The 57671-nt window shown below is 35.0% G+C and carries 61 protein-coding genes, 1 tRNA gene and 2 rRNA genes (1 of these 64 running past the window's edge); 54 read left to right on the top strand and 10 right to left on the bottom strand.

Going from position 1 to position 57671, the window contains the following annotated elements:
* The 19 genes from rapZ to NE544_RS02920 form a co-directional block, all read left to right on the top strand.
* On the top strand, nt 1-794 hold the 3' portion of the coding sequence (gene rapZ / locus NE544_RS03010) for an RNase adapter RapZ (RefSeq protein ID WP_186999313.1). 67 nt of this gene lie to the left of the window's left edge; 794 of the gene's 861 nt are visible here — the last part of the coding sequence; its start codon lies off the left edge, out of view; its stop codon occupies nt 792-794.
* Nucleotides 791-1738, top strand: a complete 948-nt coding sequence (yvcK, locus tag NE544_RS03005; protein WP_256268272.1) for a gluconeogenesis factor YvcK family protein — start codon at nt 791-793, stop codon at nt 1736-1738. Before rapZ ends, yvcK begins: the two co-directional genes overlap by 4 nt.
* 2 nt (nt 1739-1740) lie before the next feature.
* Entirely contained in the window at nt 1741-2688 is a 948-nt protein-coding gene (whiA, locus tag NE544_RS03000) for a DNA-binding protein WhiA (RefSeq protein WP_154556133.1), read from the top strand.
* Nucleotides 2681-3202, top strand: coding sequence for a hypothetical protein (locus NE544_RS02995; RefSeq protein WP_256268271.1), 522 nt, complete (start codon nt 2681-2683; stop codon nt 3200-3202). Before whiA ends, NE544_RS02995 begins: the two co-directional genes overlap by 8 nt.
* Nucleotides 3202-3558 carry a NusG domain II-containing protein gene (locus NE544_RS02990; protein WP_256268270.1) on the top strand — a complete coding sequence of 119 codons (357 nt, stop codon included), beginning with the start codon at nt 3202-3204 and terminating at the stop codon, nt 3556-3558. Before NE544_RS02995 ends, NE544_RS02990 begins: the two co-directional genes overlap by 1 nt.
* On the top strand, nt 3555-4064 hold the full coding sequence (locus tag NE544_RS02985) for a Gx transporter family protein (RefSeq protein ID WP_118116390.1): 510 nt from the start codon (nt 3555-3557) through the stop codon (nt 4062-4064). The genes NE544_RS02990 and NE544_RS02985 overlap by 4 nt, the downstream gene beginning before the upstream one ends.
* A complete protein-coding gene (locus tag NE544_RS02980) occupies nt 4051-4299 on the top strand; it encodes a TIGR03905 family TSCPD domain-containing protein (RefSeq protein ID WP_256268269.1) in 249 nt (82 codons plus the stop codon). The genes NE544_RS02985 and NE544_RS02980 overlap by 14 nt, the downstream gene beginning before the upstream one ends.
* Nucleotides 4292-4891, top strand: coding sequence for a hypothetical protein (locus tag NE544_RS02975; RefSeq protein WP_256268268.1), 600 nt, complete (start codon nt 4292-4294; stop codon nt 4889-4891). Before NE544_RS02980 ends, NE544_RS02975 begins: the two co-directional genes overlap by 8 nt.
* 97 nt (nt 4892-4988) lie before the next feature.
* Complete coding sequence (locus tag NE544_RS02970; protein WP_117572361.1) at nt 4989-5624, top strand: redox-sensing transcriptional repressor Rex; 636 nt, start codon at nt 4989-4991, stop codon at nt 5622-5624.
* A gap of 234 nt (nt 5625-5858) precedes the next feature.
* Nucleotides 5859-7214 carry an asparagine--tRNA ligase gene (gene asnS, locus NE544_RS02965; RefSeq protein WP_217255973.1) on the top strand — a complete coding sequence of 452 codons (1356 nt, stop codon included), beginning with the start codon at nt 5859-5861 and terminating at the stop codon, nt 7212-7214.
* A 57-nt stretch (nt 7215-7271) separates the two neighbouring features.
* Nucleotides 7272-8558, top strand: coding sequence for a hypothetical protein (locus NE544_RS02960; protein WP_256268267.1), 1287 nt, complete (start codon nt 7272-7274; stop codon nt 8556-8558).
* A 9-nt stretch (nt 8559-8567) separates the two neighbouring features.
* On the top strand, nt 8568-10430 hold the full coding sequence (locus tag NE544_RS02955; RefSeq protein ID WP_256268266.1) for an ABC-F family ATP-binding cassette domain-containing protein: 1863 nt from the start codon (nt 8568-8570) through the stop codon (nt 10428-10430).
* A gap of 82 nt (nt 10431-10512) precedes the next feature.
* A tRNA-Lys gene (locus NE544_RS02950) sits at nt 10513-10588 on the top strand.
* A 227-nt stretch (nt 10589-10815) separates the two neighbouring features.
* The gene (gene infC, locus NE544_RS02945; protein ID WP_117926784.1) at nt 10816-11367 is read left to right on the top strand and encodes a translation initiation factor IF-3; all 552 of its coding nucleotides are present in this window, start codon (nt 10816-10818) and stop codon (nt 11365-11367) included.
* 13 nt (nt 11368-11380) lie between these two features.
* On the top strand, nt 11381-11575 hold the full coding sequence (gene rpmI, locus NE544_RS02940; RefSeq protein ID WP_003865815.1) for a 50S ribosomal protein L35: 195 nt from the start codon (nt 11381-11383) through the stop codon (nt 11573-11575).
* Between the two features lie 18 nt (nt 11576-11593).
* On the top strand, nt 11594-11953 hold the full coding sequence (rplT, locus tag NE544_RS02935; RefSeq protein ID WP_003865814.1) for a 50S ribosomal protein L20: 360 nt from the start codon (nt 11594-11596) through the stop codon (nt 11951-11953).
* Between the two features lie 316 nt (nt 11954-12269).
* Nucleotides 12270-12494, top strand: a complete 225-nt coding sequence (locus NE544_RS02930) for a hypothetical protein (protein WP_040466441.1) — start codon at nt 12270-12272, stop codon at nt 12492-12494.
* Between the two features lie 6 nt (nt 12495-12500).
* The gene (locus tag NE544_RS02925; RefSeq protein ID WP_256268265.1) at nt 12501-14603 is read left to right on the top strand and encodes a heavy metal translocating P-type ATPase; all 2103 of its coding nucleotides are present in this window, start codon (nt 12501-12503) and stop codon (nt 14601-14603) included.
* 58 nt (nt 14604-14661) lie between these two features.
* A complete protein-coding gene (locus tag NE544_RS02920; RefSeq protein WP_227991241.1) occupies nt 14662-15174 on the top strand; it encodes a hypothetical protein in 513 nt (170 codons plus the stop codon).
* A 15-nt stretch (nt 15175-15189) separates the two neighbouring features.
* On the opposite strand, the gene NE544_RS02915 is transcribed toward NE544_RS02920, so the two are convergent.
* Nucleotides 15190-15549: a heavy-metal-associated domain-containing protein gene (locus tag NE544_RS02915; RefSeq protein WP_256268264.1), complete on the bottom strand. Its 360-nt coding sequence runs from the start codon at nt 15547-15549 to the stop codon at nt 15190-15192.
* Between the two features lie 144 nt (nt 15550-15693).
* On the opposite strand from NE544_RS02915, the gene NE544_RS02910 reads away from it, so the two are divergent.
* Genes NE544_RS02910 through NE544_RS02885 form a run of 6 tightly spaced genes read left to right on the top strand, consistent with a single transcriptional unit; the run spans nt 15694 to nt 21109 of the window.
* Nucleotides 15694-15903 (top strand): FeoA family protein, encoded by a 210-nt coding sequence (locus tag NE544_RS02910; protein ID WP_256268263.1) that lies wholly within the window; start codon nt 15694-15696, stop codon nt 15901-15903.
* Between the two features lie 12 nt (nt 15904-15915).
* A complete protein-coding gene (locus NE544_RS02905) occupies nt 15916-16134 on the top strand; it encodes a ferrous iron transport protein A (RefSeq protein WP_256268262.1) in 219 nt (72 codons plus the stop codon).
* A gap of 22 nt (nt 16135-16156) precedes the next feature.
* Nucleotides 16157-18283: a ferrous iron transport protein B gene (gene feoB / locus NE544_RS02900; protein ID WP_256268261.1), complete on the top strand. Its 2127-nt coding sequence runs from the start codon at nt 16157-16159 to the stop codon at nt 18281-18283.
* Between the two features lie 19 nt (nt 18284-18302).
* A complete protein-coding gene (locus NE544_RS02895; RefSeq protein ID WP_117571189.1) occupies nt 18303-18497 on the top strand; it encodes a FeoB-associated Cys-rich membrane protein in 195 nt (64 codons plus the stop codon).
* Between the two features lie 59 nt (nt 18498-18556).
* A complete protein-coding gene (locus NE544_RS02890) occupies nt 18557-19786 on the top strand; it encodes an aminopeptidase (protein ID WP_256268260.1) in 1230 nt (409 codons plus the stop codon).
* A gap of 27 nt (nt 19787-19813) precedes the next feature.
* The gene (locus NE544_RS02885; protein ID WP_118115789.1) at nt 19814-21109 is read left to right on the top strand and encodes a DUF2812 domain-containing protein; all 1296 of its coding nucleotides are present in this window, start codon (nt 19814-19816) and stop codon (nt 21107-21109) included.
* 24 nt (nt 21110-21133) lie between these two features.
* On the opposite strand, the gene NE544_RS02880 is transcribed toward NE544_RS02885, so the two are convergent.
* Nucleotides 21134-21889, bottom strand: a complete 756-nt coding sequence (locus NE544_RS02880) for a DeoR/GlpR family DNA-binding transcription regulator (protein WP_227991231.1) — start codon at nt 21887-21889, stop codon at nt 21134-21136.
* Between the two features lie 238 nt (nt 21890-22127).
* On the opposite strand from NE544_RS02880, the gene NE544_RS02875 reads away from it, so the two are divergent.
* From NE544_RS02875 to galE, 5 genes are all read left to right on the top strand, one after another.
* Entirely contained in the window at nt 22128-22778 is a 651-nt protein-coding gene (locus NE544_RS02875; RefSeq protein ID WP_256268259.1) for an HAD family phosphatase, read from the top strand.
* A 319-nt stretch (nt 22779-23097) separates the two neighbouring features.
* Complete coding sequence (locus NE544_RS02870) at nt 23098-24561, top strand: UDP-glucose--hexose-1-phosphate uridylyltransferase (RefSeq protein ID WP_256268258.1); 1464 nt, start codon at nt 23098-23100, stop codon at nt 24559-24561.
* Complete coding sequence (locus NE544_RS02865; RefSeq protein WP_256268257.1) at nt 24555-25568, top strand: aldose epimerase family protein; 1014 nt, start codon at nt 24555-24557, stop codon at nt 25566-25568. Before NE544_RS02870 ends, NE544_RS02865 begins: the two co-directional genes overlap by 7 nt.
* Nucleotides 25565-26845 (top strand): galactokinase family protein, encoded by a 1281-nt coding sequence (locus NE544_RS02860; protein ID WP_256268256.1) that lies wholly within the window; start codon nt 25565-25567, stop codon nt 26843-26845. The genes NE544_RS02865 and NE544_RS02860 overlap by 4 nt, the downstream gene beginning before the upstream one ends.
* On the top strand, nt 26845-27846 hold the full coding sequence (gene galE, locus NE544_RS02855; protein ID WP_256268255.1) for a UDP-glucose 4-epimerase GalE: 1002 nt from the start codon (nt 26845-26847) through the stop codon (nt 27844-27846). The genes NE544_RS02860 and galE overlap by 1 nt, the downstream gene beginning before the upstream one ends.
* A gap of 31 nt (nt 27847-27877) precedes the next feature.
* Here the strand turns inward: galE and NE544_RS02850 are convergent, their stop codons facing one another.
* Nucleotides 27878-28372 (bottom strand): metallophosphoesterase family protein, encoded by a 495-nt coding sequence (locus NE544_RS02850; RefSeq protein ID WP_227993948.1) that lies wholly within the window; start codon nt 28370-28372, stop codon nt 27878-27880.
* Entirely contained in the window at nt 28360-29235 is an 876-nt protein-coding gene (locus NE544_RS02845) for a beta-1,6-N-acetylglucosaminyltransferase (protein ID WP_118116139.1), read from the bottom strand. The genes NE544_RS02850 and NE544_RS02845 overlap by 13 nt, the downstream gene beginning before the upstream one ends.
* Nucleotides 29236-29291: 56 nt before the next feature.
* Here NE544_RS02845 and hflX point away from each other — a divergent pair, with 56 nt between their 5' ends.
* Complete coding sequence (hflX, locus tag NE544_RS02840) at nt 29292-30518, top strand: GTPase HflX (protein ID WP_256268254.1); 1227 nt, start codon at nt 29292-29294, stop codon at nt 30516-30518.
* A gap of 16 nt (nt 30519-30534) precedes the next feature.
* Here hflX and NE544_RS02835 read toward each other — a convergent pair whose 3' ends face one another.
* From NE544_RS02835 to deoC, 4 genes are read right to left on the bottom strand one after another with little or no spacing between them, the layout of a single operon-like run.
* Nucleotides 30535-30951 (bottom strand): C-GCAxxG-C-C family (seleno)protein, encoded by a 417-nt coding sequence (locus NE544_RS02835; RefSeq protein WP_256268253.1) that lies wholly within the window; start codon nt 30949-30951, stop codon nt 30535-30537.
* A gap of 22 nt (nt 30952-30973) precedes the next feature.
* Nucleotides 30974-31846 (bottom strand): sugar nucleotide-binding protein, encoded by an 873-nt coding sequence (locus NE544_RS02830; protein ID WP_256268252.1) that lies wholly within the window; start codon nt 31844-31846, stop codon nt 30974-30976.
* A 3-nt stretch (nt 31847-31849) separates the two neighbouring features.
* Nucleotides 31850-32767 (bottom strand): type I phosphomannose isomerase catalytic subunit, encoded by a 918-nt coding sequence (locus NE544_RS02825; protein WP_256268251.1) that lies wholly within the window; start codon nt 32765-32767, stop codon nt 31850-31852.
* Between the two features lies 1 nt (nt 32768).
* Entirely contained in the window at nt 32769-33443 is a 675-nt protein-coding gene (gene deoC / locus NE544_RS02820) for a deoxyribose-phosphate aldolase (protein WP_256268250.1), read from the bottom strand.
* 144 nt (nt 33444-33587) lie between these two features.
* Between deoC and NE544_RS02815 the strand changes: the two genes are divergently transcribed.
* The 11 genes from NE544_RS02815 to NE544_RS02765 all read left to right on the top strand — a co-directional run bounded on the left by NE544_RS02815 (nt 33588) and on the right by NE544_RS02765 (nt 41520).
* A complete protein-coding gene (locus NE544_RS02815) occupies nt 33588-34172 on the top strand; it encodes a GNAT family N-acetyltransferase (RefSeq protein WP_118116127.1) in 585 nt (194 codons plus the stop codon).
* Entirely contained in the window at nt 34169-35065 is an 897-nt protein-coding gene (locus NE544_RS02810) for a haloacid dehalogenase-like hydrolase (RefSeq protein WP_118116125.1), read from the top strand. Before NE544_RS02815 ends, NE544_RS02810 begins: the two co-directional genes overlap by 4 nt.
* Nucleotide 35066: 1 nt before the next feature.
* Entirely contained in the window at nt 35067-35378 is a 312-nt protein-coding gene (locus NE544_RS02805) for a PTS sugar transporter subunit IIB (protein ID WP_117571212.1), read from the top strand.
* Between the two features lie 76 nt (nt 35379-35454).
* Entirely contained in the window at nt 35455-35880 is a 426-nt protein-coding gene (locus NE544_RS02800; protein WP_256268249.1) for an N-acetyltransferase, read from the top strand.
* 27 nt (nt 35881-35907) lie between these two features.
* Nucleotides 35908-36348 (top strand): GNAT family N-acetyltransferase, encoded by a 441-nt coding sequence (locus NE544_RS02795; protein WP_256268248.1) that lies wholly within the window; start codon nt 35908-35910, stop codon nt 36346-36348.
* Nucleotides 36349-36393: 45 nt separating this feature from the next.
* Nucleotides 36394-36732 (top strand): hypothetical protein, encoded by a 339-nt coding sequence (locus NE544_RS02790; RefSeq protein ID WP_256268246.1) that lies wholly within the window; start codon nt 36394-36396, stop codon nt 36730-36732.
* Between the two features lie 144 nt (nt 36733-36876).
* Entirely contained in the window at nt 36877-37509 is a 633-nt protein-coding gene (locus NE544_RS02785) for a GyrI-like domain-containing protein (protein WP_256268245.1), read from the top strand.
* Nucleotides 37510-37538: 29 nt separating this feature from the next.
* Nucleotides 37539-38060 carry a GNAT family N-acetyltransferase gene (locus NE544_RS02780; RefSeq protein WP_227993976.1) on the top strand — a complete coding sequence of 174 codons (522 nt, stop codon included), beginning with the start codon at nt 37539-37541 and terminating at the stop codon, nt 38058-38060.
* Between the two features lie 235 nt (nt 38061-38295).
* Nucleotides 38296-39102 carry an ElyC/SanA/YdcF family protein gene (locus NE544_RS02775; protein ID WP_256268244.1) on the top strand — a complete coding sequence of 269 codons (807 nt, stop codon included), beginning with the start codon at nt 38296-38298 and terminating at the stop codon, nt 39100-39102.
* 150 nt (nt 39103-39252) lie between these two features.
* The gene (gene htpG, locus NE544_RS02770; RefSeq protein WP_256268243.1) at nt 39253-41160 is read left to right on the top strand and encodes a molecular chaperone HtpG; all 1908 of its coding nucleotides are present in this window, start codon (nt 39253-39255) and stop codon (nt 41158-41160) included.
* A 69-nt stretch (nt 41161-41229) separates the two neighbouring features.
* The gene (locus NE544_RS02765; protein WP_256268242.1) at nt 41230-41520 is read left to right on the top strand and encodes a response regulator; all 291 of its coding nucleotides are present in this window, start codon (nt 41230-41232) and stop codon (nt 41518-41520) included.
* Between the two features lie 24 nt (nt 41521-41544).
* Here the strand turns inward: NE544_RS02765 and NE544_RS02760 are convergent, their stop codons facing one another.
* Nucleotides 41545-41955 (bottom strand): peptide deformylase, encoded by a 411-nt coding sequence (locus tag NE544_RS02760; RefSeq protein WP_117571224.1) that lies wholly within the window; start codon nt 41953-41955, stop codon nt 41545-41547.
* A gap of 64 nt (nt 41956-42019) precedes the next feature.
* Between NE544_RS02760 and NE544_RS02755 the strand changes: the two genes are divergently transcribed.
* The 7 genes from NE544_RS02755 (at nt 42020) to yfcE (ending at nt 48290) form a co-directional block, all read left to right on the top strand.
* Entirely contained in the window at nt 42020-42613 is a 594-nt protein-coding gene (locus NE544_RS02755) for an HAD family phosphatase (protein WP_256268241.1), read from the top strand.
* Complete coding sequence (rlmD, locus tag NE544_RS02750; protein WP_256268240.1) at nt 42603-43823, top strand: 23S rRNA (uracil(1939)-C(5))-methyltransferase RlmD; 1221 nt, start codon at nt 42603-42605, stop codon at nt 43821-43823. Before NE544_RS02755 ends, rlmD begins: the two co-directional genes overlap by 11 nt.
* A gap of 86 nt (nt 43824-43909) precedes the next feature.
* Entirely contained in the window at nt 43910-44362 is a 453-nt protein-coding gene (locus tag NE544_RS02745) for a peroxiredoxin (protein ID WP_003865762.1), read from the top strand.
* 66 nt (nt 44363-44428) lie between these two features.
* On the top strand, nt 44429-45292 hold the full coding sequence (locus NE544_RS02740; RefSeq protein WP_256268239.1) for an EamA family transporter: 864 nt from the start codon (nt 44429-44431) through the stop codon (nt 45290-45292).
* 8 nt (nt 45293-45300) lie between these two features.
* Nucleotides 45301-45954 carry a chloramphenicol acetyltransferase gene (locus tag NE544_RS02735; RefSeq protein ID WP_256268238.1) on the top strand — a complete coding sequence of 218 codons (654 nt, stop codon included), beginning with the start codon at nt 45301-45303 and terminating at the stop codon, nt 45952-45954.
* 88 nt (nt 45955-46042) lie between these two features.
* Entirely contained in the window at nt 46043-47692 is a 1650-nt protein-coding gene (locus NE544_RS02730) for a diphosphate--fructose-6-phosphate 1-phosphotransferase (protein WP_118116365.1), read from the top strand.
* Nucleotides 47693-47744: 52 nt separating this feature from the next.
* Nucleotides 47745-48290, top strand: coding sequence for a phosphodiesterase (gene yfcE / locus NE544_RS02725; protein ID WP_117571230.1), 546 nt, complete (start codon nt 47745-47747; stop codon nt 48288-48290).
* Here the strand turns inward: yfcE and NE544_RS02720 are convergent.
* Nucleotides 48250-49551: a sodium-dependent transporter gene (locus tag NE544_RS02720; RefSeq protein ID WP_256268237.1), complete on the bottom strand. Its 1302-nt coding sequence runs from the start codon at nt 49549-49551 to the stop codon at nt 48250-48252. The two genes, yfcE and NE544_RS02720, sit on opposite strands and share 41 nt — an antisense overlap.
* Before the next feature lie 65 nt (nt 49552-49616).
* Here NE544_RS02720 and NE544_RS02715 point away from each other — a divergent pair, with 65 nt between their 5' ends.
* From NE544_RS02715 to NE544_RS02695, 5 genes are all read left to right on the top strand, one after another.
* Nucleotides 49617-50339 carry a DeoR/GlpR family DNA-binding transcription regulator gene (locus NE544_RS02715; protein WP_256268236.1) on the top strand — a complete coding sequence of 241 codons (723 nt, stop codon included), beginning with the start codon at nt 49617-49619 and terminating at the stop codon, nt 50337-50339.
* A 63-nt stretch (nt 50340-50402) separates the two neighbouring features.
* Nucleotides 50403-52709 carry a formate C-acetyltransferase/glycerol dehydratase family glycyl radical enzyme gene (locus NE544_RS02710; RefSeq protein ID WP_256268235.1) on the top strand — a complete coding sequence of 769 codons (2307 nt, stop codon included), beginning with the start codon at nt 50403-50405 and terminating at the stop codon, nt 52707-52709.
* Complete coding sequence (locus NE544_RS02705) at nt 52672-53613, top strand: glycyl-radical enzyme activating protein (RefSeq protein WP_118116357.1); 942 nt, start codon at nt 52672-52674, stop codon at nt 53611-53613. The genes NE544_RS02710 and NE544_RS02705 overlap by 38 nt, the downstream gene beginning before the upstream one ends.
* 422 nt (nt 53614-54035) lie before the next feature.
* A 16S ribosomal RNA gene (locus NE544_RS02700) occupies nt 54036-55576 on the top strand.
* A 224-nt stretch (nt 55577-55800) separates the two neighbouring features.
* Nucleotides 55801-57671: ribosomal RNA gene (locus NE544_RS02695) — 23S ribosomal RNA — on the top strand; the annotation flags it as partial.

Genomic DNA, 57671 nt, shown 5'->3' with positions numbered 1-57671 from the left:
TAGAAGATTTGGGCTATTATTGTATGGATAATTTTCCTAAGGAATTGTTGGATAATTTAGAAGACTTACTAAGAAAAGATGAGTCTCATTATAAAAATGTAGCACTAAGTGTGAGTGCTATTGATTACCAGGCTTTTGTGAGCTACTTTGAAAATATTAACCGCGATCTTCAAATCTTGTTTTTAGATTGCAGCGATGAAGAATTGTTGTTACGTTATCGCTTTACAAGAAGACAACATCCAATGATCGTGAATCATTTGGCTACAACATTAGAAGATGCGATTGAAGTAGAACGTGATTTTTTGGATCATCTACAAGAGAATTCACAGAATACGATTCATATTGATACGACAAAATTAAGTACTTCTGCTTTGGCAAGTCGTGTTTTACACCGTTTTAAAAGTGCTCAAAGAAGCGTGTTTACAGTCACATTCCAATCTTTTGGATTTAAACATGGAGTACCATTAGATGCAGATATGGTCATTGATGTTCGTTTCTTGCCAAACCCATTTTATGATCCATTGCTTCGAGATAAAACAGGAAATCAAAAAGAAGTATATGACTATGTAATGGATAAACCAGAAACACAAGAGTTTATTGTGAAACTAAAGGATTATTGTGATTTTGTGTTCTCACAATATGAGAAACAGAACAAGTCCCATATGATAGTTGCGATTGGATGTACAGGTGGTCAACATCGTTCGGTTTCGATTTGTAACTGGTTGTATGATGAATATAAAGATACATATCGTTGTTTTAAATCGCACCGTGATATTGGAGTTGACGAAGAATGAAAAAAATAGTCGTAATTGGTGGAGGTACAGGTCTTTCAAGCATGTTAAAGGGTATGAAACGTTTGGAAGATGTTGATTTAACGGCCATTGTTACAGTAGCCGACGATGGTGGCAGTACGGGACGAATTCGTGATATTTACAATATTCCTGCAGTTGGAGATATTCGACATGTTTTATGTGCTATGGCCGATGAAGAAGATGAAGGCTTTTTCTCTGATTTGCTGAATTATCGTTTTGAAGGAAGCGAAGATGTGGGGGGTCATAATTTAGGAAACTTGATTTTCTTGGCAATGATCAATACTACAGGCTCATTTATGGGAGCTATTGAATCAATTTCAAGAGTATTAAATGTGAAGGGGAATATTCTTCCTAGTACATTGGATGTTGTTACATTATATGCAATGATGAAAGATGGCACGCTGGTTCGTGGAGAAAAAAATATCCCAACGGTATACAACAGTATCGATCATGTTTTTTATCAGAAGTATGTGCATGCATATAAACCGGCTATTGAAGCTATTAAAAATGCCGATTTGATTATTTATGGAATTGGATCTTTATATACTTCAATTATGCCGAATCTAATTATTTCGGATATCTCGAAAGCTATTGAAAAGAACCCTTGTAAGAAAATCTATTTTTGTAATGCCATGTCTCAGCCTGGAGAAACAGATGGATATACGGTTCAGGATCATATTAATGCAATTGAAAAACATTCATTTAAACATCCAGTAGATTTAGTGGTGGTCAATCAATCAAAGTTGCCTAAGGATGTTTTAGATATGTATGCTTTACAGAATAGTTATCCAATTTGTATTGGAAATGAAGCAACAGACTATGCTATTATACAAAGAGATTTGTTGGCGTTGGATACAAAAGGTCGTATTCGTCATAATCCAATGGCTGTCAAAGAAGTTGTAGAAGAATTGATCAAGGGGGTATAGACTTGTCCTTTACATCTGAAATTAAAAAAGAAATTTGTAAAGAAGAAATCGATGCTCAAATGATGAAGGCACAATTATGTGCCCTTTTTCAAATGCGAGCAAGTTTACATATGAATTGGCAAGGCATGTATTTGTCGTTTCAAACTGAAAATGCAACAATTGCCAAACATGTTTTTCAAATCATGAAAACGTTATATGATGTCGATCCTCGTCTTTCTGTGTTGAAAAAAATGCAGTTAAAGAAAAATAACATATATCGTATTCAAGTGTTTGATAAGGCTCAAGAAATATTGGAAGATCTTCAGATTCTAACGGATTCAGGTTTACGTTATACACCAAGCGTAAAAATGGTTCGTTCTGAAAAGATGGCTAGAGCGTATCTACAAGGGTGTTTTTTGGCTAGTGGCAGTATCAACTCACCAAAATCGAGTAATTATCATCTAGAAATGTCGAGCCAGGAAAAAGATTTAGCGTTAAGTGTTCAAAAATTAATGCAGCGTTTTTATTTGCCGGCAAAAGTCATCGAAAGAAAAAGCGTTTATGTGGTATATATAAAAGCTGGAGATAAAATTGCAGACTTCTTGCGTTTATGTAATGCCTCGAATGCGTTGTTTGAATTTGAGGATTCTAGAATTCAAAGAGATTTCTATAATCAGATCACGCGCCTCGATAATTGTGAGGTTGCCAATGAGGTAAAGAGTTTAAAGGCTGCAAAATCGCAGTTAGAGGCTATTGAATTTTTGGAGCGTCATGCTAAAAATATTGTGATTCCAGAAAAAATTATGCATGCGATGCAAATTCGCAAGATGTATCCGGAGGCCAATCTTAATGAATTGTGTTTAGAGTGTAAAAATGAATTTGGTGAAGATATTTCAAAATCTGGAATGAAGCATCGCTTAGCGAAAGTGAAGCAGATGGCTTCAGAATTAAAGGAGGAATTGGATGCTTAAAAAAATAGGGATTATAGGCTTATCATTTTTATTGTGTGCATGTTCCTTGGGGGTTCAATTAAAAAAGTCAATGTTCACGATTGAACTTGGAAAAGATATTTATGCCAATCCAACTTTATATTTAAAGAATGCGACTTTTTCATCTCGTTTAAAGGTTGTTTCAAAAAGTGTTGGGGTAGATAAGAAAAATAATCGCTTTATGACATCTGGAATGGATTATTTGGTTGTTGGTGAATATGACTTTGCGATTGTGGATGGGAGTAAAGAGTATCCTTTTGTGATAAAAGTTAAAGATACAACGGCTCCAGTATGTGCAAGTGAAGTGGGTCAAATCACAATTGGGGTTGGACAGAATATTGATTGGAATTCCTACTTTCATGCGACAGATTTATCGGGAGTTACTTTTGAAGCTAATGTTGATACATCTACTGCATCCACACAGGATGTACAAGTAAAAATCAGTGATCGTTTTGGAAATTCAGTCACAAAAAATGTAAGTGTGGTCGTTCAATAATGAAAAAGGCAGATAAAATTCTGATAGTATGCATTATGATCGTAGCGGTAGTACTATGTGTTCCTTTATTTTTTAGTAAAAATGAAAATGCGTATGCGAGTGTATATGTTAAGGAAAAACAAGTTTTGCGTATTGATTTATCAAAAGATAAAACGTATGTCGTAAATGGAAAGCTTGGAAAAGTGCATATTGAGGTTAAACAGAAAAAAGTGCGTGTTACACAAGAAAAGAGTCCACATCATTATTGTTCGAAACAAGGTTATGTTTCGGATGCCAATGTTCCCATTGTATGTTTGCCCAATGAGACCGTTGTAAAAATTGAAAAAGAAGCCAGTCAGGATACGGTGATACAATGAGGGTCAAGAAAAGTGTAATTTTAGCTTTCTTGGTTGCGGTCGGTATATTATTGCAGCTTTTAGAAAGTTTTGTAGGTATATTTATGATTGTTCCTGGATATAAGATTGGTTTGGCAAATATTGCTGGCTTATTTGCGCTTTATATGTATGATGAAAAATCATTGGCTTATGTATCGTTACTACGAATTTTTTTATCGAGTTTGATGCAGGGAATGTTATTTTCTGTTTCGTTTTGGCTTTCGTTAAGCGGTGGTATCTTGGCTTGTATTGCGATGATCTTAGCGTATCGAAGTAAGGCGTTTTCGATTTATGGCGTAAGTATACTTGGAGCTAGCTTTCATAATATAGGACAAGTAATCGCAATTACTTGGATTTACCAACAGTATTTTATGCAGTTGTTTTTACCAATTCTTTTGGCATTGTCCATTGTGAGTGGTATATTAATAGCAGTAGTATGTAGAAAGGTCTTAGACCGATTAAGTGGAGGAAATTATGGAAAAATATAGTTATATACCAAAGGGTGTTTGTAGTCGTCAATTCAATTTTGAAATTGAAGATGGAATTATTAAGAGTTTTGAGGCCATTGGTGGATGCAATGGAAATTTAAAGGGAATTGGATGTTTATTGAAGGGAAGAAGTGTAGATGAAGTTATCGATACTTTGACTGGAGTAACATGTGGAAATAAGCCAACATCTTGTCCAGATCAAATCGCATGTGCGCTTAAGGCATATCGTGGCTGATCATTTTCTTGGGGCTTTAAAGGAAATTGAAAGACGTGCTCAAAATAACATTCTTGTATTTTCAGATGTATTAACAGAACGCTTAGAAGTCATTGCACAAAATATGGTTGGAAAATCAATTTCGGATAATGATTATTTAAAGTTATTGGAATTGTATTATAAAAAGTTTTCGAAAGACGAAAATAAGCAGGCCATGTTGTTTTGTCTTTTAAGAATGCAGGAAGTTGTATTTTATAAAGAGCATAAAGAGAATCAGAACGATTTAATTAAAATGGAATTTAATGAGGAATATGATTCTATCACGAAAGCTTTTCTATCTAGAAAAAGAGATTATTATCAGATTACACTGAAAAATATATTTCAACGATTTATCTTATTAGACACACTTGCATATATTGTGTTTTTACTTGTGTTTGTTCTTTTGATTCACATTTCTTTTAGGGTTTCATTTATTTTACTAGTAATTTTGTGGGCGCTTGTATTGTTTTTCGCGAAAAAGAAGGGTGTTCCTTATTTTTATAATTCAAGAATTCAAACACTTCTTCAAGATGTGGATTCAACATTGTTGCAGGTGGATCAATCAATTTTCTAAAGTCGAGTAATCGACTTTTTTGTTTTTTAAATTTTTTCACAAGTTAACTTGTTAAATATATCACAAATATGATATTATTATTGCGTGGGGTGATAAAATGCAGAATAGAAATGTGCCCAAAGCAACTTTACAGAGGTATCCAGTATATTTAAAAGCTTTACGTAAACTTCAAAAAAATGGCGTTGAACGAATTATGTCCAAAGAATTATCGAGTTTTGTAGATATTGAGCCTACAACAATTCGTCGTGATTTCTCCTTTTTAGGGAATCTTGGAAAACAAGGCTACGGATACGATGTGGATAAACTGATTGAAATATTTAATAGTCAGTTAGGCGTTGATTTTGACGAAAAAATAATTTTAGTTGGTGCTGGTAACTTAGGTCGTGCGTTAATGAATTATAATAAATGGGATTATGTTGTTGGTGAAATCGCATGTGCCTTTGATGTGGATCCAGCTAAGTGTGGAACACAATTTGGTGTCGAAGTATATCCAATGTCAGAATTAGACACAAAGATTCCTGAAGGATGTCGTATTGCGATTTTAACAATTTCACATGATGTACAAGAAACAGTAGATAAATTAGTGCAATGTGGAATTAATGGTATCGTTGATTTTACGCATCAACATTTTTTGGTTCCAAAAGGGGTTGTCATTAAAAGTATTGATGTGGTATCATCTATACAAGAATTGGTATTTATTACAAATTCATTAGAAACAAAGGCGCAGAAATAGAAGTCGTCCAAAACGAACATGTAAAGAGAGTCTTGTTAGGTGAAAATAGACAGTGCAAGTTTGGATTGATAACACCTGTGGAGTCGTACTGGAGAAATTAAGTAGACAGTAACGTGTGGAATGCGTTAAATTCCAATTGAGTGCATACATACGTGTGATGAAACAGGATGGTACCGCGGTAATAATCGTTCCTTTTAATTAAGGGACGTTTTTTTTATTTTGAAGGGAGAAACTATGTTAGTAAAAAAATTAAAAGAAACATTTGAACAGTACGATGGACAAAGTATTACTTTGCAGGGATGGGTTCGTACAAATCGTAATTCAAAGGCAGTTGGATTTATTGCGTTGAATGATGGAACAACTTTTTCAAATGTGCAGGTTGTATATGCGGATAGCTTAGAAAACTTTGATGAAGTATCAAAAATTACAACAGGTTCAGCTATGGAAGTAACAGGAAAACTTGTATGTACTCCAGATGCAAAACAGCCATTTGAAATTCAAGCCGAAAGTATTAGTGTTTTAGGATTATGTGATCACGATTATCCATTGCAGAAAAAACGTCACAGTTTTGAATTTATGCGTGAAATTCCTCATGTACGTCCTCGTGCAAATACATACTATGCTATGTTTAGATTAAGAAGTGTATTAAGTATGGCAATTCACACATTCTTCCAGGATCGCGGATTTGTATATGTACATACACCTGAAATTACTGGTAATGATGCAGAAGGTGCTGGTGAATGTTTTACAGTTACAACTCGTGAAGATGCAAAATATGACAAGGATTTCTTTGGTAAACATGCTCAACTTACAGTATCTGGACAATTGCATGTTGAACCATTCGCATTAACATATCGCAATGTATATACTTTTGGTCCAACTTTCCGTGCAGAAAACTCAAATACAACTCGTCACGCTTCTGAATTCTGGATGATTGAACCAGAACTTGCATTTGCGGATTTAGCCGATAACATGGATTGTATTGAAGAAATGATCAAATATTGTATCAACTATTGTTTAGAACATGCTAAAGAAGAAATGGAATTCTTTGCATCAATGATCGATAAAGAATGTATTAAACGTGTGACTCATGTTGCAAACTCTAACTTTGAAAGAATGACTTATACAAAGGCTATTGAATATTTGGAAAAAGCAAAAGATCAATTTGAAAACCAGGATATTTTCTGGGGTATGGATCTTCAGAGTGAACATGAGCGTTATATTTGCGAAAAAGTCGTAAATGGTCCTGTTTTCTTAACGGATTATCCAAAGGATATTAAAGCATTCTATATGCGTGTCAATGATGACAACAAGACAGTTGCAGCATGTGACTTATTAGTTCCTTATGTTGGAGAATTAGTTGGTGGTTCTCAACGTGAAGAGCGTTATGATGTGTTAGTGAATCGTATGAAAGAAATTGGAATGGAGCAGGAGACATTACAATGGTATTTAGATTTACGTCGCTTTGGAGGATGCAAACACTCAGGATTTGGTCTTGGATTTGACCGTATGTTGATGTATTTAAGTGGTGTTGCGAATATTCGTGATGTTCAGCCATATCCACGTACACCTAGAAATTTAATTTTCTAATGAATTAAACAGGTATCTCGTTGATACCTGTTTTCTTGTGTGATATAAATAAGGGGTATGAAAAAAGTAAGAGTAGTTAATAAGAAAAATTTAAGCACGATGATCGTTGGTGTTGTTACAATCGCTATTGCGGTTGTTTGTGTTTTTTTATATGTTTCAAGACCAACTGAAATAGATAAGTTGTCACAATCTTATTTGGATACAGTGGATGTTGAAAAGTTGCAAAAAAAGGTGGAGACAAGTTTTGATGGGTCTTATCGACTCAGTGATTATTTAGTTTATGGGGAGACGTTATCTTTGTATAAAGATGAGTATGGTACAAAGAAAATGGATAAAATGCAAGGCAATAACATTGTTTTAAGAAATGTAATGAATGATGCCATTACAAGTTTTACATTTAATGGAAAAGTGGATTCAGGTATTGATTTAGGCTCTTTAAAAGAAGGAATTTATGAACTATATACATATGATCATTATGAAAAGGAGCGTATTTATTTTGACGAGGCATTTAAGGCGAAGACAATCACAACAATGCGTCGCAATAAAAAGGTGAAAGATATTACGTTTGTGGCAGATAAAGAGGCATTAAAAGAGTATGATATTCATTTAAAGAAAAATTATTCGTTTATTATTGTCACTAAGCATATCCCAAAATCCAATGTATATGATGTAGTGATCGATCCATGTGGAAATGCGATGAATTATATTTCGAATACCGTGGATTATGGTGCAAGTACGTCGATTTTAGATGAACCAACCTCTTCTATGGAATTTGCGAAGAAATTAAAAAAGGAATTAGAAGAAAAGGGATTAAAAGTTAAGATTTTACGTAAAAAAAATGAAACGCCAGGTTATTATGGTGCAGATGGTCGTCCGGCTCGTGGTTATAAGGCAAAGGCTAAATTATATATTGCCTTGGGTGCAAGCTATGATGAAAATGTAGATGCGCCTTATATGATGGCAAGTCCATATACAAATAGTGGGTTGGCTAATACAATCTCATATTATATGGATCAAAGTGGATTGACATTGTATGCGGCTAGAACGAACAGCACGCAGGAAAATGGAGTTTTATATGATTCCTTTGCCGAAGATGAAAAGGGTGAAGTAAAAAAATATGAACTTTACCCACAATTAAGAGAAACTGGTGGAAGAGCAACATACACTGGTGTTTATGGTGATGAGATGAGAAATGCAAAATATAAAGATGCCTATGGGATGTATGGATTATACTTTTCATATGCGAGCGCAATGAATTCTCAAAGTGTTGCTTATTTTAATGACAATGCGGATGCAATAGCGAAAACTTTGGTGAAAGGTATTGTTAGATATTTTGAAATTTAGGGTGATAGTATGAAGTTACAATTAAGTAATATACAAAAGTCATTTGGAGCAAAAACAGTTTTGGCAGGTGCTAACTTTCAAGTGCGTGATAATGAAAAGATTGCGTTGGTTGGTCGTAATGGTTGTGGTAAAACAACATTGATGAAAATTATATGTGGACAGGAAAACTATGATTCGGGTTCTCGTATGGTTTTAAATGGTACAAATATTGGATATTTGGCACAGATTACTTTTGTGGACGAAGAAAAGACAGTGTATGAAGAACTTTTAACAGCTTTTGACAAGGTTCGAGAATTGGAAAAGCAGTTAAATGCCCAGGCAGAAGTGCTTAAAATGGATTCAAGTGAGAAACAACTTGAAAAGTACGATGCACTGCAAACGCGTTTTGAGGCATTGAATGGATATCAATATGAGGTGGAATTAAAGAATGTATTTTTCCATTTTCAGTTTGATGAAAGCGATTTAAATAAAAAATTGTGTGAATTTAGTTCTGGACAAAAAACGAGAATTGCGTTGGTTAAACTGTTATTGACAAAACCAGATATCTTATTATTGGATGAACCGACAAACCATTTGGATATTGCAGCTATTGAATGGCTTGAAAATTATGTGAAACATTATCCTTTCGCGGTTGTTTTAGTGAGTCACGACCGAATGTTCTTGGATCATGTTGTAGATGAAATCGTGGAAATTGAGTTTGGTAAAACCCAAAGATATGTGGGGGATTACTCGCATTATTTGAAGGCAAAAGATGAATATCTAAAAAAGAATCATGAAGCGTATATTCGTCAGCAACAAGAGATTCATCGTTTAGAAGATTTGATTGAAAAATTCCGCTATAAAAAGAATAAGGCTGCTTTTGCCAAGAGTAAGCAGAAATATTTAGATCGCATGGATAGAATTGAAGATAGTACTTCAGATACAAGTCAGATGAAGGCTGTGTTTACTTGTGCAAGAAAAGGTGGTAAGCAGGTTCTTGAAGTGGAAGATTTAAAGGTTGGTTATGATAAAGTGCTGTCTGATGTTTCTTTTCAGTTATTGCAAGGACAAAGAATGGCTATCGTTGGTCCTAATGGAATAGGTAAATCAACTTTGATTAAGACTTTGGTCAAAGAACTTCCAAGTTTATCTGGAAGTTTTAAGTTTGGTCATCAAATTGATGTAGGGTATTTTAATCAGGAAAGTGCTCAGATGAAGTCAAATAAGAATGTATTGGATGAATTGTGGGACATGGATCCGGATGCAACACAAACACAGATTCGTAATACGTTAGCAAGTTTCCTTTTTACACAGGATGAAGTGTTTAAAGAAGTGAATGATTTGTCGGGTGGAGAAAGAGTTCGATTGGCTTTGGCAAAATTAATGTTAGAGCATGATAATGTTTTATTATTGGATGAACCTACAAACCATTTGGATATTCCGGCGAAAGAAGCTTTGGAGTCCGCTTTGGAAAAATATGATGGAACAATTCTATTTGTATCGCATGACCGTATGTTTTTAAAGAAGATGGCTACACGTGTACTAGAAATGGCTTTAATCAGTAAAGTGTATGATTTGAATTACGAAGAGTACTTAGAAAAAAAAGCAAGTAATGAACTTGTGGAATCGGTTGCCAAGGTTGAAAAAGAAGTGAAGCCACAAACGGTATCTTTCACAGATTTAAAAGCAATTAAGAATCGTGTCGCAAAACTAGAAGTGCTTTTAGAGGAAGCAGAACAAGATTTAGAGGCAATGCGAGAATTGAGATATGAACCAGAATATTATCAAGATTATCGTAAGATGGAAGAGTTAGATGCGAAAATAGATGATAAACACAACGAAATTGCTGCATTGATGCAGGAGTGGGAAGAAAAAATGACTATGTTGGAATAGGGTGTCAATTTGGCACTCTTTTTTTAAAAAAATAGTTGCATTTAAAAATATGCTGTGGTAATATATATGGGCACTGATAAATGGACTCTTAGCTCAGTTGGCAGAGCAACTGACTCTTAATCAGTGGGTCTGGGGTTCGAATCCCCAAGAGTCCACCATTTATGTGTTTAAGTCGATTTGCTCGGCTTTATTTTTTTGAAAAAAGATATTGAATAAACCATATGTGTGTGGTATTATCAATGAGTAAAAGAAATGGAAAGATAGAAGCACCCCTTCTCACCTGATGTCTAAGGGACATAGGTTCACGGCCAATTCAGTTTGAATTCGTTTAAAAGAGTGATGGGTGTGGAATGCACCCATTTTCTTTTTGGAAAAATGAAGAAGGATGGTGTCGAATATCAATAATAGAAAAGTTGCCCCAAATAATGTAAACGATGATTTGTTTAACGAAAAGATTCCGTTTAGAGAAGTTCTTGTCATCAATGCGGATGGAGAACAATTGGGAGTTATGTCAAAAAAAGAAGCATTGGACATTGCATACAAACAAAATTTAGATTTGTTGTGTGTAGCACCCAAGGCGCGTCCGGCCGTGTGTAAAGTTTTAGACTATGGTCGTTATCATTTCGAACAACAGAAAAAAGCAAAAGAAGCTAAGCGTAAGCAACATGTTGTTGAAGTTAAATCTTTGCGTTTATCGCCGATTATCGATACACACGATTTTGAAACAAAAGTTCGTCAGACGTCAAAATGGATCGAAGCGGGTATGAAAGTAAAGATTGATATGCGATTCCGTGGTCGTTTGATCACTCGCTTGGAAGTTGGTCGTAAGATCATGAATGACTTCATCGAAGCTATGGATGAAGTAGCTATCGTTGAGAAAAAACCTTCAATGGAAGGTAATACGATGTCAACAGTGTTGGCACCTAAAAAGAAGTAAGGAGGACTAGACTATGCCTAAAATGAAGAGCCACAGAGGATTAGCAAAACGTGTAAAAAAGACAGGTTCTGGAAAATTAAAGAGATCTCACGCTTATACATCTCACCGTTTCCATGGAAAGACTAAGAAACAACGTCGTCACTTAGCTAAACCAGGTACTGTACATGCTACAGATTACAAACGTATTAAGGAAATGTTAGTTAAGTAATTAAGGAGGATATAAAGAATGGCAAGAGTTAAAGGTGGAACAGTTTCACGCGCTCGTAGAAAAAAAGTGTTGAAACTTGCCAAAGGATACTTTGGATCAAAACATACATTATACAAAACTGCAAATGAGCAGGTAATGCATTCATTCAGATATGCATACAACGACCGTCGTAAGTTAAAAGGAAACATGCGTAAAATCTGGATTACACGTATTAATGCAGCTGCACGTATGAATGACTTATCATACTCTCGTTTAATGCACGGATTAAAATTAGCTAATATTGCGATCAACCGTAAAATGTTAAGTGAAATGGCTATTCACGATGCTGAAGGCTTCACTAAACTTTGCGAAGAAGCAAAAGCAGCTTTAAATGCATAATTAAACTGTCGTAAGACAGTTTTTTTGTTGACAAATCAAAAAAAACAAGGTATAACTATGGTAGTTAGGAGAAACTAACTATCACTAAATGCAATTATGGAATCGCTCTTTTCACTTGTTTAATAATTTGATTTCATAAGAAGAGGACATTTTAAAAGTGTCCTTTTTTATTTACAAATTAAAAAAGTAAGACTATACTAACTGTGATTAGGGGAAACTAACAAAAAAGTGGATAGTTTTTCCTAACGAAAAAAACTTGATGTTTGATTTTTCAAGTGTTATCTTTTTTTTACCGTTGAAAAGGAGGATCTATATCATGAAAGATGGATGGAAAAACAAGACAATGTGGACTTTTATTGGAGGTGCAGCCACTGCTTTAGCTGGTTCAAAATTTTTGAAGAGTGATACAGCACACGATTTAGCTGTAAAAGGTTTAGCTGGTGGTATGAAATTTAAATCTGATACAACTTGTAAATATGAGACAATCAAAGAAGATGCTAAGGATCTTTTAGAAGAAGCAAAAGTTAAAAACGAAGGCTAATTCAAGATGATTTCATTTACAATCGCCCACGATATACCTGGAAGAATGCGTATACGTTATGGGAAAGATGTGTTTTCACCCGTTGAAGGTGAAGTTTTAAAAAGAGATCTTAGCAATTGGACCATGATTCATAGTGTAGAAGTGAATTCAATTACCGGAAGTGTTTTAATGCAGTATGATGCAACTTGTAAAGATACTTTATTGGAGAAACTTCATAATTTGAATCTTGGATATTTAAAAGAAGCGGATACTTCCGATATTGTATTTCGCTCACAAACGCCAGAAGTAAAGGCAATGAATGCAGAATATAAACGTCGTTTTTTCAAAATAATTGGGAAACGATATTTTATACGTTGGTTTTTACCAACAGGAATCGGAAATGCAATTACGATTTATAAATCACTTGGATTTATAAAAGAAGGTTTAAAATCCTTATCGCAAATGAAAGTAAATGTTCCGCTACTGGATGCGACAAGTATAGGTGTGAGTCTTTTACAAAAGAATTTTAATATTGCCGGTAATATTATGATGTTGCTCAATATTTCAGATTTATTAGAGGACTATACACGTAAGAAAACAAACTTGGAATTATCGCAAAGTTTATCTATACAGTTTGATAAAGTTTGGATCTATGCCGATGGAGTGGAACAAGAGATTCCTATGGCAAAACTTCAAAAAGGGGATATTGTTGTTTCTCAAATGGGAGCGATGATTCCTATCGATGGAGAAGTTGTGGATGGAGAAGCCATGGTCAATGAGGCTAGCTTTACGGGTGAACCTTTGTCTAGACGAGTGGTAAAGGAGGATACGGTTTTTGCTGGAACTTTAATTGAAGAAGGAAAATTATTTATTAAAGTTCGTAATTTACAAGATGAAAGTCGTATCAGCAATATTGTGAAAATGATTGATACCAACGAATCTTTAAAGGCGAGCATTCAGGCAAAAGCCGAACATTTGGCGGATTCCATTGTGCCATTTAGTTTTTTGGGATTCTTTGGAATCTTGGCACTTACACGTGATGTGACAAGAGCTACTTCTGTATTAATGGTTGATTATTCGTGCGCAATACGATTGTCCACTTCTATTTCTGTTATTAGTGCGATGTTGGAAGCGAGCAATCGGAATGTCCTTGTTAAAGGCGGAAAATATTTAGAAGCTGTAAAAGATGCGGATGTCATTGTATTTGATAAAACAGGTACATTGACAAATGCCAATCCTCAAGTTCAAAAAGTAACTCCACTTAATGGATATAGTCGAGATGAGGTTCTACGTATTGCGGCTTGTCTAGAAGAGCATTTTCCTCATAGTGTAGCCAATGCGATTGTCAATCAAGCAAAAAAAGAAGGCTTGGTTCATGAAGAAGAACATGCCAAAGTGGAATATATCGTTGCACATGGCATTGCGACAACCTTACATGGCTTACATACAGTGATTGGCAGCGATCACTTTATCTTTGAAGATGATGGTGTCGAAAAGACACAGGAATTAGAAGATATCATTACTTCATTAGAGAAAGATGGAGCCGGTTCTTTGATTTACTTAGCCATTGATAATCAAGTGGCTGGTATCATCAGTATCTACGATCCCTTAAAACAAGAAGCGAAACAAGTGATCCATGAATTAAAGAATTTAGGTATTCAAAAAGTTGTCATGTTGACCGGAGATTGCAACAATGCGGCCAAGGCTGTAGCTAATGAATTGGATCTTGATGATTATCGTTCTTCGATTTTACCAGAAGGAAAAGCAAGTTATATTCAATCTTTAAAAGATGAAGGCCATACAGTAATCATGGTTGGTGATGGTATTAATGATACGCCTGCTTTATCTACAGCGAATGTTTCGATATCTATGCAAGATAGTTCGGATTTAGCTCGAGAACTTGCGGATGTTACATTAGTTTCTAGTAACTTAAATGAATTGGTAACTCTAAGAAAACTATCGGTTTCTTTGTTTGATCGAATTCACGCCAATTATCGTTTTATTGTTTCGTTTAATTCTAGTTTGATTGCACTTGGAGCCTTGGGATTTATGAGTCCAAATACTTCAAGCTTATTACATAATGGAAGTACATTTGCGATTGCGGCAACAAGTACGCGAAAATATCTTTAGGCATTATCGGTTGATGATGCCTTTTCTTCTGTTTATAATATAGAGATGGAGGATTTCTATGGTACAAAAATTAAATCATTCTGAATTAAAGGATATTACAGATATTGTGTATTATACAAATTTAAAACAAAAAAATTTAGTTTTACGAAATACATTGGTGTTGGGTTATACCATAGCGGGTACGCTTTTATGTTGGGTTGTAGGAGCTAGCTTAATTCGCGTAGCATCCGGTGCATCGGTATTCTTATTTCTTTGTTCCTTGATTTGTCTTTGTGTAGTAATTTATATTCTTATCTGCCGTTTTTTGGAGAAGAGAAGATGTAGAAAGAGGGTACAGGAAAAAGAAACGGGTGAATTTAATGTTCACTTTCGTAAAGATTATATGTTGTATGATCAACAGACATTTTCTTTAAAACGATTTAAGAAAGTATATCTGTATCATGATTTATATTATTTTGTGGATTCAGAGAATGTTGTGATTGTAAAAAAATGTCAAGAAGTGGATCGTGCGATTCATAAAACACCTTATTTAAAAGTACAAAAAAAAGATGCGTTATTTTGTTTGTTGTAAACGCATCTTTTTATTTTATACTGCTTTTGATGTATATCCGGCTTTTGTTACAATATCAATCAATTCATCAGTTGTATGTTCTTGTTTAGATAATATGGTAACAGTATTATCTTCTGTGTTTACTTTGGCATAAAAGCCTTCTTGGCTATTAAATGCATTTTCAATGGTACGAACACAATTTTGACAATGAATGTCATATACTTTTAAAATGGCTTTGTAAGGGTAATGCTCTTTGTTTTTATCTTTTACCCTTACTTTTTTTATGGTTTCACTTGAACCACAACATCCTGAAGTAGCTCTTTTTTTAGTAGAACGAATACCAATATAGATAATAATAACTAAAATGAAACAAATAATAATTGTTGGTAAGTTCATAATTTGATGTCCTCCTTCTAAAAAAAATACACCAGAAAGTTAGATAAGTCAAACTTGGTTAATCTTGTGTAACTTTTTATTGACATCAGCTTGAGGTAAGAGTAAACTAACTGTGTTAGAAGGGTCTAACCAGGAGGGTTCGATATGCCATTATCTTTTGCAGATTTAAATTCTGTCAACACAATTAAAAAAATTGGTGGTTCTAAAGAACAACAGCGACACTTAGAAAACTTGGGCTTTGTGCCTGGGACTATGATTGTGGTTGTGAGTAAAACCAATGGAAATGTAATTGTGAATGTTAAAGGAGTTCGAATAGCCATTAGTGAAGAACTCGCAAGAAAGATTATGGTCTAGAAAGGAGTAATTATGACTTTAAATAAAGTTTCAATTGGGCAAACAGTGACAGTTAAGAAATTGTCTGGTCAAGGAGCAACAAAACGAAGAATTATGGATATGGGAATTACTAAAGGAGTTAGTGTTACGGTTCAAAAAGTAGCACCATTAGGAGATCCTATTGAATTAACGGTTCGTGGATATCAATTGTCTATTCGTAAGGCAGACGCAGAAATGATTGAAGTAGAGTAAAATTTAAAAATAGGAGGGAATTATGTCAATACAAGTCGCATTAGCAGGTAATCCAAACTGTGGTAAAACTACATTGTTTAATGGCTTAACAGGTGCTACACAATATGTAGGTAACTGGCCAGGGGTTACAGTAGAAAAAAAAGAAGGAAAGTATAAGGAAGATAAAGATATTAAAATTACGGATTTACCAGGTATTTATTCATTATCACCATACACTTTGGAAGAAGTTGTATCTCGTGAATTCTTATTAAATGGAAATGTCGATGTTATTTTAAATATCATTGATGGTTCTAACTTAGAAAGAAATTTATTTCTAACAACACAACTTTTAGAATTAGGGATTCCAACCGTTGTTGCGATCAACATGTTGGATGTCATAGAAAAAAGAAAAGATACAATTGACTATAAAAAGTTATCCGAAGAATTAGGTTGTCCTGTATTACCGATTTCCGCATTGAAAAATACAGGAATCAAAGAATTGATGGCTGAGGTAAAAAAGGCAGCAAATACGCAATGCAAAGCTAAAAATATTTATGCAGGTAAAGTATTAAATGCATTGAATACAATTGAAACAAGTTTGCCTTCAAGTATTGAAGCAAACCGTCGTTTCTTCTATGCCGTTAAATTGTTTGAAAGAGATGATAAAATTGAAGCAGCTATCAAGGCAAAGGCAGATGCTAGTGTGATTGAAGCTGTTGAAAAGTCAATGGATGATGATAGTGAATCAATTATTACAGATGCTCGTTATACATATATCACAAATGTAATTAAAGATTGTTACAAAAAAGGGTCAAAAGAAGTATTAACAACTTCGGATAAGATTGACCGTATTGTCACAAACCGTGTTTTGGCACTTCCAATCTTTGCGCTAGTAATGTGGTTTGTATATTATATTTCTGTAACTACAGTAGGAACTATTGTAACAGATTGGACAAATGATGTCTTGTTTGGTGAAATTATTCCTCCTGCAGTGGATAGTTTCTTAACTTCAATTCAATGTGCAGATTGGTTACATGGATTGATTGTGGATGGTATTATTGGTGGTGTAGGAGCTGTTATTGGCTTTGTACCACAGATGTTAGTATTATTCTTCTTCTTAGCTATCTTGGAAGATTGTGGATATATGGCACGTGTTGCCTTTATCATGGACCGTATTTTCCGTAAGTTTGGTTTATCTGGAAAATCATTTATCCCTATGTTGATTGGTACAGGTTGTGGTGTACCTGCCGTTATGGCAAGTCGTACCATTGAAAGTGATCGTGATCGTAAGATGACAATTATGACAACAACGTTCATTCCTTGTGGAGCGAAGATGCCAATCATTGGTTTGATTGCGGGTGCTATTTTCCATGGGGCTAGCTGGGTGGCTCCAAGTGCTTATTTTGTAGGTATGGCAGCTGTTATTGTTTCTGGTATTATGTTGAAGAAGACAAAATTATTTGCCGGAGATCCCGCACCATTTGTCATGGAAATGCCAGCATACCACACACCTCGTGCAGTTAATGTATTAAGAAGTATGTGGGAACGTGGTTCAAGCTTTATTAAAAAGGCTGGAACAATTATCTTATTATCTACAATCGTATTGTGGTTCTTACAAGGATTTGGATGGGAAAAAGGTGCGTTTGGCATGGTTGATGATATTGATCATTCAATTCTATCTTCAATTGGACAAACATTCGCATGGATCTTCTCACCGCTTGGTTGGGGTGATTGGAAAGCTGCAGTTGCTAGTGTAACAGGTTTAATTGCCAAAGAAAATGTTGTCGCAACATTTGGACAATTATATGGATTTGCTGAAGTTGCTGAAGAAGGAAATGAATTCTGGGGACAATTATCTGCAAGCTTTACACCACTAGCTGCCTATTCATTCATGATATTTAACTTGTTGTGTGCTCCATGTTTTGCAGCAATGGGAGCTATCAAACGTGAAATGAATAACACAAAATGGTTCTGGATTGCCATTGGATATCAATGTGGATTCGCTTATGTATGTTCATTGATCGTTTACCAATTAGGAAGCTTATTCAATGGTGGATCTTTTGGATTTGGAACAATTGTAGGATTTATCTTATTGATTGGTTTAATTTATTTATTGGTTCGTCCATCAAAAGAAAGTGATACTGCTGAAGTTGAATTTGCGGTAAAATAATGTAAAAGGAGGGGTTTCCATGAATCTATCAACATTTCTAGTTCTATTGGTTGTATGTGCATGTGCAGGCTTAGCTTGTCGAAGCATTTATAAAGATAAAAAGAGTGGAAAATCAAGCTGTGGTGGTAGCTGTGGACATTGCGGCTCTCATTCGATGTGTGAAAATCCCAAGGCATTTTTTGATCAAATAAAAAAAGAACAATTTAGTAAATAAGAGCATCGAAAGGTGCTCTTTCTTTTGGTATAATAGGTGCAAGAATCGAGGAAAATAAAATGAATTTAAAAGAAAAATATGCAGACTTAATTGTTCGTTCAGGCTTGAATGTTCAAAAAGATCAAATAGTAGTTGTTCGTGCTAACGTAGAAATGAATGAATTTGTTCGTTTGATTGTGAAATCATGTTTTGATGTTGGCGCAAAAGATGTAATTGTTCGCTATAGTGATGATGAAATCAATCGTATGAGATATCTTTCAGGTAATCGTATGCCTTATGATTATGAAGCTTTGTTCCATAATGAAACGGCTGAAAAGGGAGCTTGTTATTTGAGCTTAGTTGGTGAAGATCCTGATGGAATGAAGGGGGTAGAGCCAAAATTAATGGCAAATTATAGAAAGGCATTAAGAGAAATGACACAGCCATATCGTGATAAATTGGATTATATGCATGCAGCATGGTGTGTGGCCAGTGTTCCAACTATGGCTTGGGCTAAAAAGGTATATCCTGAATCAGAAGATGCATTATCTGATTTGTGGAATGCAGTATTAAAAATTAGTCGTGTAGACGAAAAGGATGCCAATGAAAACTGGAATGAGCATCGTGCATCTTTTGATAAGCGAGTTCATATTTTAAATCATTTAGATATCGAAAGTGTTCATTATACAAATTCTTTAGGAACTGATTTAGTAGTTGAACTTCCAGAAGGTTATGTATTTGCAGGTGGAGGATCCTTTTTAGATAATGGTAACTACTATTTTCCAAATATTCCTACAGAAGAAATTTTCTCTGCACCTAAAAAGACGGGTGTAAATGGTAAATTATATAGTGCTTTACCTTTGGCTTACAATGGTGCAATTGTAAAAGATTTCTGGTTTGAATTTAAGGATGGGCAAGTTGTGGATTATGATGCCAAAGAAGGAAAAGAAGTTTTGACTAGTATTTTAGAAACGGATGAAGGGTCAAAATATCTTGGTGAAATTGCCTTAGTTCCTTATGGATCGCCTATTAGTGCATTGGATACTTTGTTTTATGAAACACTAATTGATGAAAATGCTTCGTGTCATTTTGCCTTGGGTGCAAGCTATAATGAATGCATTGAAAAAGGTTTAGAAATGAGTGAAGAGGAATTGTTGGAACATGGTATGAATCAATCATTTACGCATGTAGATTTCATGGTAGGAACCAGTGATTTATCGATTGAAGCTACATTAAAAAATGGTAAAAAGATTCATATTTTCAAGGATGGTAAATACACAAGTGAATTTGACGAATATACATTAAATTAGTACAATATTATAATTGGAGGGATATTTATGGCAAATGAAAATGAAAAGAATCCCAGTGCTTTAGAAGAGCTTAGACGTCTAAAAAGAACGGATCGAATTAAATCTTTAGATATACATGAACCAGAATTACATGATTTTAATGCTGAAAACATTTTCCATATTGATGAAGAGCCAGAAAAGAAAACCATCTTTGGAAAACGAAGTGCAAAAACACATGTAAAAATCAATGAGAATATTTTTGACGATGAAGTAGCAGAGTCAGTAGATATTACGCCTAGTACTTCAATTGAAGAAGTAGAGGCACCTATTGAAAAGCATGTTGTGGAAGAGCCAAAGACAGTTGTTGAAGAACCAGTCATTGAAGAAAAGCCAAAATTCATTGAAGAAGAACCAAAATTCGTTGAAGAAGAACCTAAAAAGATTGTTGTTGAAAAATTGGATGTTGATGATGATTTTACAACAGAATCAATTGAAAACGAATTAAAGTCTTTTAATGCGAAACCAATTGAGGAAGAACAACCAGTTCAAGAAGTATTGGATGATGAAGAAGATTTTGAGGATGAATATGAGGATGACGATGACGATGAAGATCTTTATGAGGAAAGAAAGAAATTCTTGTATGCGGAATATCCAAAAATAGAACAATATCTTCAAGATAAATCCAGTGAAGGTTATCACTTTGTGCGTCATGAAGGAAAGAAATATTTCTTTAGAAAGGGTCAGCCCAAAACGTATTATTATTCAATGAACTATTTTGTGGATGAACCAGATGCAGATCAATGGCGCGAGTGGGAATCTGAAGGATGGAAATTGGTTTCTAAATCAGACGGTAAAAAGAAAAGTGATGCGGGTTGGTTTACTTTTAGAAACGAAGAAGAAGATGGAGAATATCGTAAAGAAATTGATAATGATTCAGAAAAATTCCGTTTCTTTAAGAAATATTCAAGTTCATGTCGTTCAACAATGTTTTTAGTATTCATCTGTATGGCATGTTGCGTTGTAACAGGGCTATTACAAGTATATTTTCAAGGCTATTTAGCAGGAATCGCATTATGTGCAGGTCTATTCTTAATTTCATTTATTGTATTCTGCATGTATGGCAGAATGCTTAGAAAATCTAAGAAGAGGGCTCGTGAATTAAAATCTAAATTAAGGATTCGTGAAAGTCGTGCAATCGAAGAAAGTAAAGATTTCTATGATACTTCTGAAAGTGAAGAAGAATTAGATACAGATTGGAACACTTTAGAACAGCATACGGGTAAAGAAAAGAAACATCTATTCAGACGTGTAGATCGTGAAGATGATGATGAGGATGAAGAGTAAAAAGGAGGCAAATTTTGTCTCCTTTTAAACTGTCATAATTTGTACATATTGTTTGTAGTGTGATAAAACTTCATCATCAATGGTGTTGTCGGTAATTAAAGTGTCAAAGTTAAATAGATCATAATAAATATAGAAGTCGGCACGGTTGAACTTCTTGTTGTCAGCCAATAAATATTTGTTTTTAGAATTATCTAATGCGATCTGTTGCGATTCACCTTCCTCTAATGAATAGGTTGTGATGGATGAATTGTAGATTCCGTTACAACTGATAAAGGCTTTATTATATTTTAATTTACCCAATACTAAATTTGTGATAGGACCCACAAAAGTATTTGTGTTATCTCTGTAATCACCGCCAGTTAGTATGACTTCAGTAGGAGCGTGATTCACTAATATATTAAATACGGCAAGGCTATTTGTGATAACACGAATGTTTCTGCCTGTGAGTTGTTCAGCTAAAAATTGAATGGTTGTACCAGGACCTAAAAAAATAGATTCTCCTTCTGAAATAAGAGTTGCTGCTTTATGGGCAATTCTCTTTTTTTCTTCAATTTGCACCGATGATTTTTCAATGTGACTTAATTCGTGGTCCATTGAAAAAGAAAGGCTTTGTGCACCTCCATGAACTCTAAGTAATTTTCCGGATTTTTCTAATTCATCCAAATCTCTTCTTGCGGTCATATCCGACACACCTAATTCATCCATGATTTCTTGAATGGTAATGATTCCATTTTGATTTACTTTATGTGCAATTTTTACTAAACGTTCTTTTTTTAACATATTGATATCCTCTTCTATGTTAGACGATATCATTTCAAATATATTTAGTCAACATAATACAAACAAAAACAAACAAAATAAAGTTATATATTACTTAAATCTAACATAAATGTTTGATAATAATAAATATATGTTTGAAAATGTTGACTTATTAGAAGAAAATGCTTACACTGAACTTATATGAGGTTGATTACTTTTTAATGCATGTAAATGATTTTAAGGTTAGGGTGGTTTCGTAATGTACAAAGGCGTCATATTTGATTTTAATGGAACATTGTTTTTTGACAATCCAAAACATATTTTGGCATGGTCAAAAATATCACAAGATATTCGTCATCATGGAATTGATGAAGAAGAACTTCATGAACATATTAATGGTGTACCAAACAATAAAGTTGTTGAATATATGTTTGGTGGAACGTGTGATCCATCCGAAATGGAAAAATATTCGCAGTTAAAAGAAGAATATTATCGCCAATTTTGTAAAGAGGATCAGGCAACGTTTCATTTAGTAAAGGGAGCTGAAGAATATTTTGATTATTTAAAAGAATCAAATATTCCATTCACAATTGCATCTGCATCTATCAAGCCTAACATTGATTTCTTTGTCGAATCGTTTCATTTAGACAAATGGATTGAGCCATCTAGGATTGTCTATGATGATGGAACGTATGAAAACAAGATCGCAATGTTTAAAAAGGCAGCTCATAAAATTGGAGTTAAGATTCAAGATTGTTTGATTATCGAAGATAGTGTTAGTGGGATTACAAATGCTTATAAAGCAGGATGTCAAAATATAGTCGTTGTGGATTCTGCCAATAAAAAAGAAGAATACGAAAAGCTTCCTGGAGTTATACAAGTGATTGATTCTTTTGAGAATTTTAAATAAGAGCCATTCATACCAGAATGGCTTTTTGTATAAATAAAACATCAAATAAACAAAAACAAACAAGTAATCATTGTTTGAAACCTAAATCCAACATCCATGTTTAAATTGTTGTTTGAATATGTTGACACAGATAAAGAAAACGCTTACACTAAAACTGAATGGGCAAATCTTAAATTTATAACCATATCTGCATAATATTGATGATGAGCCGTATATAAATAAATGAACAATTGATCATTATTTTTGTGGATAGTGTAGCAGAAAAAGGGATTTGGCTGTAATAAAAATGATTGATTTTGTTTATATGGAAGGAGAACAAATGAATACAAAAATTAACCAGTTATTAGGGTATGCTTTAAAGAATGGAATGATCGAGAAATACGATTATGATTATTCTGCAAATTTATTGATTGATCTATTTGGCATCCAAGAATTTAAAAGAGAAGAAGTAGAAGACTGTTCTATCTATGAGATTTTAGATTTCATGTTAGATTATGCGGTTGAAAAAGGTATGATTCATAATACTGTAACTGAAAAAGATTTATTAGATACTCGCATTATGAATTGTGTAATGCCTAGACCTAGTGAAGTCGTGCATACTTTTAAGAGTCTATATTCTTTGAATCCTAAAGATGCAACAGATTACTTCTATAAGTTGAGTATCGATTCAAACTATATCCGTAAATCAAGAATTGATAAGAATATCAGTTTTGCACATTTCTGTAAATATGGCGATATTCAAATTACGATCAACTTATCGAAACCTGAAAAGGATCCTAAGGAAATCGCTAAAGCTAAAAATGCCGTAAGCACTTCGTATCCTGCATGTTTATTATGTAAGGAAAATGTCGGCTTTGCCGGAAACTTAAATCATCCAGCTAGACAAACACATCGTATTATTCCATTAGATTTAAATGGACATACATACAATTTACAATATTCACCATATGTGTACTACAATGAGCACTGTATTGTATTCAATAGTGAACATACGCCAATGAAGATGGATCGTACGACATTTGAGCATTTATTCGCATTTATTGATAAATTCCCACACTATATGATTGGAAGCAATGCAGATCTTCCTATTGTTGGTGGATCTATTTTAAGTCATGATCACTATCAAGGTGGAAGACATCATTTCCCAATGGAAGACGCAAAGGTTGTGAAGAGCTATACATATAAGGATGTACAAGTGGATATGCTTTACTGGCCACTATCAACACTTCGATTAACATCTGAATCGAAAGAAAACGTATTGGATCTAGCTACTAAAATCTTTGAAACATGGTGTACATACAGTGATGAAAGTTTAGATATTATTGCCAATGAATCTGGCGTTCGTCATAATACGGTGACTCCAATTGTTAGAAAGAAAGATGGCAAATATCAAATGGATGTAGTTTTACGAAATAATCGTACTACAGAAGAATATCCATTAGGTATCTTCCATCCTCACGCAGAACATCACCATATTAAAAAAGAAAATATTGGTTTGATTGAAGTGATGGGATTGGCTATTTTGCCAGCACGATTAAAAACAGAGTTAGAACAAATTAAATTATGTTTATCTGGAAAAGCAGATTTTGATTCTTATCCAGAACTTGAAAAACACAAAGACTGGTATGAATACCTAAAAACATGCTCTTATACAAATGTGGATACATTCATGGAAATGGAAGTCACAAAGAAATTCGTATCTGTATTAGAGAATGCCGGCGTATATAAAATGGATGATGAAGGGATGGACGGCTTTAGCCGTTTTGTAAAGACATTATGGTAGAGGTAAAAGAAAGATTAGAGAATGGAATAGATGTATTATCGATTTCAAATTCACATTTAACTGTAGAAGTTACAAACTTTGGATGTACTCTTTTAAAGATTGTAACGAAAGATAAGAATGATCAAGACTGTGATTGTATTTTAGGATTTGAACATGTTGAAGATTATCAAAAACGAGATGGAACCTATTTAAATGCCTTAGTTGGACGAGTATGTAATCGTATTGAAAAAGGTACATTCACAATAAATGATACAGAATATCATGTGCCAATTAATAATGGTCCAAACTCACTACATGGAGGTATTGAGGGATTTTCTTATAAAGTATTTGATTATTCTTTAATTGAAGATGGCGTTAAATTCCACTATGTATCAAAAGATGGAGAAGAAGGCTATCCTGGAACATTAGATTTCTATGCGATCTATTGGCTAGATGAATCGAGTTTACACATTCAATATAGTGGTGTTAGCGACAAAGATACGTTAATCAATATCACAAACCATGGCTATTTCAATTTAAATGGACATGCATCGAATATTGATGATCATACGTTACGAATTTCAGCATCTAAATTTGGTTGTGTAGATCCAGATGGATTATATACAGGTGAATTAAAAGATGTTAAAGAGACTGCATTTGATTTTAATACAGAAAAAAGAATTGGAGATTTTATTCATTCAGAGGATGAACAATTAATCATCGCAAGAGGATATGATCATCCATATGTATTTGATACTAAAGAAAATCAAGTGTGTTTATACAGTCCATTAAGTGGTATTGAACTAAAAGTATCCACAACATATCCAACGGCACAAATCTATAGTGCCAACTACTTAGATGGACAGACAGATAAATATGGTAAGATTATGCATCCACAAGATGGATTGTGTATTGAAACAAGCTATATTGCCGATTCGATTCATAAAGAAGAGAATCCAAAAGTTTTATTAAAAGCAGGACAAGTATTTGAAGAAGAAACAACATATACATTCGAGGTAAGAAAATGAAAACAACAGAAATTAAAGAACAAGTAGTATCCGGTAAATATGATGCATTAATTGAAGATCTATATGCAGATCCAAGTTTATTGGACTATCAAAAACAACGTTATGCTGCTGCATTAGATAAATACCAAACTTTATTTGGAGATGATGAAGTGAGTATCTATAGTGCTGCTGGAAGAAGTGAAATTTCAGGAAATCATACAGACCACCAACATGGTTGTGTGCTTGCAGGATCTATCAATTTAGATGCGATTGGAATTGTATCTAAACAAGATCATGTAATTAAAGTGATTTCTGATGACTTTGACATCAAACCAATTGATTTAAATGATTTAGACAAAAAAGAAGATGAACTAGGAACAAGTGAAGCCTTGATTCGTGGTGTAGTTTCTAAATTAAAAGAATTAGGCTATAACGTAGGTGGATTCAAAGCTTTCATCACGAGTGATGTATTAATGGGGGCTGGACTATCAAGTTCTGCAGCATTCGAATCTATTATTGGTACAATTATTGATGGATTATATAATGATATGAAAATTGATATGGTTACGATTGCCAAAGTGGGTCAATATGCAGAAAATGTATATTTTGGAAAACCATGTGGATTGATGGACCAATGTGCATGCGCTGTAGGTGGATTGATTTCCATTGACTTTAAAGATACTTCAAATCCAATTGTAAATAGTGTGAATGTTGATTTCTCAAAATATGATCACAGTTTATGTATTGTAGATACAAAGGGAAGTCATGCCGATTTAACAGATGCCTATGGTGCAGTACCACAAGAAATGAAAGAAGTTGCTCACTATTTTGGTAAGGAAGTTCTTCGTGAAGTGGATGAAGATGAGTTCTATGCAAATATCGCAAACTTAAGAACGGCTTTAAATAATGATCGCGCAATCTTAAGAGCCATCCATTTCTTCAACGAAAATAGACGTGTAAATACAATCGTAGAACGATTAAACAATGATGATTTTGAAGGCTTCAAGACATTGATTCAAGAATCAGGAAACTCAAGCTACAAATTTCTTCAAAATGTATATGCAGACTTTGACTATAAGAACCAGGCTGTATCTTTAGGTTTAGCTATGTCTGAAATGATTTTAAAAGATCATGGCGTATGTCGTGTTCATGGTGGAGGTTTTGCCGGAACGATTCAAGCCTTTGTTGAAAATAGCTATGTAGAAACATATAAAGAAGAAATTGAAAAAGTATTTGGAAAGGGAAGCTGCCATATCTTAAAAGTAAGAAAATTAGGTGGCTGCAAGGTTATTGACTAATGAATATTTTAGTAACAGGTGGAACCGGATATATTGGTAGTCATATTTGTGTTGAATTATTAGAGAGTGGTTATGATGTTGTCGTAATTGATGATTTTTCAAATTCAAAACCAGATGTATTGGATTCAATTTATAAAATTACAGGAAAACATGTTAAGTTTTATGAATTTAATGTGTTAGATGAGGAAAAGACGGAAGCTGTATTTAAGGAAAATAAATTGGATGCGGTCATTCATTGTGCGGCTTTTAAAGCGGTTGGTGAAAGTGTTCAAAAGCCAATTGAATATTATACAAATAACTTGATGACTACTTTAGTGGTTGCCAAGATGATGAAAAAGTATCATGTTCCAAGTATTGTGTTTAGTTCAAGTGCGACTGTTTATGGAGATCCTGAAGTGGTTCCTTTAACAGAAGATTGTAAGCTAGGTGTTACTACCAATCCATATGGAGCTACAAAGGCGATGATGGAAAGAATCTTAACGGATGTACAATTCGCCAATCCAGAAATGAGTGTAACTTTACTTCGTTATTTCAATCCCATTGGAGCGCATGAGTCTGGATTGATTGGTGAAAATCCAAAGGGAATCCCCAATAACTTGATGCCATATATTATGAAGGTGGCTACTGGAGAACTTCCAGAACTTGGTGTATTTGGGGATGATTATGATACGCCGGATGGAACGGGTGTTCGTGACTATATTCATGTGGTTGACTTGGCTAAAGGACATGTATTAGCGATTGAAAAATACAATACACCAGGTGTGCATATTTGTAACTTGGGAACAGGAAAAGGATATAGTGTATTAGATATTGTACATGCCTTTGAAAGAGTAAATGGAATTAAGATTCCTTATGTCATCAAACCAAGACGTCCAGGAGATATTGCGACTTGCTACGCAGATCCGACTCGTGCTAAGGAACAGCTTGGCTGGGTAGCTGAAAAGAATTTGGATGATATGTGTAGAGATACATGGAATTTCGCAAAACAATTTATTAAATAAATGAAAATGGGCAGCCAATGATTTGGCTGCCTTATTCAATGAAACATTGATATTGGTTTAAGAAAGTTTCTACATTGATTCGAACTACTTTATATGTGACTTTCTTATCGATTGTTAGAATGATATAAGATCCATGCCAATCATCTCTAGGTAAAGTGATTGAGCCTGGATTTAGAATCAGACAATTGTTGTAGATTTGTTCTTTGACTAAATGCGTATGTCCATAAAGATAGATATCGGGATGATGTTGATCGATATCTTTTTTTATTTCGTCCAAACCTTCATCTCCATGTGAGAAATGGATGCGTTTGTCTAAAACAGTTAATCTTTGGAATTTAGGTAAATCTAATGTATCATTATTTCCTTTAACACATATAAAGTTATTTAAATCATTAATGCTTGTAGTTTGTGAATCTCCTAAATGAATAAATTTCACATTGTCTTTATAGAGTGAAGAATAGATGTGATAAAGAATTTTTAGGATATTTTGATTCCCGTGATTATCCGAAACGATTATGATTCGCATGTGTAGGCATCAAAATAGTCTTCATAAACTTGAAGATTATCTTCACTATGAGCTAGAGCTGCAAAATATGTAGAATCATTGATTACATCTAATTCTACATTTTCCATTGGTTGTTGCAGAGTATATTCACCATTTTTACCAACTGCCCAAATGTTTTCATTGTGATGATCTACATTGGAGAATTTATGTAACATCGTCGCAATAGCCATTTCTTCTGGATATAAACACATTTTAAATGTATTTGAACAGTAGGCTAGATTGTCTGCCAAAGCTTTAGCACTTTCGTGCGTTAGTATAAACCAAGGATAGCTGATATAGATTGTGTCCTCAATTTCACGCTTTTTAAAGGAATGAACAAGACTGGATGTCATTTTATTCATGGCACGAATGGTTTTTGATTTTTGGAAATCATAAGAGTTTGTAAAGAAGGCATAGTTTTCAAATCTTTTTTTTACTTCTTCATTTTCATCTGAGTTATCCACTTCATAATAGATATCTTCGTCTTCATGTGCTTCTAAATATTCTACAAGTTGTGCTTTTGATTTTGTAGGGATCATACCATCAGTCATTATGATGAAACGATCATATGTAAAAGATCCATCTTCTTTTTCAAATTCCAAAGCATCTTTCATCAATACAATAAAGCCTCTAGGTAGTGACATATCGGCTGGAAGGGCAGTTTGTTGGTGATGAGCCACATGTAAATTTGGTGTATCGCAATAGGAAAGAATCAAATCATCACGTAGATCATCATCGTTTACCATCAAGTAAACATCATCGCCTTGGTTGATCAATATATCTAGGTTTTCTGTTATTTCTTCAAAATTATTTTTCATATAGTGCATTAAATAAGCAATTTTCATGGAATTCACCTCATGAAATATTATAACATTTTAGCATCGTATGATAAAATACATTTATGGAAAAAGCAATATTGATTGGTGTACAAACATACACAAGCCATTCTTTTGAAGAAAGAATGGAGGAAATGAAAGAATTAGCTCTTGCCTGTGATATTGAAATTTGCATGAGTATATCACAGAATTTGGAGCATCCTCATAAAAAGTATTATATGAATCCTGGTAAGATTGAAGAGGTCAAACGCATTCTTGAAGATCAAGAATGTAGTATGGTTCTTGTATTAGAGGCTATTTCGCCTTCTGTACAAAGAAATTTATCAGATTTTTTTGATTGTGAAGTCATGGATAAAAGTGCTTTGATTTTAGAAATCTTTGCGTCTCGTGCTAAGACAAAAGAGAGTATGCTTCAAGTTGAGTGTGCACGATTGAAGTATTTATTGCCAAGACTTCAAGGCAGCTATAAACATATGGATAGACAGCGTGGTGGTTCTAGAAACAAGGGAACAGGAGAAAAGAAAATCGAACTGGATGCACGAAGAATTGAAGGTAAAATTCATTTTGTGGAAAAAGAATTAGATAAGATTCATACGCAAAGAAGCGTACAGCGCAATCAGCGTAAAAAAGGGTTGGTTAAAAGTGTAGCTCTAACGGGTTATACCAATGCAGGCAAATCGAGTATTATGAATGGGTTTGTGAATGAAGATAAGTCGGTATTTGAAAAGGATATGTTGTTTGCGACTTTGACAACTTCAACACGTCAAATTGAAACAGAGAACCATAATGTATTTACTTTAAGTGATACAGTTGGCTTTATTAGTGATTTACCACACAGTTTAGTACAAGCCTTTCATTCTACACTTGAAGAAGCTGTGGTTTCGGATTTGATCTTAAAAGTCGTGGATATTTCAGATGAACATAAGGATAGCAAACTTCAGGTTTGTGAAGAAACATTAAAAGAAATTGGATGTGAAAAAGTTCCATATTTGTATGTCTACAATAAGTGTGACAAGACAAATATTGAATATCCAAAACGTGTAGAGGATCGTATTTATATTTGTGCTAAGGAAAAGTCGAGTATTGCGTTTTTAAAGCAGGAAATTGAAAAGGAATTATTTCATATGGAAACTTTACATGTCGTGATTCCTTATGAGAAGGTCAGTGTACTTGATTATATTCATACCAATGGTAAGGTGCATAAACAGGAATATAAAGAGGATGGTATTGAGGTTGATTTTAGTATTCAACAAGATTTGATTCATCGTGTAGACAGGTTGTTACGAATATAAGAAAAGAGGAAGAATCCTATACTAGGTGTTCTTCCTCCATTGTTTTTTCTAGAGCTTTTGCCGCTAATAAACAAGTGTTCATACATTTGATGTTTGGATCCGTACTATGATGTACAGGCTTAATGTGTGCACAATCTAAGCTGCCCAATAGTTCCTTAAAATTGCGTGTATGTTTTTGAATTAATGGTCTTAATTCAGGTAACATTTCATGTGCTTTTGTCTTACATACTATTTTTGATAGGGCAGCAATCGATCCGACTAATGCGCCGCATGTACTTCCAATAAACATGCCACCACCAAATCCAGCCATCATTTTCATGTCTTCTTCTGAAATATCTAATTGATACGTTTCATTGCAGGCATGAAGTAGTGTTTCTGAACAGTTATATCCGCTTTGGTAATATTTTTTAACGTTTTCCTCAAGTAAAGTCATAAATAGCCTCCTACAGACTATTTTAACTTTTCTTCCATCCAAAATCCATTAGAATTTCATTTACGTCTTCTTCAAATGTCGCAAAATGTATTCCAAGACTTTCTAGTTTTTCACTATCTAAACGATAATCTCTGAATCGATCTTGGTAGCGTTCGTTGTTTGGTAAAATGATTTCTTCAATCAGTTCATCACTTGCACCTAAGGCTTTAGCCACATATTTTGCGGATTCATATGTGGTCATAGTGTTCTTGGATGCCACATGATAAATGCCTGGTTCAAGTTCTGTAATTTTATCAAATTGTGCTGCCAAATGCTTCGCATATGTCATACCACGTTTTTCATGCACAGTAAATAATGTTGGAGTATGGCTAATTAGTGCATTCATAACATTTTTAATGATGCTTGGACTTGCCTTGATGCCTGGATAGCTTAGTCCCATCATCCATGTAAAGCGTAAGATGATCGCATCATCCAATTGTTTTTGAATCAACTCTTCGCATTCGATTTTATTTTGTCCATATACAGTCACAGCACTTAATGGTTCGTCTTCTTTAAAAGGACCACAATTTTCTTTTCCATTGAAGGCTTGTTCAGTGGAACAGAAAATCAATTTGGCACCTTTTTCTTTACAACAATCAATGATTGCTTGTGTACTTTCTACATTGATTTTATGAACTAAATCTGGATGTTCATTGCAGAATGCAGTTGTCGCATTGGCAGCAGTGTGAAAACAAATGTCAAAATTTTGAGACGCTACAAATCTTTTTACGTCTTCAGGATTTGTAAGGTCTGCATCCTTTCTTGCCATGCAGATCCAGTTAAAGTTATCTTTTTGATACGCTCTTACTAAGCTTGCGATATAGCCATTGGCTCCGGTAACTAAAATGTTTTTCATAAATTAGTCCTTTCTAGGATTTGACACTAATAGGTGTGCTCCTTGTTTGATTGTGATTTTTTTGGATGCGAATGGTACAAATAGACTATCGTATTGTGGTAACACAATTTCTTCACTGTTCCATACGATCGTACAATCTGAATCAATATTGGATAGAATCATGTAATGTTCATCACATGTTAAGGTAATATCAGAATCAGCATAAACTTCATCTACAGTAAAATTAGGACAATCTCCAATTCGGTGTGTTTCCTGTTTTTGTGGAACAAAAGTAGGTTTTAAATTGAAGTTTGTGACATCAAAAGATTCTTTAACATGTAAAGGACGTGTTTTTCCATCTTTTCCTTTACGGTTGTAGTCATAGAAACGATAGGTTGTGTTCGAGTTTGTACCTACTTCTAAAGCTAAGATGTCTTTTCCTAAGGCATGAAGCATACCACTAGGAATGATGATGTAGTCTCCTTTATGAACTTTTACTTTGTTTAAATATTTATCAACATCATTGTTCATTAAGGCGTTTTTGATTTCATCTGCATCATTAATTGTTGTTCCGGCAACTAGAGTAGCGCCTGGTTTGGCATCTAGAATATACCAGCTTTCATATTTTCCGTAATCATTGGAGTGTTCTAGGGCATAGTCATCTTCGGGATGAACTTGAATGCTTAATGCATCTTTTGTATCTAGATAAGCTAATCGCAATGTTTCATGAAGTGTATAGCCTTTACCTAATACTTCATCTTGGTTTTCTTGAATCATTTCCATTAATGTTTTATCCGTTCCAACAATTTTGTTTGAACAATAGGGGTGGGCACTGACTTCCCACCAAGTCCCATAGTCTTCATCGATGCCTCTGGCTTTAGAGATATGGTTGGTTCCCCAAATTGTATAGTCATGAATGGGTTCTAAAAGAAATGGTTTCATGTTATTTTACCTCAGCTTCAAATTCTTCTAAGATTTTTAGTGATGAGCTTGTTCCAATTCTTTGTGCACCTGCATCAATCATGGCTTTACAAGTAGCCCAGTCACGAATACCTCCTGCAGCTTTGACTTTGACTTGTCCTTCAACGGTTTCAACCATTAATTTAACGTCTTCTAAAGTGGCTCCACCAGTTCCAAAGCCTGTGCTTGTTTTAATGAAGTCTGGTTTTACTTCTTTGGCAATTAAAGCAACTTGTTTGATTTCTTCTTTTTCTAAATAACAATTTTCAAAGATAACTTTTGAAATGACGTTATGTTCTCTACAAATAGAAACAATACTTTCCATTTCTTTTTTAATGTAGTCCCAGTGGTGCATTTTTGCTTGTCCAATATCAATGACATAATCGATTTCGTCAGCTCCATCTTCGATCGCAATCTTTGTTTCGGCAATCTTAGATGCTAGACCGGCTTGTCCTAAAGGAAAGCTAATGGCAGCTCCTACATGTACGTTTGTTCCTTTTAATTGTTCTTTACAGAATTTAGTCCAAGTTGTATTGATCGCAACCATAGCGGCTCCGATTTCTTTGGCTTCGTTACATAATTTAGTAAGATCTGCTTCAGTTGCATAAGGTTTTAAAAATGTGTGGTCAAAATAATTTGCGAGTTGTGTTTTGTTCATAATTGTTTACCTCTCTTTTACGGTTTCATTCTAGAACGTAAAAAAAGAGAAGTCAAGCAAATGTTATAACATTTAAAAAGAAATTGTTATATCATTTAAAATGTACTGCATTATGATATACTTATCTTAGAAATGGAGAATGACATGACAGTATTAGATACAAGTATTCCTTATGAAAAAGTGTTGATGGTAATGGCTAGAAAGACCATTCGTAAAGAGATTGAATTAAATCAAGAATTTCATTATGTTGAGTTTGATGAATCATTAAAAGAAGCTTGGTGCAAGCTACAAACTGAAGTTTGTTTATTTGAAAATCTAGAAGAGGCAAGGAAGAAATGGGATAGTATGCTTACTAGAGATAGGGATTTCTTTTCTAAACATTTCTTGTTTGTCGCAAATGAGAGTAATGAACTAGTTGGTAGTGCAGGTCTTTGGTATGGTAATGATTTTGAAGAAAGTAGACTTCGCGTACATTATGTGGCGGTAAGTTTATCGGCTCAACATAAAAAGATTGCGCAGGCCATGCTTACAAAACTTTGTATGATGTACGATACAATTCCAGGTAAGTATCCATTGTATTTGGCAACCCAATCGCAAAGTTATGGAGCTATCAAGTTATATTCAAGACTTGGTTTTACACCGTATTTAGGGGCTTATAAGGGTTGTACAGAACAAAAGAGTAAGAATGCGTGGCAAAATGTCACAGAAATTTTGAGGAGTAAATCATGAAAAGATTAATTAGTGCAAATGCATCCGAAATTTTAAGGATGAATGCGCAAGAATTGAAACAGAGTATTAAGGCAAGTGAGGGGCGTGTCATCTTGTCTGAAAATGTTGCGCCAAGAGAAAGTTTTATTGGAGATATCACTAATGCAGAGATTGCCAGAGCTTTTGGGGCGGATATGATTTTGTTGAATTGTTTAGATGTTTTAAATCCATACATCTTTGGCTTGAAACATGATAAAGATAACTTTGTAGATGAACTACATCGTCTAGTAGGACGCCCAATTGGGGTGAACTTAGAACCGGTTGATTTAGAAGCTGAAATGTTAGAGGATCGACTTGATATTGCGAAGGGTCGTCAATTAAATTTGGAAACCGTTAAAAGATTAGATGAAGTTGGTTTTGATTTTGTATGTCTTACTGGAAATCCAGGTACGGGCGTGACAAATGAACAAATTGAAAAGGCAATCTCATTCACAAAAGAAAATTTCTCCGGATTGATCATTGCAGGAAAAATGCATGGTGCTGGATCGGATGAGCCAGTGGCAGATCTTGAAATCGCAAAACGCTTTGTGAAGGCAGGGGCAGATGTTATCTTAGTACCTGCTGTTGGAACCGTTCCAGGATTTGATATGGATGATTTAAAGGCAGTATGTAAAGAAGTGCATTCTTGTGGTGGTTTAGTTCTTTCTGCGATTGGAACGAGTCAAGAAGGATCGGATACAGATACAATTAAGGATATCGCAATCATGAATAAGATTTGTGGTGTTGATATTCAGCATATTGGAGATGCAGGATATGGTGGAGTGGCACCTGTTGAAAATATTATGGCAATTAGTAAAGCTGTAAGAGGAGTACGTCATACCGTATCTATGATGGCTCGTTCAATTAATCGTTAATATGGAACAAAAAGTAATTCTGTTAGCTTGTGCTGCAGGCATGAGTACAAGTCTTTTAGTAACGAAAATGCAGGAAGTATCAAAAAAAGATAAGATTTTTGCGATTCCTGTATCGAAAGTAGATCAAAAAGTAAATGAAGAGTCTATTGATGTCATTTTAATTGGTCCTCAGATCCGCTACATGGAAAAAAGAATCAAAGAAAAAATGGCAGTAAAACACATTCCTGTTGGTGTCATACCAATGGAAGATTATGGTCGTATGGATGGTGCTAAAGTATTAGAGTATGCATATTCATTGATGAACAAGGGCTGAGGAATCAGTCCTTTTGTATAATTTAATGGTATACTATGCGTATTAGATAAATTAAGTTTGTAGGAGATCAATCATTATGATTAGAGAATTACAAAAAGCAGATATAAATAAAGTTTCAGATATATGGTTAGATACGAATGTGACAGCACATTCTTTTATTTCTTCGCAATATTGGCAAAATAATTTTGAATTAGTGAAGGAATTGCTGCTGCAGGCAACTGTCTATGTCTATGAGCAAAATCAAGAAATACAGGGGTTCATAGGGCTAAATGATGAATATATTGAGGGCATTTTTGTTTCTAATGAAATGCAATCGCATGGTATAGGAAAAGCTCTTCTAAATTATGCAAAAAATAAACGAAATAAATTATTTTTGAATGTATATCAAAAGAATGTACGGGCAATAGCCTTTTATCAAAGAGAAGGATTTGAGATTCAGCATAGCGGCTTCGAAGAAGCTACCAAAGAAAAAGAATATGTAATGAAATGGCAACAGAAATAGAATTAGGGATTTATGGAGAAAATTGTTATGTGCAAAAATATTCAGATTAAAGAGGAGAGAATTTCTAAAATTGAATATATTGAATTTTTAAAGCGTACGGATCTAGGATCACAGTATCCGAAGGAACGATTCGAAGAAAGAATAGCAAAGCTGGTTGATCATGTATCAATCAGTCTTGTTGCAAGAAACAAGGATAATCAAATTGTCGGCGTCTTATTTGGATTGACCGACTATGCCTATTGGCTTTATATAACCGATTTAGGTGTGGACAGAGACTATTTACATCAAGGAATTGGTACGGAACTGATAAAAACAGCACATTCTTTAGCAGGTGGTAAAAATGATATTGCGGTATATTTGGTTGCGAATGAAAATGCCATTGCATTTTATGAACAATTAGGAATGAAAAAAGCGAATGATGTGATGGAGTATGACCACATTGAATGGACACCTTTCACTGTAAAGTAATCAACGTAATGCAATAGATAAATCGGAATTTGTAGAGGATCAAACATGATAAAGAATACTATGATTTTTATTTTTTTAAACATGATATACCTACTTATTTGGTATGCAACAAACAAAATAAGAAGCACTAAAGTTGGTAAAGAACTAGACAATGGGTTTGAATTTTACAATGGTTTAAACACTAGTGATAAAGAAAAATATTGGAAAGAAGATACTAAAATTTTAAATCTTTTCTTTGTACTTTTCATAATATCTATGGATATTTCCGTTATTCTTCTTTTTAATGAAAATAATCTTTGGATATTTTTATTAGTTGCAGGATTAATTATTTCATCAGTTGTTGCAATAATATTGAGTATTAATCTTAAGAAGAAATACAAATAAGTGAATAAATTATAGTTTATGATCGTATAGATTAAGACAAAGCGTTTTTATAAATGAAAGGCTGAGAGATCAGTCTTTTTGTATAGTTTTCATATTTAATGGTATACTTTAAAAAATAGATAAAACCAAATTTAAGGAGTAATTATGGCTTTTGATTTTAAGAAAGAATATAAAGAATTTTATATGCCTAAAAATAAACCTGTGATTGTAAATGTTCCTGAAGCAAATTACATTGCGGTCAGAGGTGAGGGCAATCCAAATGAAGAAGGTGGATCATATCAGCAGGCAATTGGCGTATTGTATGCGATTGCTTATACTTTGAGAATGAGTTATAAGACGAATTATAAAATTGAAGGATTCTTTGAATATGTAGTTCCACCATTAGAAGGATTCTGGTGGCAGGATGATATAGATGGTGTGAATTATGCAGATAAAGATTCATTTCATTGGATTTCAGTCATTCGATTGCCTGATTTTGTGAATGAAAAAGATTTTGAATGGGCTATTGAAACAGCAACTAAAAAGAAAAAAATAGATTGTTCATCGGCAGAGTTTTTGACGATTGATGAAGGTTTATGTGTTCAAATCATGCACTTAGGATCTTTTGATGATGAACCAGCTACAGTTGCACTTATGGATGAATATTTAAAACAAAATGGATATGCGAATGATATGAATAGTCAAAGACTGCATCATGAAATATATTTGTCGGATGCAAGAAAGGTTGCACCGGAAAAATGGAAAACAGTCATTCGACATCCTATAAGAAAGATTTAGATAAATTGGAATTTGGAGGGAATAAATTCATGGCATTAAAATTAATGAAAGGCAGTTTGCAATACAAAAATCAAATTATAGAAATGATTAAAGAATGGAAATCGTATAACGATACCCATAACGCAAATACTTCGCCATGGGCTATATTTAAAAATGATTATGATGATTTTGAATATTATCTAAATAATTTAGAAATATCAACTGCGGATGATGGGTTTGTTCCTGATTCTACTTTCTTTTGCTTAGATGAAGACCGGGATACCATGGTTGGTGCTGTTAATATCAGACATTACTTAAACGAATATTTATTGAAATATGGTGGTCATATTGGAGATGGTATAAGACCAAGCGAAAGAAGAAAAGGTTACGCAACCAAAATGATCAGCTTGGCTTTAGAAGAATGCAAGAAACTTGGTATGGATAAAGTTTTATTGGTTTGTGATAAAGACAACATTGGTTCTGTCAAATCAATTATCAATAATGGCGGCGTATTAGAAAACGAAGTTTTAAAAGAGGGTAAGCTAATACAAAGATATTGGATCATGTTGTAAATGTAAATTCCTGTTTGCATACTTATGGCTGATATATTTTAAAGGCCGAATTCGCAAAGTTCGTTGTAAAAAGTGTGTATATACAACAAAAGTTCGTTGTAAAAAGTGTGGTTTGATAGCGAAAGTTCGCTGCATTTTTTGTGATTCAGCGGTATGCTATTTTCAAATATTGTGAGATTTATCTTTGATAACTTCCAGTTTGTAACTGCTGATTATTTTGAAAGGAAAAGGATGTATGGATTGTAATGTTGCAGAAAATATAAATACACTCGCAAAATTCTTGGGAACAAGAGATATTGATGCGTTGAATCAAGAAGAATTGTTTAATCGATATGGAATTCATCAGGTGGATGTGATGGTTTTATTTGGTGGTAGTATTCTTGAAGGTGGCGATGTTTTAGCTAGTGGAATTAAAAACTTCATTGCGAAAAAATATATTATTGTTGGTGGAGCAGGACATACAACAGATACACTACGTCAGGTTGTTCATTTAGAATATCCAGATATTGAGACAACGGATTTATCAGAGGCAGAAATATTTCAAAAGTATATTAAACATGTATATGGATGCAAGGCGGACTATCTAGAAACCAAGTCTACAAATTGTGGCAATAATATTACGTATCTTTTGGATTTATTGAAAGAAAACAATATTTCGTTTAATAGTATCATTCTAAGTCAGGATGCTTCTATGCAAAGGCGCATGGCTGCAGGATTAAAAAAATATGCCAAGGAGGATGTGACAATCATTAATTATGCTACTTATTGTGCTAAAGTATTGAATCAGAATGATGAATTAGTTTATGAAGAAAATATACATGGTATGTGGACGATTAATAGATATGTCAATCTATTAATGGGAGAAATTCCTAGACTTTCAGATGATGCGAATGGCTATGGTCCGAATGGAAAGAATTATATTGCACATGTGGATATTCCCGAACACGTGAAAATAGCTTTTGAAGAATTGAAGATGGTTTTTGGAAGTGAAATAAGAGCAGCCAATCCATTGTATGCTACAAATATGAATAAAAATAGTTAACAGTATTATTTGAAAAGTGGGTAAAGAAGCTAAGAATTCGTTTAGTTGAATTCTTTTTTTGCGTTTAGCACACAGGTGTTGACACTGCTAAAAAGGTGTTGTATAGTATTAGCAGGCAAAATATTAGAGTGCTAATGAAGGAGTGGTATTATGGCTAAGAAAAAACAGTTTAAAGCGGAGTCAAAACGTTTATTGGATTTGATGATCAATTCCATTTATACACACAAGGAAATCTTCTTACGTGAACTTGTATCGAATGCGAGTGATGCGATTGATAAATATTATTATGAAAGTCAAGGTCATGCGGATGCAAGTCAATTTGAGATTCGTATTGAACCAAATAAGGAAGCTCGTACTTTAACAATTTCGGACACTGGTATTGGTATGTCAAAGGAAGAATTAGAGGAAAACTTGGGTACAATTGCGAAGAGTGGTTCTTTGGCTTTTAAAGAGGAAATGAAGAAAAAAGAAGAAAACAACGATGAAGATGTAGATATCATTGGTCAATTTGGTGTTGGATTCTATTCTGCATTTATGGTTGCAAAAGATGTTCGTGTTATTACGAAAAAAGCAGGTAGTGATGAAGCTTATGAATGGGTAAGTGCTGGTGAAGATGGTTATGAAATCACACCTTGTACAAAGGAAACAAATGGTACAACAATCATTTTAACTTTAAAAGAAGATACAGATGAAGAAAAATATTCTAAATATTTAGAGACATACGAGCTAAAAGAATTGATTAAGAAATATTCAGACTATATTCGTTATCCAATCAAGATGAATGTAGAAACTCAGAAGATGAAAGAGGGTACTGAGGAAAGTGAAAAGCCTGAATATGAAACAGTGGTTGAAGATCAGACTTTAAACTCAATGGTTCCTTTATGGAAACGTCAAAAATCGAAGATTACAGATGAAGAATACAATCAATTCTACAAGGATCATTTCTATGATTATCAAGATCCTCAAAAAGTGATTCATTTTAGTGTTGAGGGAAATACTAGCTTTACAGCCTTACTTTATATTCCATCACACTTACCTCAAGGATTCTATTCACAAGACTATAAGAAAGGTCTTCAACTCTATTGTAGAGGCGTATTCATTATGGATCATGCCGAAGAATTGTTGCCAGATTCATTGCGTTTTGTGAAAGGTCTAGTGGATTCTCAAGATTTATCTTTAAATATTTCTCGTGAAATGCTTCAACATGATCATCAATTAAAATTGATTGCGGGTCGTATTGAAAAGAAAGTATTGAATGAACTTGGAAATATGCTTGCCAAAGATCGTGAAGCATATGAAAAATTCTTTGAAGAATTTGGTGTAAACTTGAAGTTTGGTGTCTACAACAACTATGGTATGGATAAAGAAAAATTCCAAGATTTATTGTTGTTCTACTCTTCAAGAGAAAAGAAATATGTTACTTTAAGTGAATATGTTTCTCGTATGAAAGAGGATCAAAAAGATATTTACTTTGTATCTGGTAAAGATGTTGAATTGATTGACAAGATGCCAGTTGTTCAAACATTGAAGAATAAAGAATTTGAAGTTCTTTATTTAACCGATGAAGTGGATGAATTTGTGATGCAGACATTGATGAACTACAAAGAAAAGACGTTCAGAAATGCGGCTCAAGGAGATTTAGATTTAGATACTGAGGAAGAAAAGGAAGCTTTAAATAAATCAAAAGAAGAAAATAAAGATTTATTGACATTCATGAAAGAAGCTTTAGGCGATGAGGTTGCTGAAGTTAAATTGTCAAATAAATTGACAGAGGATCCAGTATGCTTAACGGCTGGCGAAGGTATTTCTTTTGAGATGGAAAAGGTTTTCGCAAATATGCCTAACCAAAGTCCAATGCCAATGAAGGCTACGCGTATTTTGGAAATCAATCCAAATCATCCAATCTTTGAAACATTGAAGACTTTATACGCTTCTGATAAAGATAAAGTTAAAGAAGTTACTGAAGTGTTATATGATCAGGCTTGTTTAATTGAAGGCTTCGCAATCAAAGATCCAATCGCATATTCAAAGAAGATCTGTGAATTGTTAGTGAAATAATTCTAGGCACAAACTTTCGAGTTTGTGCTTTTTTTTTCATTCGTGATACATTTAGTTTAGGTGAAGATTATGAAGTATCAAAAATTAGTGAAAGAAGTAGAAGGTGTTGGAAAACTAAAGTTAAGTGAGCAGGAAAACTTTTATCGTGATGTATTAAATGAAAGTTCAAATGATTTAGAAGTTATGGTTGCGGCCACTTTACAAATTCGAAAAAAAGATAAAAAGATTCCAATCCTTGCGATGAGTGCCAATGCGTATATGCAAGATATTCAGAAATGTTACGAGGCTGGTATGAATGGGCATATTAGTAAACCTTTATATTTAGAGGATCTAAAAGATCGAATTATTCAAATTATATAAAAAGCCAGGTTTTTCCTGGCTTTATTAAATGATGATACCATTGCAGTGATCAATTTCATGTTGAATGATTTGAGCAACAAAACCAGAATAGGATTGTTTACACTTTTTAAAAGATTCATCTTGATATTCAACAGTAATATTTTCATAACGAGTTGTATTTCTTTCACCCTCTAGGGATAAGCAACCTTCTTTGACTTTGTAAGGTCTAGATTTCTTTGTGATTTTTGGATTATACATCACAATTTGTGCAGGTCCAATCGCAAAGATAATAATATTTTTAGAAACACCAATCATATTGGCAGCCATGCCTACGCATCGATCACTATAAGCTTGTAATGTATCTTTTAAATCTTGAGCCACTTGTGTATCCATTTTTGTAGCGGGAGATGATTTAATAGCTAAGAAAGCTTCATCTTTCATTATTGGTTTAATCATAACATACCTCTTTTCTTCAAAAATCATATTTGTTTTAGATGTTTTTTTCAAGTATAATTGGCATATGCTGAAAAATATAGTATTTGATTTAGGAAATGTATTGGTTAAATTTGATTCAAATGAATTGATTTATAGCTTCTTTAATGAAAGACAAGAGGAAGTGAAATCATTCTATTTTGATTCTTTATGGAATGAGTATGATCAAGGACTCTATTCAGTGGAAGAAATGATTGAAAAGGGAGTAAAACAATTTCCTGAATTAGAGTTAAATATTAAAGAATTGATGTATCATTGGACAGAATTTGTGATTCCACTAAAAGATAATGTTGCGTATATTAAAGAACTAAAAACTTTAGGATACAATGTATATATTCTTTCAAATATTCCAGAAGATGATACAAAGTATTTGAGAAGTTGTGGTGTGTTTGATAATATAGATGGCGGTGTTTTTTCTTATGAATATAAGAAGATTAAACCGGATCCAGAAATATTTCATATATTATTAAAAAAATATGATCTTAAGGCATCTGAATGTTTATTTTTAGATGATCGAAAAGAGAATGTAGTTGCAGCAAGTAATTTGGGATTTGAAACAATTGAAGTTAAAGATTCAAGTAAGGTTATTGACTTAATAAAGGAGAAAATTAGTGAAGTGTAAAGTAGAAAAAATATGCGGTGGATGTTCACTTTTAAAACTGAAGCCGAGTATGCAGGCAGATAAAAAGAAAAAAGATGTGGAAGAATTGGTTGAAAAAGCACATTTAAAGGTTCGCGTTGGCGATGTGCATATGGCAAAGAATGATACACATTATCGTAATAAAGTGATTATTGGTTTTGCGAAAGATAAAGGAAAAGTATATTCAGGTTTATATGCGCCTCATTCGCATCGTGTTGTGAAGACTGAAAATTGTATAATGCAGCCAAAACTTGTCAATGAAATTATCAACAAGATAACAGAACTTGTTGGCTCTATGAAATTAGAATTGTACAACGAAAGAACAGGGACTGGTTTATTGCGCCATGTATTGATTCGTTGGGGACATAAAACAGATGAAGTGATGGTTGTATTTGTCACAAGTCAGAAAATTTTTCCTTCAAGAAAAAATATGGTGCGTGTATTAACGAGTGAATTTCCACAAATTAAAACAATTGTACAAAATATCAATCCTAGAAAGACAAGTATTGTTTTGCAGGATGAAGCTATTGTTTTATATGGGGATGGTATGATTCATGATGAGTTATGTGGTTTAGACATCGCGTTTTCACACAATTCGTTCTATCAGATTCATTCTGAACAATGTGAAGTATTGTATGGCTTAGCTAAGAAAATGTTAGATTTAAAGGAAACGGATACAGTACTAGATACATATTGTGGTGTTGGTACAATTGGTTTAACAATGACAGATTCTTGTAAGAAAGTCATGGGTGTAGAAGTCAATCCGGATGCGATTGAAAACGCAAAATACAATGCGAAACAAAATAAAATCAAAAATATTGAATTTGTTGCGATGGATTCAACCGAGTTTATGCGCCAGGCAAGAAAATATCACAATCATTATGATGCGATCATTTTAGATCCACCTCGTGCAGGTACGACAAAAGATTTTATTGAGTGCGCAACCGCTTTAAATCCAAGAAAGATTCTGTACATTTCTTGCGATCCAAGAACACAGGTTCGTGATTTAAATCAATTTAGAAAACAAGGTTATGTCACAAATAAACTAGAATTAGTGGATTTATTCCCTTATACAGATCATATTGAAAGTGTTTGCGTATTAGAAAAGAAACAATTCAACGCAAAGCCTACAAAAAAGGCCCAAAGACAAGCACAATTCAGATCAAGTAAAATGAGTAAGAAAAAACGTTAGGAAGCAAGTATACTTCCTTTTGTGCATATGGGTATGTTTAAATTGTTTGGAATGCTATAATTTGTGTAACAGAACGGAGAATATATATGTTAGAAATTGGAATTCAAGCACCTGATTTTGAACTGCCTGATCAAGATGGTGTGATGCATAAATTAAGTGATTATAAAGGTAAAAAGGTTATCTTATATTTTTATCCAAAGGATAATACGGCTGGGTGTACAAAACAGGCTTGTGGTTTTTCTGAAAGATATCCACAATTCTTAGAAAAAGGAGCTGTCATTTTAGGGGTCAGTAAAGATACAGTGGCTTCTCATAAGAAGTTTCAAGAAAAGTATGGCCTTGCCTTTACTTTGTTGGCAGATCCAGAAAGAAAAGTGATTGAAGCTTATGATGTATGGAAAGAAAAGAAGAATTATGGAAAGGTATCAATGGGTGTGGTTCGTACAACGTATCTAATAGATGAATCTGGAATTATTGTTCGTGCAAATGATAAAGTAAAAGCGGCCAATGATGCTGAAAATATGTTGGAAGTAGTTTAGGCACTGCTTCCTTTTTGTATTTGTATTAAAGGATTATGAGGTATAAAATTTCATTTGGGTGATACTATGTGGATTTTATATGCGACAGGTTCTGCCTTTTTTGCAGGAATCACTTCAATACTCGCAAAATGTGGGATTTCAAAAACAGATTCCGATGTGGCAACCGCCATACGTACCATTGTGGTTTTAGTTTTTTCGTGGATTCTTGTTCTTTTAACTGGAACTATATCCGGTATTACGGATATCAGTGGAAAAACTTTGTTGTTTCTAGTTTTGTCTGGAATCGCAACAGGAGCTAGCTGGCTATGTTATTTTAAGGCTTTACAAAATGGGAATGTGAATAAGGTGGTTCCAATTGATAAGTCCAGTACGATTTTAACAATATTACTGGCTTTAATTTTCTTTCATGAAGGCTTGTCTTTAGCTAAAATTGGCTGTGTATGCATGATCGGTGTAGGTACGATGTTGATGATTACTCGAAAAGATGAGTCTGAATCTAATTCTTCAGATAAAAGCTGGTTGATGTATGCAATTTTGTCAGCTGTATTTGCGAGCCTTACATCAATTTTAGGTAAGATTGGTATTTCTGGAATTGATTCTAATTTAGGTACGGCCATTCGTACAAGTGTTGTATTAGTCATGGCCTGGCTTATGGTATTTGTGAAAAATAAGCAGTCTGAAATAAAATCTATTGATATTAAAGAATTATTATTTATTATCTTATCTGGCTTTGCGACAGGAGCATCTTGGATATGTTTTTATCGTGCTTTACAGGATGGACCTGCAAGTGTGGTGGTTCCCATTGATAAATTGAGTATACTTGTAACAATTGGTTTTTCTCGTGTTGTATTTCATGAAAAGCTATCTAAGAAGGCATTACTAGGTTTAATTTTGATTACAGTGGGTACTGTAATTATGACAATGATATAGGAGAGTTTATGTGTAGATATAGAAAAATTGATTTAGAGCAATGGGCTCGTAAAGAGCATTATTTGTATTATACAAACAGTTTAAATGTTGAAGTCAATATGACGGCCAATATGGATGTGAGTGAGTTATTAACTTTTTGTCATACAAATGGATATAAATTTTATCCCACGTTGATTTATTGTGTGACTAAAGTATTAAATCGAATTGAGAACTTTAAAATGTTTAAAGATAAAAATGGAGATTTATGTGTGTGGGATTCTTTGGTTCCTAACTATACGATTTTCCATGAAGAAGATCATACATTTTCGGATTGTTGGACCGATTTTACGGATGATTTTGATTCTTTCTACAAAAATATTACTTCTGATATGGAATTAGGTAAAACAAAAAGGGGAATCAAAGTAAAGGAAGGCCAACCTGCAAACTTTTATTGTGTTTCATGTACACCATGGACTGCATTTACTGCGGTTTCAAGTCGCGTGGTCAATGGGGGTGCTGCCTTCTTTCCAATCATCACAGCCGGAAAATATGATGAAAAGAATCAAATGCCGCTAAATATCACAATTGCGCATGCCGTAGCTGATGGGTATCATATTGGATTGTTTTTTGAGTATCTACAAAAAGAAATTAGTAAGGAATATTTAAATTCAAACCTTGAATAAAGGCCTTGGATGGGGTGCTCTATTTACTTTTTGGGCAAAGTGTTATAAAATTTTTAATGTAGGTATAAATTGAAAAGGAGATATAAAAATGAATCAATCACCACTTCAAAAAGCTAGATACCAATACAGTCCAAAATTGCCTGGAATGTTAAGAAATGGTATTTCAGAAATCTGTGTTAAGGAAGGAAACGCAACTCAAAGTGTTGCAGACCAAGAAAAAATCGCGGCTTTATTCCCTAACACTTACGGAGAAAAAGAAATCACATTCGAAAAAGGAGAAAATACTTCTGCAGCTAAAAAACAAGTTGTAGGTGTAATCTTATCTGGTGGACAAGCACCTGGTGGACACAACGTTATTTGTGGTCTATATGATGCATTAAAAGCTACTAGTAAAGAAAATGTTCTTTACGGATTTAAAAATGGTCCTATTGGATTATTAGAAGACAACTATGTAGAATTCGATGATGCTTATATCGATGCATACAGAAATACTGGTGGATTTGATATTATCGGATCTGGACGTACAAAATTAGAAACTGAAGAACAATTCGCAGTTGCTGCAAAAGTTTGTGAAAAACACGGAATCACTGCTATCGTAATTATCGGTGGTGATGACTCAAATACAAACGCTGCTGTATTAGCTGAATACTTTGCTGCTCACAATACAGGTGTTCAAGTTATCGGTTGTCCAAAAACTATCGATGGTGACTTGAAAAACGAAGACATCGAATGTTCATTTGGATTCGATACTGCAACTAAAACATATAGCGAATTAATCGGAAACATCGAACGTGATGCAAACTCTGCTAAAAAATACTGGCACTTTGTAAAAGTTATGGGACGTAGTGCAAGTCACGTAGCTTTGGAATGTGCTTTAGAAACTCAACCAAACATTTGCTTAATTTCAGAAGAAGTTGCTGCTAAAAAACAATCTTTATCTGAAATCGCTGACTACATTGCAGATGCTGTTGAAAAACGTTCTGCAAATGGAAACAACTTCGGTGTTGCAATCATCCCTGAAGGTGTAGTTGAATTTGTTCCAGAATTTAAAGCATTGATTGCTGAAATCAACGAATTATTAGCTGGAAACAAAACAGAAGAATTTAACGCATTAGGTAGCTGGGAAGAAAAATATGCATTCATTGAAAAAGGTTTAACTGCTGAATCAATGGCTGTATTCGCAATCTTACCTCAAACTATCCAACAACAATTATTCTTAGAAAGAGATCCACACGGAAACGTACAGGTATCTTTAATTGAATCAGAAAAATTGTTCTCAGCTTTAGTTAAAGATAAATTAACTGAAAGAGGATTTACAGGTAAATTCAATGCATTACACCACTTCTTTGGATACGAAGGACGTTGTGCATTCCCATCAAACTTTGATGCTGACTATTGTTACTCATTAGGATACAACGCATTCATGTTGATCCAATATGGATATAATGGATATTTATCAAAAGTATCTAACTTATCTAAACCAGCTGAAGAATGGGTTGCTGGTGGTATGCCAATCACTAAGATGATGAATATCGAACGTCGTAATGGTGAAGATAAACCAGTTATCAAAAAAGCATTGGTTGAATTAGATGGAAAACCATTCAAATATTTCGAAGCAAACCGTGATACATGGGCTGTTGAAACTGCATATACTTATCCAGGAGCTATCCAATACTATGGACCAACTGAAGTATGTGATTTAACAACTCGTACATTAGCTTTAGAAAAAGGTGAATAATAAATAAAAGAATGCTTCGGCATTCTTTTTTCTTAAAGGGGAGTGAAATTTAATGAAGTATATGATCGCAAGTGACATCCATGGTTCAAGTTATTATTGTCAAAAACTAATGGATGCTTACAAATACGAAAAACCAGATCGATTGATTTTATTGGGGGATATTTTATATCATGGCCCTAGAAATGATTTACCAAAAGATTATGCACCTAAAAAAGTGATTGAGATGTTGAATTCCATATCAGACTCGATTTTATGTGTTCGTGGAAATTGTGATTGTGAAGTCGATCAAATGGTATTGGATTTTCCATGTTTAGCAGATTATTCTGTGTTAGATATAAACGGACTTTTTATCTATTGTACACATGGACATTTAGAACCTGTTAAATTAAAAATGGGGGATATATTACTATGTGGACATACCCATGTTCCTACCCTTGAAGATCGAGATGGTATTATTTATATGAATCCAGGATCTGTTTCGATTCCAAAAGAAAACAGCCCTCATAGTTATATGATACTAGAGGACTGTGTATTTACTTGGAAAGATTTAGAAACGCTTAGCCAATACCGTTATAAAGAATTCCCAAAATCAAAATAATGATGGCAAGAAATACATATACATATTTGCCTAAGAATTTAAAAGTCGGTCCTACCGGCTTTTTTCTTCCTTTATCTAATTCTTGTTTTAAAGCGTTCCAGCCTAAAATATAGTAAATGGTAATGGCTCCAAGTAGTGCTGCAAAAGGAATAATGTAGATTGTGACAACATCCATCCATTTACCTACAATATCACCATTTTCAATACATACAGATATGGCGAATGTGATAATGCCACAAAGTAAAACAGCATTCTTTCTCGAAATGTGAAAGCGGTGTTGCCAAGACTCACACACAGCTTCAAGCATGTTGATTAAACTTGTGATTCCGGCGAAAGCTACTGAAATAAAGAAGAATAGGGCAAAGAGATTGCCGAGTGGCATTTGTTTAAATACTTCAGGAAGGGTTAAAAACATTAAACTAGGACCGCTAACGGGATCAATGCCAAAAGAAAATACGGCAGGCATAATGGCAAGTGCTGCTAGCATCGCAGCAATTGTATCAAATACAGCCGTCTGCACACTTGCCTTTGGAATATCCACATCATCCTTTAAATATGCTCCATATACAATCATTCCAGAACCAGTAATGGATAAGGAGAAAAAAGCTTGTCCCATGGCCATGATCCATGTTTCTTTGTTGAGTAAACATTCCCATTTAGGAACAAACAAAAATTTATAACCTTCGATAGCACCGTCAAATAAGCTGACACGAATGGCAAGGAATATAAATAAAATAAAGAAGGCTGGCATCAATACTTTGTTGACTTTTTCAATGGCATTTGTGGCACTTGTGAATAACAATAAACAAGTCACAAACAAGACTAAAAAGTGACATGGTACATTTGAAAAGGATTGTGTCATATTCGTAAAGAAAGCTGGAATACTATTCGTGAGTAGTTCGTTTGTGACTACACCTTGAATGCTGCGAAATACCCATCCTAAAATGACACTGTATCCAATCGCAATTCCAAGAGATCCAAGTAGTGGAAGCCATCCAATATATTTACCAAATTTATTCTTCCAACAATATGTATAAGCACCTAACGTTCCGGTTTTTGCCATTCTTCCTAGCGCAAATTCAGCCGATAAACCAACAAGACCAAATAAGGCGATAAAAATTAAATATGGAATCAGAAAGGCAGCTCCTCCATATTGTCCTAAACGATATGGAAACATCCATATGTTTCCCATTCCTACGGCAGAACCTACACAGGCAAGCACAAATCCTACCGTACTTTTAAAATTTCCGTTTTTATTCATTTGTAGTACCTCGATGTTTCTTAGTATATCACAAAAATGATATAATATTTAAACAGGTGATGAGTATGTTTGTAGAAGAAAGACAAAATTTAATTTTAGAAGATTTACAAGAGAATGGTAAAGTGTTGGTAAAAGATTTAAGTACACGTTTTGGTGTAACACCCGATTTAATTCGTAAAGATTTAGCTTTTTTAGAATCGAAAGGGAAATGTAAAAAGATTTATGGTGGAGCGATTTTGAATCGTTTAAATGTTCATTTAGAGGATGCCAATTCTAGAAAGAATGTGAATAGTAAGGAGAAACAAAAAATAGCGCAAATGGCTTATGATTTGATTGAACCAAATATGACAGTCTTTTTGGATATTTCGACTACGAATATTGAATTAGCTAAATTATTAGTGTTAAGACCTATTTCAGGTATTACAGTCGTTACGAATATGTTGGATGTAATTCAGATTCTTTCTACAAGTCAAATTCATTCTATTTTCATTGGTGGAGAATTTGATTATGCAAGAAATGGTTTTGTGGGTAATATGTGCGATGAATTTCTTCAACGATTTCATTTTGATTTATCTTTTTTAGGTGTGGTTGGTATAGATTTAGAATCTGGAAGTGTTATGACCTATATGCCGAATGATGGTCAAACAAAGCGTATTGTTTTAAAACAATCGAAAAAGGCCTATATGTTGGCGGATTCGGATAAGTTTTATCAAATGGGAAATTATGAGTATGCCAAGGTAGATGCGTTTTATGGAATTCTACAAACAATAAAAAGTAATAAAAAGTAATAAGGAACTATTGATTTTGATCATAGTTCTTTTTATAATCTAATTGTAGATGGAGGACTTACTATGTTAAATCGTATTTCTATTCTGAAAGATAAAATGTTATCTCAACCACGCTTTGTAAGTATTGAACAAGCTTTGATTATTACACGAACATATCAAGAAAATGAAGATAAATCGATTCCTTATAAGCGTGCACTTTCTTTGTATAACGCATTAAATGAAATTGAAATTGGTATGGAACCTGAAGAGTTGATTGTGGGAAATCGAACAAAAGGTGTTCGTTATGGTGTTGTATTTCCAGAAAGTGGAATTTCTTGGGTGGATCGTGAATTTGAAACGATTCCAACACGTCCTCAAGATAAGTTTAATGTTCGTCCTGAAGACATTGAGACTTTTCGTAAAGTGATTGTTCCATATTGGAAAGGTAAAAGTTTAGAGGATGTTATTAAGAATCGTTTTGGTAATGAAATTAGTGCAATTTCTAAAGTAGTAAAAGTTAATCAAACCGATCATGCTCAGGGGCATATTTGTCCAAATGTTAAAGAATGGCTTCAACTTGGTCCACAAGGCTATATTGATTTAGCTAGAAATCATTTAAAAATATGTTCTGAATCAAAAAAAGAATTCTATGAATGTGTTATTTTAGTCATGCAAGGTGTTCAGAAGTTTATGCTTCGCTATCATGATTTGGCTTTGGAGATGAACAAAAAGGAAGTGGCAGAAATTTGTGAAAATTTGGCTTATAAACCAGCTGCCACATTTCATGAAGCATTACAGTCATTATGGTTTTTATTTGTAGTGCTACACATGGAAAGTAATGCATCTAGTTTTTCTCCGGGTCGTTTAGATGAAACTTTATATTCTTACTATAAACAAGATATAGATTCAGGCATGTTAAAAGAAAGTGAAGCTTTAGAATTAATTGAATGTTTATGGTTGAAATTCAATGAGATCGTATATTTAAGAAATGCGCATAGTGCTAAATATTTTGCGGGTTTTCCAATTGGATTCAATATTTGTGTGGGTGGACAAGACCAAAATGGAAACGATTTTAGTAATGAATTGAGTCATTTGTTTTTAAAAGCACAAGAAGATATTGGTCTTCCACAACCCAACTTATCCGTTCGACTTCATGAACATACGAATGATGAACTGTTAAAGCATGCGATTCGAGTTGTTTCAAAAGGAAGTGGAATGCCACAATTTTTCAATGATAAGGCAATTATTAAGGCGATGGAAGATTTAGGTATATCCCATTTTGATGCCATGGATTATGCGATTGTTGGTTGTGTGGAACTTACAACACAAGGCAATAATTTAGGTTGGTCGGATTCGGGCATGTTTAATATGAATAAGGTGTTAGAACTTACTTTGAATCATGGTCGTTGTTTGTTGACGGGAAAACAAATGGGGCCTGATTATGGGGCTTTAAGTACATATACTTCGTTTTCTGATTTAGAATCTGCCTTTGAAAAAATGATGGATTATTTTATTGATAAAATGATTCCATGTTTAGAAGAAGTGGAAAAAGCACATATTGATATTTTACCAACAGCCTTCTTATCAAGTGTCATTGATGATTGTATGGAAAAAGGAATGGATGTCACGCGTGGTGGTGCGCATTATAATTTGTCGGGTATTCAAATGATTCAGGTGGCAAACCTTGCAGATAGTTTGGCGGCTTTAAAAAAGCTTGTATATGATGAAAAGAAAATTGATGCAGCTGATTTAGAAAAAGCTTTGAAAGAAAATTTTTCAAACAATGAAGTCATGCGTCAGATGTTACTAAATCGTGCACCTAAGTATGGAAATGATGTGGATTGGGTGGATGAGCTTGGTGCAAAATGGGCATTAAAGTTTAGAAATAAATTAAAAAAATATACAAACTATCGTAATGGAGAATATCATACAGGAATGTATACGGTGAGTGCCCATGTTCCTATGGGAGAAAATGTAGGGGCTAGCTGTGATGGAAGATTTGCCAAAACGCCTTTGGCAGATGGTGGATTATCGGCTGTGTATGGTCGTGATTTAAAGGGCCCTACGGCAGTATTAAAATCGGTGTCGCATTTAGATAATTCTTGTACAACAAATGGTGGCTTGTTAAATATGAAGTTCTTACCTGAATTCTTTAAAACAGAATCGGGTATTGATAAGTTTGCGAATTTTATGCGCACATTTGTTGATTTAGAGATTCCACATATTCAGTTTAATGTGGTTCGTAAAGAAGATTTATTAAATGCCAAAGCACATCCGGATCAATATCGCTCTTTGACGGTTCGTGTTGCTGGTTATACAGCATATTTTACAGAACTTGCTGGAGAGTTGCAGGATGAAATTATCGCAAGGACAAGTTATGACAACATCTAAAGGGTATATATTTGATATAAAGCGTTTTGCGACACACGATGGAAAAGGAATTCGTACAACGGTGTTTTTTAAGGGGTGTCCACTTCGCTGTAAGTGGTGTCAAAATCCAGAAGGATTGTCATATTTACCACAAGTCTTGTATATGGAATCCAAGTGTATGCATTGTCTTAGTTGTGTACATGCATCAAAACAGGGTGGAGTTAGATGTGTAAATCATAAAATTAGTGTTTCAAGAAACGCAAGAGAAGATTGGGATGCGATTTGTGATATATGTCCTACTTTAGCTTTGAGTATGGATGCCAAAGAGTATACGGTAGAGGAATGTGTTCATGAAATTTTAAAGGATGAAATATTCTTTAAAAGAGAAGGTGGAGTTACTTTCTCAGGGGGAGAGCCCTTTTTACAAAGTGATTTCTTGATTAATTTATTAAAGGTTTGTAAGGAAAAAGGAATTCATACGGCTGTTGAAACAAGTCTATATACGGATTTAGAGAATGTACAAAAGGCTTTACCTTACTTGGATCAAATTTATTGTGATTGTAAATTGTATGATGAAAACTTGCATAAACAGTATACGGGTGTTTCAAATGAAAAAATATTAAAAAACATTGCGTATTTACTTAAGAGCAATAAAAAAGCGCACGTGATTGTTCGTACGCCTTTAATTCCGACTATGACGGCATCCTTTGATAATATTTCTTTGATTTCGAAGTTTTTGGTTTCATGTTATGAGGATGTTCATTATGAAATCTTGAATTATAATCCTTTAGCTCAATCTAAATATGCATATTTGGATATGGAGTATTGTTTTAAAGAAAATCCAAAAATGTATTCTAGTGAAAAGATGCAAGAGTTCTATGATTGTGCAAAACAAAATGGTATAAAGAATCTAGTTATCGATTAAGGAGCGTAGGCTCCTTTTTAAAATTAAATTATATTTTTTGATATATGAAGGTAGCCCGATATTTTCTTTCATTGAGAAAAGTAAATGGAATGAGTTGCTGTATAATTGTAAACGTTGAGACGATTCGTGTTGGATTGAATATCGATTATTCCTTTATTTATAGCTTTTTATGTATTTCAAGTCAGTATTATATGCTTTGTGTGTAAACACTGTGTTAATGATTTATTTAAATAAATTCACATATTTTTAAAAAAAATAAAAAAAACATTTGACGAAGTGGGAAGTATTTGGTAATATAGATGAGCACTGCTGAGGTGCACATGATCTTTGAAAACTGAACAGGAAATAAAATACAAACTAAAACGTCAATTTCGAAACAAACAATTGTAAAGAAAGATGTCAGAGACATCTAAGAGCTAAATCAAATGGAGAGTTTGATCCTGGCTCAGGATGAACGCTGGCGGCATGCCTAATACATGCAAGTCGAACGAGAGGAGAAGAAGCTTGCTTCTTTGAATCTAGTGGCGAACGGGTGAGTAACACGTAGGTAACCTGCCCATGTGCCCGGGATAACTTCTGGAAACGGATGCTAAAACCGGATAGGTAGCAGACAAGCATTTGACTGCTATTAAAGTGGCCTTGGCCATGAACATGGATGGACCTGCGGTGCATTAGCTGGTTGGTGAGGTAACGGCCCACCAAGGCGACGATGCATAGCCGGCCTGAGAGGGCGGACGGCCACATTGGGACTGAGACACGGCCCAAACTCCTACGGGAGGCAGCAGTAGGGAATTTTCGTCAATGGGGGGAACCCTGAACGAGCAATGCCGCGTGAGTGAGGAAGGTCTTCGGATCGTAAAGCTCTGTTGTAAGAGAAAAACGGCACTCATAGGGAATGATGAGTGAGTGATGGTATCTTACCAGAAAGTCACGGCTAACTACGTGCCAGCAGCCGCGGTAATACGTAGGTGGCGAGCGTTATCCGGAATGATTGGGCGTAAAGGGTGCGTAGGTGGCAGATCAAGTCTGGAGTAAAAGGTATGGGCTCAACCCGTACTGGCTCTGGAAACTGATCAGCTAGAGAACAGAAGAGGACGGCGGAACTCCATGTGTAGCGGTAAAATGCGTAGATATATGGAAGAACACCGGTGGCGAAGGCGGCCGTCTGGTCTGGATTCTGACACTGAAGCACGAAAGCGTGGGGAGCAAATAGGATTAGATACCCTAGTAGTCCACGCCGTAAACGATGAGAACTAGGTGTTGGGGGAATAACTCAGTGCCGCAGTTAACGCAGTAAGTTCTCCGCCTGGGGAGTATGCACGCAAGTGTGAAACTCAAAGGAATTGACGGGGGCCCGCACAAGCGGTGGAGTATGTGGTTTAATTCGAAGCAACGCGAAGAACCTTACCAGGCCTTGACATCCCTTGCAGAGGTATAGAGATATATCCGAGGTTATCAAGGAGACAGGTGGTGCATGGTTGTCGTCAGCTCGTGTCGTGAGATGTTGGGTTAAGTCCCGCAACGAGCGCAACCCTTGTGATATGTTACTAACATTGAGTTGAGGACTCATATCAGACTGCCGGTGATAAACCGGAGGAAGGTGGGGATGACGTCAAATCATCATGCCCCTTATGGCCTGGGCTACACACGTACTACAATGGCGTCTACAAAGAGCGGCAAGCCTGTGAAGGCAAGCGAATCTCATAAAGGACGTCTCAGTTCGGATTGAAGTCTGCAACCCGACTTCATGAAGCTGGAATCGCTAGTAATCGCGAATCAGCATGTCGCGGTGAATACGTTCTCGGGCCTTGTACACACCGCCCGTCAAACCATGGGAGTTGGTAATGCCCGAAGCCGGTGGCATAACCCTTCGGGGAGTGAGCCGTCGAAGGCAGGACCGATGACTGGGGTTAAGTCGTAACAAGGTATCCCTACGGGAACGTGGGGATGGATCACCTCCTTTCTAAGGAGAAAGAAGAAACGTGGAAATTGAAGAGTAGGTTGTAAAAATCCTGTTTAGTTTTGAGAGGTCATAGACTTCTCAGAAGAATCGATCTTTGAAAACTGAGCAACTAAGAAGAAAAGACATAACAGAAAAGGTCTAAAACGTAAGTTGTAAGATAAACTGAGAAAACAGTAAAAAAACAGTTCTTGAAAAAGAACATCTCGAAACACACGAGAACCACTGATTAAGTAAGGAAGGGCGTACGGCGAATGCCTTGCCACTCGAAACTGAAGAAGGACGCGCCAAACTGCGAAAAGCTCCGTGAAGCTGTAAGGAAGCGAAGAAGCGGAGGTGTCCGAATGGGGGAACCCGGCAGCAGACATGAGCTGTCATCTGCAGGTGAATACATGGCCTGCAAGAGAGGTACCCGGCGAACTGAAACATCTAAGTAGCCGGAGGAAAAGAAAACAACAGTGATTCCCTGAGTAGCGGCGAGCGAAAGGGGAGAAGCCCAAACCGGTCCGAGGACCGGGGTTGAAGGACCATGATATGGCAAGAACGAGGATAGGAGAACGGGATCGAAAGCCCGGCCGAAGAAGGTGAAAGCCCTGTAACCGAAATCCAAGGGAAGCCTAATGGGATCCTGAGTACGGCGAGACACGAGAAATCTTGTCGGAAGCAGGCGGGACCATCCGCCAAGGCTAAATATAAACGAGTGAGCGATAGTGAACCAGTACCGTGAGGGAAAGGTGAAAAGAACCGCGGGAGCGGAGTGAAAGAGAACCTGAAACCGTATGCCTACAAGAAGTCAGAGCCCGTTAAGGGGTGATGGCGTGCCTTTTGTAGAATGAACCGGCGAGTTGCGACAGACTGCGAGGTTAAGGAGGAAAGACCGGAGCCGAAGCGAAAGCGAGTCTTAAGAGGGCGAAAGTAGGATGTTGCAGACCCGAAACCGGGTGATCTAGCCATGAGCAGGTTGAAGTTGAGGTGAAACTCAATGGAGGACCGAACCGACTACCGTTGAAAAGTTAGCGGATGACTTGTGGCTAGGGGAGAAATTCCAATCGAACCCGGAGATAGCTGGTTCTCCCCGAAATAGCTTTAGGGCTAGCGTCGGAAAGAACCTTAGTGAAGGTAGAGCACTGAATGTGTGATGGCCCCATCCCGGGGTACTGAATACAATCAAACTGCGAATGTCATTAAGGATGTCCGGCAGTCAGACTGTGAGTGATAAGGTCCATGGTCAAGAGGGAAACAGCCCAGACCGCCAGTTAAGGTCCCAAAATACAGGCTAAGTGGAAAAGGATGTGGGGATGCCCAGACAACTAGGAGGTTGGCTCAGAAGCAGCCATCCTTTAAAGAGTGCGTAACAGCTCACTAGTCGAGTGACCCTGCGCCGAAAATGTACCGGGGCTAAGCCTGATACCGAAACTGCGGATTGTAGGAAACTATAGTGGTAGGGGAGCGTTGTATACGAGCAGAAGCCGTACCGTGAGGAGCGGTGGATTGTATAGAAGTGAGAATGCCGGTGTGAGTAGCGAGATGTAGGTGAGAATCCTACACACCGAAAGCCCAAGGATTCCAGGGGAAGGTTCGTCCGCCCTGGGTAAGTCGGGACCTAACGCGAGGCCGAAAGGCGTAGTGGATGGAAAGCAGGCGAAAGATTCCTGCACCCGTATATGGAGCGAAGGAGTGACGGAGACGGATAGTGTGACCCTCTTAATGGATTGAGGGCGAAGCGAAGCGGCTGGTTACCAGGCAAATCCGGTAACCTTAAGGCTAGAGCGTGACAGGTAAGCGAAATCTTAGGAAAGTAGCGAAGCACATGATGACGGCTTCCAGGAAAAGCTTCTGGCAATGCATATGCGGCCCGTACCAAAACCGACACAGGTGGGCAGGGAGAGAATCCCGAGGTGAGCGAGAGAACTGTTGCCAAGGAACTCGGCAAAATGACTCCGTAAGTTAGCGAGAAGGAGTGCTTAAGCAATTAAGCCGCAGTGAAGAGGCCCAAGCGACTGTTTAACTAAAACACAGCTCTCTGCGAAGTCGCAAGACGAAGTATAGGGGGTGACACCTGCCCGGTGCTGGAAGGTTAAGAGGATCTGTTAAGAGC

Source organism: Holdemanella sp. MSK.7.32 (assembly GCF_024460475.1).
Lineage (GTDB): Bacteria > Bacillota_I > Bacilli_A > Erysipelotrichales > Erysipelotrichaceae > Holdemanella.
Note: the sequence above shows the minus strand (reverse complement) of the source record. Positions and strands in the feature narration are given on the sequence as shown.

Coding starts and splice junctions, on each gene's coding strand:
- yvcK (WP_256268272.1), top strand. CDS start 791: ATGAAAAAAATAGTCGTAATTGGTGGAGGTACAGGTCTTTCAAGCATG.
- NE544_RS02995 (WP_256268271.1), top strand. CDS start 2,681: ATGCTTAAAAAAATAGGGATTATAGGCTTATCATTTTTATTGTGTGCA.
- NE544_RS02990 (WP_256268270.1), top strand. CDS start 3,202: ATGAAAAAGGCAGATAAAATTCTGATAGTATGCATTATGATCGTAGCG.
- NE544_RS02985 (WP_118116390.1), top strand. CDS start 3,555: ATGAGGGTCAAGAAAAGTGTAATTTTAGCTTTCTTGGTTGCGGTCGGT.
- NE544_RS02980 (WP_256268269.1), top strand. CDS start 4,051: ATGGAAAAATATAGTTATATACCAAAGGGTGTTTGTAGTCGTCAATTC.
- NE544_RS02970 (WP_117572361.1), top strand. CDS start 4,989: ATGCAGAATAGAAATGTGCCCAAAGCAACTTTACAGAGGTATCCAGTA.
- asnS (WP_217255973.1), top strand. CDS start 5,859: ATGTTAGTAAAAAAATTAAAAGAAACATTTGAACAGTACGATGGACAA.
- NE544_RS02960 (WP_256268267.1), top strand. CDS start 7,272: ATGAAAAAAGTAAGAGTAGTTAATAAGAAAAATTTAAGCACGATGATC.
- NE544_RS02955 (WP_256268266.1), top strand. CDS start 8,568: ATGAAGTTACAATTAAGTAATATACAAAAGTCATTTGGAGCAAAAACA.
- infC (WP_117926784.1), top strand. CDS start 10,816: ATGGTGTCGAATATCAATAATAGAAAAGTTGCCCCAAATAATGTAAAC.
- rpmI (WP_003865815.1), top strand. CDS start 11,381: ATGCCTAAAATGAAGAGCCACAGAGGATTAGCAAAACGTGTAAAAAAG.
- rplT (WP_003865814.1), top strand. CDS start 11,594: ATGGCAAGAGTTAAAGGTGGAACAGTTTCACGCGCTCGTAGAAAAAAA.
- NE544_RS02930 (WP_040466441.1), top strand. CDS start 12,270: ATGAAAGATGGATGGAAAAACAAGACAATGTGGACTTTTATTGGAGGT.
- NE544_RS02925 (WP_256268265.1), top strand. CDS start 12,501: ATGATTTCATTTACAATCGCCCACGATATACCTGGAAGAATGCGTATA.
- NE544_RS02920 (WP_227991241.1), top strand. CDS start 14,662: ATGGTACAAAAATTAAATCATTCTGAATTAAAGGATATTACAGATATT.
- NE544_RS02915 (WP_256268264.1), bottom strand. CDS start 15,549: ATGAACTTACCAACAATTATTATTTGTTTCATTTTAGTTATTATTATC.
- NE544_RS02910 (WP_256268263.1), top strand. CDS start 15,694: ATGCCATTATCTTTTGCAGATTTAAATTCTGTCAACACAATTAAAAAA.
- NE544_RS02905 (WP_256268262.1), top strand. CDS start 15,916: ATGACTTTAAATAAAGTTTCAATTGGGCAAACAGTGACAGTTAAGAAA.
- feoB (WP_256268261.1), top strand. CDS start 16,157: ATGTCAATACAAGTCGCATTAGCAGGTAATCCAAACTGTGGTAAAACT.
- NE544_RS02895 (WP_117571189.1), top strand. CDS start 18,303: ATGAATCTATCAACATTTCTAGTTCTATTGGTTGTATGTGCATGTGCA.
- NE544_RS02890 (WP_256268260.1), top strand. CDS start 18,557: ATGAATTTAAAAGAAAAATATGCAGACTTAATTGTTCGTTCAGGCTTG.
- NE544_RS02885 (WP_118115789.1), top strand. CDS start 19,814: ATGGCAAATGAAAATGAAAAGAATCCCAGTGCTTTAGAAGAGCTTAGA.
- NE544_RS02880 (WP_227991231.1), bottom strand. CDS start 21,889: ATGTTAAAAAAAGAACGTTTAGTAAAAATTGCACATAAAGTAAATCAA.
- NE544_RS02875 (WP_256268259.1), top strand. CDS start 22,128: ATGTACAAAGGCGTCATATTTGATTTTAATGGAACATTGTTTTTTGAC.
- NE544_RS02870 (WP_256268258.1), top strand. CDS start 23,098: ATGAATACAAAAATTAACCAGTTATTAGGGTATGCTTTAAAGAATGGA.
- NE544_RS02865 (WP_256268257.1), top strand. CDS start 24,555: ATGGTAGAGGTAAAAGAAAGATTAGAGAATGGAATAGATGTATTATCG.
- NE544_RS02860 (WP_256268256.1), top strand. CDS start 25,565: ATGAAAACAACAGAAATTAAAGAACAAGTAGTATCCGGTAAATATGAT.
- galE (WP_256268255.1), top strand. CDS start 26,845: ATGAATATTTTAGTAACAGGTGGAACCGGATATATTGGTAGTCATATT.
- NE544_RS02850 (WP_227993948.1), bottom strand. CDS start 28,372: ATGCGAATCATAATCGTTTCGGATAATCACGGGAATCAAAATATCCTA.
- NE544_RS02845 (WP_118116139.1), bottom strand. CDS start 29,235: ATGAAAATTGCTTATTTAATGCACTATATGAAAAATAATTTTGAAGAA.
- hflX (WP_256268254.1), top strand. CDS start 29,292: ATGGAAAAAGCAATATTGATTGGTGTACAAACATACACAAGCCATTCT.
- NE544_RS02835 (WP_256268253.1), bottom strand. CDS start 30,951: ATGACTTTACTTGAGGAAAACGTTAAAAAATATTACCAAAGCGGATAT.
- NE544_RS02830 (WP_256268252.1), bottom strand. CDS start 31,846: ATGAAAAACATTTTAGTTACCGGAGCCAATGGCTATATCGCAAGCTTA.
- NE544_RS02825 (WP_256268251.1), bottom strand. CDS start 32,767: ATGAAACCATTTCTTTTAGAACCCATTCATGACTATACAATTTGGGGA.
- deoC (WP_256268250.1), bottom strand. CDS start 33,443: ATGAACAAAACACAACTCGCAAATTATTTTGACCACACATTTTTAAAA.
- NE544_RS02815 (WP_118116127.1), top strand. CDS start 33,588: ATGACAGTATTAGATACAAGTATTCCTTATGAAAAAGTGTTGATGGTA.
- NE544_RS02810 (WP_118116125.1), top strand. CDS start 34,169: ATGAAAAGATTAATTAGTGCAAATGCATCCGAAATTTTAAGGATGAAT.
- NE544_RS02805 (WP_117571212.1), top strand. CDS start 35,067: ATGGAACAAAAAGTAATTCTGTTAGCTTGTGCTGCAGGCATGAGTACA.
- NE544_RS02800 (WP_256268249.1), top strand. CDS start 35,455: ATGATTAGAGAATTACAAAAAGCAGATATAAATAAAGTTTCAGATATA.
- NE544_RS02795 (WP_256268248.1), top strand. CDS start 35,908: ATGTGCAAAAATATTCAGATTAAAGAGGAGAGAATTTCTAAAATTGAA.
- NE544_RS02790 (WP_256268246.1), top strand. CDS start 36,394: ATGATAAAGAATACTATGATTTTTATTTTTTTAAACATGATATACCTA.
- NE544_RS02785 (WP_256268245.1), top strand. CDS start 36,877: ATGGCTTTTGATTTTAAGAAAGAATATAAAGAATTTTATATGCCTAAA.
- NE544_RS02780 (WP_227993976.1), top strand. CDS start 37,539: ATGGCATTAAAATTAATGAAAGGCAGTTTGCAATACAAAAATCAAATT.
- NE544_RS02775 (WP_256268244.1), top strand. CDS start 38,296: ATGGATTGTAATGTTGCAGAAAATATAAATACACTCGCAAAATTCTTG.
- htpG (WP_256268243.1), top strand. CDS start 39,253: ATGGCTAAGAAAAAACAGTTTAAAGCGGAGTCAAAACGTTTATTGGAT.
- NE544_RS02765 (WP_256268242.1), top strand. CDS start 41,230: ATGAAGTATCAAAAATTAGTGAAAGAAGTAGAAGGTGTTGGAAAACTA.
- NE544_RS02760 (WP_117571224.1), bottom strand. CDS start 41,955: ATGATTAAACCAATAATGAAAGATGAAGCTTTCTTAGCTATTAAATCA.
- NE544_RS02755 (WP_256268241.1), top strand. CDS start 42,020: ATGCTGAAAAATATAGTATTTGATTTAGGAAATGTATTGGTTAAATTT.
- NE544_RS02745 (WP_003865762.1), top strand. CDS start 43,910: ATGTTAGAAATTGGAATTCAAGCACCTGATTTTGAACTGCCTGATCAA.
- NE544_RS02740 (WP_256268239.1), top strand. CDS start 44,429: ATGTGGATTTTATATGCGACAGGTTCTGCCTTTTTTGCAGGAATCACT.
- NE544_RS02735 (WP_256268238.1), top strand. CDS start 45,301: ATGTGTAGATATAGAAAAATTGATTTAGAGCAATGGGCTCGTAAAGAG.
- NE544_RS02730 (WP_118116365.1), top strand. CDS start 46,043: ATGAATCAATCACCACTTCAAAAAGCTAGATACCAATACAGTCCAAAA.
- yfcE (WP_117571230.1), top strand. CDS start 47,745: ATGAAGTATATGATCGCAAGTGACATCCATGGTTCAAGTTATTATTGT.
- NE544_RS02720 (WP_256268237.1), bottom strand. CDS start 49,551: ATGAATAAAAACGGAAATTTTAAAAGTACGGTAGGATTTGTGCTTGCC.
- NE544_RS02715 (WP_256268236.1), top strand. CDS start 49,617: ATGTTTGTAGAAGAAAGACAAAATTTAATTTTAGAAGATTTACAAGAG.
- NE544_RS02710 (WP_256268235.1), top strand. CDS start 50,403: ATGTTAAATCGTATTTCTATTCTGAAAGATAAAATGTTATCTCAACCA.
- NE544_RS02705 (WP_118116357.1), top strand. CDS start 52,672: ATGAAATTATCGCAAGGACAAGTTATGACAACATCTAAAGGGTATATA.